At 49.2% G+C, this 57,671-nt stretch carries 53 protein-coding genes (1 of these 53 cut by a window edge); 43 read left to right on the forward strand and 10 right to left on the reverse strand.

Annotated features, from left to right (window positions below):
- Positions 1-68 precede the first annotated feature (68 nt).
- The 6 genes from AC50YG_RS16250 to AC50YG_RS16275 all read left to right on the forward strand — a co-directional run bounded on the left by AC50YG_RS16250 (position 69) and on the right by AC50YG_RS16275 (position 4,833).
- Positions 69-1,250 carry a glycosyltransferase family 4 protein gene (locus tag AC50YG_RS16250; protein WP_494828056.1) on the forward strand — a complete coding sequence of 394 codons (1,182 nt, stop codon included), beginning with the start codon at positions 69-71 and terminating at the stop codon, positions 1,248-1,250.
- 339 nt (positions 1,251-1,589) lie between these two features.
- Positions 1,590-2,828: a glycosyltransferase family 2 protein gene (locus tag AC50YG_RS16255; protein ID WP_341278939.1), complete on the forward strand. Its 1,239-nt coding sequence runs from the start codon at positions 1,590-1,592 to the stop codon at positions 2,826-2,828.
- 240 nt (positions 2,829-3,068) lie between these two features.
- Positions 3,069-3,650, forward strand: a complete 582-nt coding sequence (gene infC / locus AC50YG_RS16260) for a translation initiation factor IF-3 (RefSeq protein ID WP_341283046.1) — start codon at positions 3,069-3,071, stop codon at positions 3,648-3,650.
- A 20-nt stretch (positions 3,651-3,670) separates the two neighbouring features.
- Entirely contained in the window at positions 3,671-3,871 is a 201-nt protein-coding gene (rpmI, locus tag AC50YG_RS16265; protein WP_046232963.1) for a 50S ribosomal protein L35, read from the forward strand.
- Positions 3,872-3,921: 50 nt separating this feature from the next.
- Positions 3,922-4,281, forward strand: a complete 360-nt coding sequence (gene rplT / locus AC50YG_RS16270; RefSeq protein ID WP_338552495.1) for a 50S ribosomal protein L20 — start codon at positions 3,922-3,924, stop codon at positions 4,279-4,281.
- A 192-nt stretch (positions 4,282-4,473) separates the two neighbouring features.
- Positions 4,474-4,833, forward strand: coding sequence for a hypothetical protein (locus AC50YG_RS16275; RefSeq protein WP_473760647.1), 360 nt, complete (start codon positions 4,474-4,476; stop codon positions 4,831-4,833).
- 33 nt (positions 4,834-4,866) lie between these two features.
- Here the strand turns inward: AC50YG_RS16275 and AC50YG_RS16280 are convergent, their stop codons facing one another.
- The gene (locus AC50YG_RS16280) at positions 4,867-5,313 is read right to left on the reverse strand and encodes a GNAT family N-acetyltransferase (protein WP_494828057.1); all 447 of its coding nucleotides are present in this window, start codon (positions 5,311-5,313) and stop codon (positions 4,867-4,869) included.
- A 508-nt stretch (positions 5,314-5,821) separates the two neighbouring features.
- Here AC50YG_RS16280 and ilvB point away from each other — a divergent pair.
- From ilvB to AC50YG_RS16365, 17 genes are all read left to right on the forward strand, one after another.
- Complete coding sequence (gene ilvB, locus AC50YG_RS16285) at positions 5,822-7,567, forward strand: biosynthetic-type acetolactate synthase large subunit (RefSeq protein ID WP_494828058.1); 1,746 nt, start codon at positions 5,822-5,824, stop codon at positions 7,565-7,567.
- Positions 7,564-8,049 carry an acetolactate synthase small subunit gene (gene ilvN / locus AC50YG_RS16290; protein WP_341278935.1) on the forward strand — a complete coding sequence of 162 codons (486 nt, stop codon included), beginning with the start codon at positions 7,564-7,566 and terminating at the stop codon, positions 8,047-8,049. Before ilvB ends, ilvN begins: the two co-directional genes overlap by 4 nt.
- A 141-nt stretch (positions 8,050-8,190) precedes the next feature.
- Positions 8,191-9,183: a ketol-acid reductoisomerase gene (ilvC, locus tag AC50YG_RS16295; protein ID WP_473760641.1), complete on the forward strand. Its 993-nt coding sequence runs from the start codon at positions 8,191-8,193 to the stop codon at positions 9,181-9,183.
- Between the two features lie 177 nt (positions 9,184-9,360).
- On the forward strand, positions 9,361-10,905 hold the full coding sequence (locus tag AC50YG_RS16300; RefSeq protein ID WP_494828059.1) for a 2-isopropylmalate synthase: 1,545 nt from the start codon (positions 9,361-9,363) through the stop codon (positions 10,903-10,905).
- Between the two features lie 196 nt (positions 10,906-11,101).
- Positions 11,102-12,184, forward strand: a complete 1,083-nt coding sequence (gene leuB / locus AC50YG_RS16305) for a 3-isopropylmalate dehydrogenase (protein ID WP_341278932.1) — start codon at positions 11,102-11,104, stop codon at positions 12,182-12,184.
- Positions 12,185-12,327: 143 nt separating this feature from the next.
- Positions 12,328-12,873 (forward strand): peroxiredoxin, encoded by a 546-nt coding sequence (locus tag AC50YG_RS16310; protein ID WP_046232972.1) that lies wholly within the window; start codon positions 12,328-12,330, stop codon positions 12,871-12,873.
- 173 nt (positions 12,874-13,046) lie between these two features.
- Positions 13,047-13,463 carry a hypothetical protein gene (locus AC50YG_RS16315; RefSeq protein ID WP_341278931.1) on the forward strand — a complete coding sequence of 139 codons (417 nt, stop codon included), beginning with the start codon at positions 13,047-13,049 and terminating at the stop codon, positions 13,461-13,463.
- A 123-nt stretch (positions 13,464-13,586) separates the two neighbouring features.
- Positions 13,587-14,435: an RNA polymerase sigma factor SigI gene (gene sigI / locus AC50YG_RS16320; protein ID WP_494828060.1), complete on the forward strand. Its 849-nt coding sequence runs from the start codon at positions 13,587-13,589 to the stop codon at positions 14,433-14,435.
- A complete protein-coding gene (locus AC50YG_RS16325) occupies positions 14,435-15,850 on the forward strand; it encodes an anti-sigma-I factor RsgI family protein (RefSeq protein ID WP_494828061.1) in 1,416 nt (471 codons plus the stop codon). Before sigI ends, AC50YG_RS16325 begins: the two co-directional genes overlap by 1 nt.
- Positions 15,851-15,982: 132 nt before the next feature.
- Entirely contained in the window at positions 15,983-17,362 is a 1,380-nt protein-coding gene (locus tag AC50YG_RS16330; RefSeq protein ID WP_494828062.1) for an ATP-binding protein, read from the forward strand.
- Between the two features lie 82 nt (positions 17,363-17,444).
- Positions 17,445-18,962, forward strand: coding sequence for a leucyl aminopeptidase (locus AC50YG_RS16335; RefSeq protein ID WP_494828063.1), 1,518 nt, complete (start codon positions 17,445-17,447; stop codon positions 18,960-18,962).
- A 208-nt stretch (positions 18,963-19,170) separates the two neighbouring features.
- Positions 19,171-20,526, forward strand: a complete 1,356-nt coding sequence (locus tag AC50YG_RS16340) for an MFS transporter (RefSeq protein WP_473760631.1) — start codon at positions 19,171-19,173, stop codon at positions 20,524-20,526.
- 174 nt (positions 20,527-20,700) lie between these two features.
- Complete coding sequence (locus AC50YG_RS16345; protein ID WP_473760630.1) at positions 20,701-22,533, forward strand: PAS domain S-box protein; 1,833 nt, start codon at positions 20,701-20,703, stop codon at positions 22,531-22,533.
- Positions 22,534-22,743: 210 nt separating this feature from the next.
- On the forward strand, positions 22,744-23,772 hold the full coding sequence (locus AC50YG_RS16350; protein WP_494828064.1) for a helix-turn-helix domain-containing protein: 1,029 nt from the start codon (positions 22,744-22,746) through the stop codon (positions 23,770-23,772).
- A 208-nt stretch (positions 23,773-23,980) separates the two neighbouring features.
- The gene (locus AC50YG_RS16355; RefSeq protein WP_494828065.1) at positions 23,981-24,775 is read left to right on the forward strand and encodes an SDR family NAD(P)-dependent oxidoreductase; all 795 of its coding nucleotides are present in this window, start codon (positions 23,981-23,983) and stop codon (positions 24,773-24,775) included.
- Positions 24,776-25,530: 755 nt separating this feature from the next.
- A complete protein-coding gene (locus AC50YG_RS16360) occupies positions 25,531-26,511 on the forward strand; it encodes an aldo/keto reductase (protein ID WP_494828066.1) in 981 nt (326 codons plus the stop codon).
- 73 nt (positions 26,512-26,584) lie between these two features.
- The gene (locus tag AC50YG_RS16365) at positions 26,585-26,971 is read left to right on the forward strand and encodes a MerR family transcriptional regulator (RefSeq protein WP_473760623.1); all 387 of its coding nucleotides are present in this window, start codon (positions 26,585-26,587) and stop codon (positions 26,969-26,971) included.
- A gap of 143 nt (positions 26,972-27,114) precedes the next feature.
- Here AC50YG_RS16365 and AC50YG_RS16370 read toward each other — a convergent pair whose 3' ends face one another.
- Positions 27,115-27,462, reverse strand: a complete 348-nt coding sequence (locus AC50YG_RS16370; RefSeq protein ID WP_473760621.1) for an ArsR/SmtB family transcription factor — start codon at positions 27,460-27,462, stop codon at positions 27,115-27,117.
- Between the two features lie 134 nt (positions 27,463-27,596).
- Here AC50YG_RS16370 and AC50YG_RS16375 point away from each other — a divergent pair, with 134 nt between their 5' ends.
- Positions 27,597-28,658, forward strand: coding sequence for a flavin-containing monooxygenase (locus AC50YG_RS16375; protein ID WP_494828067.1), 1,062 nt, complete (start codon positions 27,597-27,599; stop codon positions 28,656-28,658).
- An 84-nt stretch (positions 28,659-28,742) separates the two neighbouring features.
- Here AC50YG_RS16375 and AC50YG_RS16380 read toward each other — a convergent pair whose 3' ends face one another.
- The gene (locus AC50YG_RS16380) at positions 28,743-29,756 is read right to left on the reverse strand and encodes a LacI family DNA-binding transcriptional regulator (protein WP_494828068.1); all 1,014 of its coding nucleotides are present in this window, start codon (positions 29,754-29,756) and stop codon (positions 28,743-28,745) included.
- 229 nt (positions 29,757-29,985) lie between these two features.
- On the opposite strand from AC50YG_RS16380, the gene AC50YG_RS16385 reads away from it, so the two are divergent.
- From AC50YG_RS16385 to AC50YG_RS16405, 5 genes are all read left to right on the forward strand, one after another.
- Complete coding sequence (locus tag AC50YG_RS16385; RefSeq protein WP_494828069.1) at positions 29,986-31,776, forward strand: L-fucose isomerase; 1,791 nt, start codon at positions 29,986-29,988, stop codon at positions 31,774-31,776.
- 194 nt (positions 31,777-31,970) lie between these two features.
- On the forward strand, positions 31,971-32,630 hold the full coding sequence (locus AC50YG_RS16390; RefSeq protein ID WP_494828070.1) for a class II aldolase/adducin family protein: 660 nt from the start codon (positions 31,971-31,973) through the stop codon (positions 32,628-32,630).
- A gap of 40 nt (positions 32,631-32,670) precedes the next feature.
- The gene (locus AC50YG_RS16395; protein ID WP_494828071.1) at positions 32,671-34,197 is read left to right on the forward strand and encodes a rhamnulokinase; all 1,527 of its coding nucleotides are present in this window, start codon (positions 32,671-32,673) and stop codon (positions 34,195-34,197) included.
- Between the two features lie 28 nt (positions 34,198-34,225).
- The gene (gene fucU / locus AC50YG_RS16400; protein WP_056043218.1) at positions 34,226-34,654 is read left to right on the forward strand and encodes an L-fucose mutarotase; all 429 of its coding nucleotides are present in this window, start codon (positions 34,226-34,228) and stop codon (positions 34,652-34,654) included.
- Positions 34,655-34,808: 154 nt separating this feature from the next.
- Positions 34,809-35,834 (forward strand): CHAP domain-containing protein, encoded by a 1,026-nt coding sequence (locus tag AC50YG_RS16405; protein WP_494828072.1) that lies wholly within the window; start codon positions 34,809-34,811, stop codon positions 35,832-35,834.
- 120 nt (positions 35,835-35,954) lie between these two features.
- Here the strand turns inward: AC50YG_RS16405 and AC50YG_RS16410 are convergent, their stop codons facing one another.
- A complete protein-coding gene (locus AC50YG_RS16410; RefSeq protein WP_494828073.1) occupies positions 35,955-37,469 on the reverse strand; it encodes an FAD-dependent monooxygenase in 1,515 nt (504 codons plus the stop codon).
- A 144-nt stretch (positions 37,470-37,613) separates the two neighbouring features.
- Between AC50YG_RS16410 and AC50YG_RS16415 the strand changes: the two genes are divergently transcribed.
- The 12 genes from AC50YG_RS16415 to AC50YG_RS16470 all read left to right on the forward strand — a co-directional run bounded on the left by AC50YG_RS16415 (position 37,614) and on the right by AC50YG_RS16470 (position 49,948).
- On the forward strand, positions 37,614-38,321 hold the full coding sequence (locus AC50YG_RS16415; protein ID WP_494828074.1) for a MarR family transcriptional regulator: 708 nt from the start codon (positions 37,614-37,616) through the stop codon (positions 38,319-38,321).
- Positions 38,322-38,455: 134 nt separating this feature from the next.
- Positions 38,456-39,121, forward strand: coding sequence for a polysaccharide deacetylase family protein (locus AC50YG_RS16420; RefSeq protein WP_494828075.1), 666 nt, complete (start codon positions 38,456-38,458; stop codon positions 39,119-39,121).
- A 237-nt stretch (positions 39,122-39,358) separates the two neighbouring features.
- Positions 39,359-40,249, forward strand: coding sequence for a LysR substrate-binding domain-containing protein (locus AC50YG_RS16425; protein WP_494828076.1), 891 nt, complete (start codon positions 39,359-39,361; stop codon positions 40,247-40,249).
- 213 nt (positions 40,250-40,462) lie between these two features.
- Positions 40,463-41,323, forward strand: a complete 861-nt coding sequence (locus AC50YG_RS16430) for a transporter substrate-binding domain-containing protein (RefSeq protein ID WP_494828077.1) — start codon at positions 40,463-40,465, stop codon at positions 41,321-41,323.
- A gap of 48 nt (positions 41,324-41,371) precedes the next feature.
- Positions 41,372-42,139 carry an amino acid ABC transporter permease gene (locus AC50YG_RS16435; RefSeq protein ID WP_494828078.1) on the forward strand — a complete coding sequence of 256 codons (768 nt, stop codon included), beginning with the start codon at positions 41,372-41,374 and terminating at the stop codon, positions 42,137-42,139.
- Between the two features lie 5 nt (positions 42,140-42,144).
- Positions 42,145-42,855, forward strand: a complete 711-nt coding sequence (locus tag AC50YG_RS16440; RefSeq protein ID WP_494828079.1) for an amino acid ABC transporter permease — start codon at positions 42,145-42,147, stop codon at positions 42,853-42,855.
- The gene (locus AC50YG_RS16445; protein ID WP_473760594.1) at positions 42,852-43,604 is read left to right on the forward strand and encodes an amino acid ABC transporter ATP-binding protein; all 753 of its coding nucleotides are present in this window, start codon (positions 42,852-42,854) and stop codon (positions 43,602-43,604) included. The genes AC50YG_RS16440 and AC50YG_RS16445 overlap by 4 nt, the downstream gene beginning before the upstream one ends.
- A 40-nt stretch (positions 43,605-43,644) precedes the next feature.
- A complete protein-coding gene (locus AC50YG_RS16450; protein ID WP_494828080.1) occupies positions 43,645-44,661 on the forward strand; it encodes an LLM class flavin-dependent oxidoreductase in 1,017 nt (338 codons plus the stop codon).
- Between the two features lie 91 nt (positions 44,662-44,752).
- The gene (locus AC50YG_RS16455) at positions 44,753-45,928 is read left to right on the forward strand and encodes an amidohydrolase (protein ID WP_494828081.1); all 1,176 of its coding nucleotides are present in this window, start codon (positions 44,753-44,755) and stop codon (positions 45,926-45,928) included.
- A 121-nt stretch (positions 45,929-46,049) separates the two neighbouring features.
- On the forward strand, positions 46,050-46,583 hold the full coding sequence (locus tag AC50YG_RS16460) for a GNAT family N-acetyltransferase (protein ID WP_473760588.1): 534 nt from the start codon (positions 46,050-46,052) through the stop codon (positions 46,581-46,583).
- 22 nt (positions 46,584-46,605) lie between these two features.
- Positions 46,606-47,937, forward strand: a complete 1,332-nt coding sequence (locus AC50YG_RS16465) for an LLM class flavin-dependent oxidoreductase (RefSeq protein ID WP_341278904.1) — start codon at positions 46,606-46,608, stop codon at positions 47,935-47,937.
- A 229-nt stretch (positions 47,938-48,166) separates the two neighbouring features.
- Positions 48,167-49,948 carry a glycoside hydrolase family 2 protein gene (locus AC50YG_RS16470; RefSeq protein WP_494828082.1) on the forward strand — a complete coding sequence of 594 codons (1,782 nt, stop codon included), beginning with the start codon at positions 48,167-48,169 and terminating at the stop codon, positions 49,946-49,948.
- An 822-nt stretch (positions 49,949-50,770) separates the two neighbouring features.
- Here the strand turns inward: AC50YG_RS16470 and AC50YG_RS16475 are convergent.
- The 6 genes from AC50YG_RS16475 to AC50YG_RS16500 form a co-directional block, all read right to left on the reverse strand.
- Positions 50,771-51,256, reverse strand: coding sequence for a hypothetical protein (locus AC50YG_RS16475; RefSeq protein ID WP_494828083.1), 486 nt, complete (start codon positions 51,254-51,256; stop codon positions 50,771-50,773).
- Between the two features lie 86 nt (positions 51,257-51,342).
- A complete protein-coding gene (locus AC50YG_RS16480; protein WP_473760583.1) occupies positions 51,343-51,540 on the reverse strand; it encodes a DUF6199 family natural product biosynthesis protein in 198 nt (65 codons plus the stop codon).
- A gap of 156 nt (positions 51,541-51,696) precedes the next feature.
- Complete coding sequence (locus AC50YG_RS16485) at positions 51,697-52,779, reverse strand: Gfo/Idh/MocA family protein (protein WP_341278900.1); 1,083 nt, start codon at positions 52,777-52,779, stop codon at positions 51,697-51,699.
- 221 nt (positions 52,780-53,000) lie between these two features.
- A complete protein-coding gene (locus AC50YG_RS16490) occupies positions 53,001-54,092 on the reverse strand; it encodes a Gfo/Idh/MocA family protein (RefSeq protein ID WP_494828084.1) in 1,092 nt (363 codons plus the stop codon).
- Positions 54,093-54,110: 18 nt separating this feature from the next.
- Positions 54,111-55,058, reverse strand: a complete 948-nt coding sequence (locus tag AC50YG_RS16495; protein WP_494828085.1) for a helix-turn-helix domain-containing protein — start codon at positions 55,056-55,058, stop codon at positions 54,111-54,113.
- 54 nt (positions 55,059-55,112) lie between these two features.
- A complete protein-coding gene (locus AC50YG_RS16500) occupies positions 55,113-56,114 on the reverse strand; it encodes a Gfo/Idh/MocA family protein (protein WP_494828086.1) in 1,002 nt (333 codons plus the stop codon).
- Positions 56,115-56,457: 343 nt separating this feature from the next.
- On the opposite strand from AC50YG_RS16500, the gene AC50YG_RS16505 reads away from it, so the two are divergent.
- Positions 56,458-57,222: a hypothetical protein gene (locus tag AC50YG_RS16505; RefSeq protein ID WP_494828087.1), complete on the forward strand. Its 765-nt coding sequence runs from the start codon at positions 56,458-56,460 to the stop codon at positions 57,220-57,222.
- Positions 57,206-57,671 carry the beginning of a hypothetical protein gene (locus AC50YG_RS16510; RefSeq protein WP_494828088.1) on the forward strand. 2,903 nt of this gene lie beyond the right edge of the window, so 466 of the gene's 3,369 nt are visible here — the first part of the coding sequence; it begins with the start codon at positions 57,206-57,208; its stop codon lies beyond the right edge, outside the window. Before AC50YG_RS16505 ends, AC50YG_RS16510 begins: the two co-directional genes overlap by 17 nt.

The raw sequence follows: 57,671 nt of genomic DNA on the forward strand, positions 1-57,671 counted from the left end.
CCGATAACATACCTTCCTTACAATAATAGCCGATAGCATTCAAGAGTAAAGGCGAAGGAGGCGTATGAATGAGACTCGCGCTTTTTACCGATACCTATGAGCCGGAACGAAATGGCGTTGCCCGTTCGCTTGGCCGCTGGAAAGCCTTTTTGCAGCGCAGAGGGGTAGAGTGCTTGGTGCTGGCACCGGAGCGCTCGATCTTTGACTCCAAGGCGGCTATGCAGGCAAGCTCTGTAGAGCGCTTTGCCAGCCTGCCGTTTTTTCTCTACCCGGAGTGCCGCTTGGCGCTGCCTAATCCGCTGCATCTTCGCCATGCCCTGCATGAATTTAGCCCCACCCTCATCCATGTAGCTACCCCATTCAACCTTGGCTTATGCGGCATTCATTATGCCCGCAGACATCAAATTCCGCTGATCGCATCTTATCACACTAATTTTGATCAATATTTGCCGTTTTATAATTTGCAATGGATGGTAAAGATGTTAAGTAGGTATATGGAGTGGTTTCATCACGACTGCAAAAAGATATTTGTGCCTTCCACATCTACACTGCAGGATTTGACCAGGAAAGGATGGGATGCGGAGCGGCTTTCCGTGTGGAGCCGGGGTATAGACACGAGCTTGTTTCATCCCCGGGTTAACCGGGAGCAGCTGCTGGCGCAGCATGACATAAACAACGAATGTTTTGTCGTTTTTTATGCAGGAAGGCTTGCGCCGGAGAAAGATGTCGAAACAGCAATTGAGGCTTTCTCCTCATTCCAAAAGCAAACAAATGCACAAGTAAAGCTGGTGCTGGCGGGTGACGGTCCTTCGTCAGAGGTGCTGCAGCAGCAATGCGCAAGAAGCGGCGTAGCTGCAACCTTCCTTGGCTTTCAAACGTCAGAGGAGCTGCAGAGGTGGTACGCTGCTGCTGATCTTTTTCTATTTCCGTCGGCGACGGAAACGTTCGGCAATGTTGTGCTTGAGGCGATGGCATGCGGCACACCTGTCCTTTGTGCGAACAAGGGCGGCGTGCTCGATTCCGTCTCTCATGGACTGAACGGAATGCTGTGCGAGGCGGGAAGTCCGGCAAGCTTTGCTGCTGCACTTGCGCTTCTGCACGAGGATGAGGAGCGCAGAAGAAATTTGGGCATCAGTGCAAGATTATTCAGTCTCCGAAAGTCTTGGGATACGATTTTTGATGGTCTTCTTGCGGAATGCGAGTGGCAGTCCGCGCAGGGGAGTTCACCAGTCAGCCACATTATGAGATAAATTTAACGGAAACATTTTCGCGTTTTTTATCGTAAGTAAGGTCAGAAGTGCTAAAAATTCAGCAAATGGATGAAAATAAGGGTGACGCGCCGCAAAAGGAGGTAATGCAGTCATTGGTTAACCATGGTAGCGCTTTTCCGGCTGGAAAACGCTCAATTGAGCTTTTGACAAAAGGAAGCAATGTGTGGAGAATCAAGTAAGGTCAGGGACGCTTTCAGAAAAGCGCCCGTAAACAAGAGAGATATAAAATAACCGCCTGAACGATGAACGTATGCTTGGTCGGCTGCGCCACTCAATTTGGCAAATCAAAAAAAGGGGTCTCAAGGGGGCAGTACCTAAATGTTCAATTCAATTATGTTTGTTGTGCAAATTTTATTTGCAATGCTTGGCCTGTATCAATTGTTTCTGACGTTTTTCGGATGGCATCGCAGAAAAGAGGATTTGTCGCATAAGCCGCAAAAGTCTTTCGCTTTGTTAATCGCCGCTCATAACGAAGAGCAAGTAGTTGGAGCCTTAATCGAGAATTTGCAAAAAATGAAATACCCGCGCGAGTTGTACGATATTTTCGTCATCTGCGACAACTGCACGGACGGAACCGTCGACGTTGTAAAAAGCTATGACGGCGTATACGCCTGCGTTAGAGAAAATCCGACCCAACGCGGTAAAGGCTTCGCGGTGGAATGGATGCTTAAAGAACTGTGGCAAATGCCACGCAGCTATGATGGCGTTGCGATTTTCGATGCTGACAATCTCGTGGCAACGGACTTCCTGCAATATATGAACAATGATCTGTGCAACGGCTTCCAGGTTGTACAAGGTTATCTGGATACGAAAAACCCGAATGACTCTTGGGTCAGCTCGGCTAATGCCATCAACTACTGGTTCTGTAACCGTCTATGGCAGCTGCCGCGTACGAATCTAGGGCTTGCGAACTTTCTCGGCGGTACGGGCATGGTGTTTGATTCCAAGCTGCTGCAGGAAATGGGCTGGGGAGCTACGAGCCTTGTTGAGGATTTGGAATTTACCGTTCGCTGTATTAAGCGCGGCATTTACCCGAAATTCAACTTTGAAGCTAAAGTATTCGACGAGAAGCCGATTACGTTCCAAGCTTCTGCCCGTCAGCGCCTGCGCTGGATGCAAGGCCACTTTGATGTAACGCGCAAGCATATGCTGCCGCTGCTGTGGCAGGGCATCAAGGATCGCAGCTGGACGAAGATTGACGCTGCTTTGTATGTCTTTAATGCTTACAATTATCTCGCGGGCTTCTTTATAGCCGCTATCATTTGGGGCGATATCTTCCTTTCGGGAGGAGAGCGGGTAACATCCGTTTACAATATGCTGCCGATTTGGGTGTCCATCCCGTATATGCTTTACATTTTCATTCAAATTCCGCTGTCTATGTACTTGGCCAAAGTAAACTGGAAGCTGTACCTGCGCATTCCGACGTTCTTGCTTTTCACCCTGTCGTGGTGGCCAATTACGGTTCATGCCTTCTTTACGCAAAACAACAAGAAGTGGAGCCATACGCAGCATACCCGCGTCATCCGGCTTGAGGAAGTTCAGAGCAAGCAGCTTTAAAACCGGATTTATGTAAGAGGGTCACAATATGACTTTAAAAGTGTTGACACTGCACTTTCGGCTGTGATATAGTAAGTCGGTAGTGTTTAGGAAACAAATGATGAAATACTGTAACGCACAAGCAGAAGCACCCGCTTCTCACCTTTCGGCTCGCGCTGACCGGTTTGCGATAATCGACTAAGCTTATCTTTTGTGTCTCCTTGTGAGATGAAGGGAACAGCAGCAAACAACGGTTATGGGATGCGGGTTCAATTGAGCCTGTATCCCTTTTATTATGCAAGTATACTCTTTTGGAGGTGGCACGTTATTAGCAGAGAACATCAAATCAATGATGAAATCCGGGCCAGAGAAGTACGTTTAGTTGGTGCGGAAGGCGAGCAAATCGGTATTAAACCCATTCGTGATGCCTTGCAAATGGCCATAGACTTAAGCCTGGATCTGGTGAACGTAGCACCGACGGCTAAACCGCCGGTATGCCGGATTATGGATTACGGAAAATTCCGCTATGAGCAGCAAAAGAAAGAAAAAGAAGCTCGGAAAAACCAAAAGATCGTTGATCTTAAGGAAGTTTGGTTCCGTGCAAACATCGATGAGCACGATTATCAAACGAAATATCGCAATGTTGTGAAATTTTTGGGTGAAGGCGATAAAGTTAAAGCTTCTGTCCGGTTCCGTGGTCGTGAAATTGCGCACGCGTCGCTTGGTCAAAAGATCTTGGATCGTCTCGCTCAAGAGGTTGCCGAAATATGCAGCGTAGAACGCGCTCCTAAGCTGGAAGGCCGGAGCATGATTATGATTTTGGCACCAAAAAGCAACACTTAATTTAAGGGAGGATAATTGACATGCCTAAAATGAAAACACACAGCAGTCTGAAAGACCGTTTCAAAATTACGGGTACTGGTAAAGTAAAGCGTTATAAAGCTTACAAAAACCACTTGCTTTCCCACAAATCCGGACGCCAGAAGCGCGTTCTTGCTGGTCAACCACTGATGGCTGCTGGCGACGTTAAACGCCTGCAACAAGGTCTTAACAATCTTAAATAAGCACGTTTTGCAATAAATACTAATTAGAAACTTTCAGGAGGTCAACACTCATGGCAAGAGTTAAAGGCGGATTTGTCCGCACTCGTCGTCGCAAAAGAATTTTGAAACTGGCAAAAGGTTATTTCGGCTCGAAGCATCGCCTGTTTAAAACAGCGAAGGAGCAAGTAGGCAAGTCCTTGATGTATGCTTACCGCGACCGTCGCAACAAAAAACGTGACATCCGCAGACTGTGGATCGTTCGTATCAATGCAGCAGCTCGTATTAACGGACTGTCATACAGCAAATTCATGTACGGTTTGAAGCTTGCTGGCGTTGAAGTAAACCGCAAAATCCTTGCTGACCTGGCTGTTAACGATCTCGCTTCGTTCAACTCCCTTGCTGGCGTGGCTAAACAAAAAATCAACGCTTAGTAACTGAAGCGTTATAGATGAGGCTGTCCCTTAGGGGGCAGCCTCATTATGATTTATAAAGCTTATTCGTTCCTTGCTTCGATTGGGGGTGTGTACATTTAAACGTCTAATTCCGGCGGCAGAGGACAAACAAACAGGCGGCTGCTTCTTTCCTGAATAAACTAAAGAACAACGGGAAAGGAGGGATTTTGCATGGGTAACATTACCAAAGAGCAGGCGCGTAAGCTCGCGGGCAAATCCATCTATGCAGTACGCAAGGACGGCTCTGTCGTTACGGGCAAGCTCGTTCGCATCCAGGGCAACAAGCTGACGCTTGCGCCAATTGGCAAAGACAAGGGCAAGTCGGTCAAAACAAAGGCGCTGCTGCCTCTAGTTCTGTTTGATTTGCTGGCAATCGGCACACTTCCATTCTTCGGAGCGGGCTTCGGTGGCGGCTTTGGCGGCGGCTACGGTGGAGGATATGGCGGTGGTTACGGAGGTGGCTATGGTGGCGGTTACGGCGGCGGCCAATGCTGTCCGAACCAAGGCTACAACTATGGTGGCTACTACTAAGTATTAAGTGGAAGAGGGCTGCTGTTTTCAGTATTAAGCAAGCTCTTTGATCATTTCGTAGCAGCGAAGCTCGGGATAATATCGAATGGTCTGATATCCGAGCTTCGTATAAAAATGACGGGCCTTATCGTTGATTTGATCAACGAACAGGCGTCCCATCGTACAGGAAGCTGCCATGCCATGAGCTTCGGCTGCTGCCATCAGCTTTGTGCCGCAATGGCGGTTGCGATGCTGGGGATGCACGGCAAGCATGGAAAACATCAGAATGTCGCCCACCGTTTCAAAATGGATAAAGCCATAGGGCACAGCTGTTTTTCCTGCTGCTGCAACATAGGTTACGCCGCGGCGAAGGCGCAGAGGCAGCTCGCGTATGACTGTGGCGTCATGTTGATGAGTCGTCCATGATAATGGCATAAGCTCTGATTTGATGAGTCTGATGATTTCTTCATCATCGGTTCGGGCGTTGCGCTCTCGTATCATTAAGATCATTCCTGACTGCATGAGTTTGCCGAAGGGTGGCTATTCTAATATATGAAGCGGGGCTGTGCCGTGCGCCCTATTTTCGCTAATATGCTGTTACGGTTTCTTCTTGACTAACGAATGATGTCAGCTTATAATAAAGAAAGTCTTATTCAAACATATGTCATCAGCAATGATGAGGACGAAGTGTTAAGGGCTCTTTTGCTCAGAGAGCGGATGGATCAGCTGCAACCATCGCCAAAACCCCTTTTCTACGAGCTCACCTCGGAGCTGTTTTCCTGAAAAGCACGTCAAGTGGTTATTAGGGAAAATCGCAGGGCACGCGTTACAGTGCTAAAGGTATGGACGGTCAGTGCGCACACGTTCTTACCTGTGGAGGTTATACATCGCAAGATGTGTAACGAATTTGGGTGGTACCACGGAAGTTAAACCTTTCGTCCCTCGATGCTTCTTCTAGAAGCAGGAGGAGCGAAAGGTTTTTTTGTTGTTTTCGAGAGGAGGATGACCGATGGTCACGCAAAATGCAACACTGAAGTCAAAAGAAGAATTAATGGAGAAGCTGAGGCAGCCAGAAGTAATTACGGGTTCTGAAATTTTACTTCGCAGCTTGGTGCTGGAAGGCGTCGATTGCGTATTCGGGTATCCGGGTGGCGCAGTGTTGTACATTTACGATGCGATGCACGGTTTCTCTGATTTCAACCACGTGCTTACCCGCCATGAACAAGGTGCAATCCACGCAGCCGATGGTTATGCTCGCGCAAGCGGCAAGGTAGGGGTTTGTATTGCTACCTCGGGCCCTGGCGCCACCAACCTGGTAACGGGTATTGCTACCGCTTATATGGATTCGGTTCCGTTGGTTGTCATTACTGGTAACGTCATATCGAGCCTGATTGGAACCGATGCGTTCCAGGAAGCTGATATTACAGGCATTACGATGCCGATTACGAAGCACAGCTATCTGGTACGGGATGTAGATGATCTGGCCCGTATTATTCATGAAGCTTTCCATATTGCTAATACAGGACGCAAAGGACCTGTTCTTATTGATATACCGAAAGACATTTCAGCTAACAAGACGTTGTTCAAGCCGGTAACGGATGTCAGCATTCGCGGTTATAGCCCAACTGTATCGCCGAACAAGCTGCAGGTGGACAAAATGATTAAAGCGATCACGGAAGCGGAGCGTCCGCTTATCCTTGCAGGCGGCGGCGTTATTTACTCCGGCGGGCATGAAGAGCTGCATGAGTTTGTGAAGAAAACCGATATTCCGATTACGACAACGCTGCTTGGCCTAGGGGCGTTCCCAAGCGGAGATGACTTGTTCCTCGGCATGCCAGGTATGCACGGCACCTATACAGCGAACAAATCGATTCAGAAGGCCGATTTGCTGATTAATATCGGCGCTCGTTTTGATGACCGAGTAACGGGCAAGCTGTCTGGGTTTGCGCCGCATGCGAAGATCATTCATATCGATATCGACCCTGCCGAAATCGGCAAAAACGTGCCAACCGATATTCCGATTGTAGGCGATGTGAAGACAGTGCTGCAAATCGCGAATTTGCAGGCTAAGCGTGCTGACAAAGCGGATGCATGGCGTGCTGAGCTGCTGGCTTCGAAAACACAATATCCGTTCAGATACAAGGATTCGGAAGATGAGCTGAAGCCGCAATGGGTCGTGGAAATGCTGCACGAGACGACGAACGGCGATGCTATTGTAACAACGGACGTTGGCCAGCATCAAATGTGGGCAGCACAGTTTTACAAGTTCAACAAGCCGCGTTCATGGGTAACCTCCGGCGGCCTTGGAACAATGGGCTTTGGTTTCCCTTCGGCAATCGGTGCTCAGATGGCGAACCCAGACCGCCTTGTTATTTCAATCAATGGCGATGGCGGCATGCAGATGTGTGCGCAGGAGCTGGCGATTTGTGCAATCAACAAGATCCCAGTCAAGGTTGTTATTTTGAACAATCAGGTGCTGGGAATGGTGCGCCAGTGGCAGGAGCTGATTTACGATAATCGCTACAGCCACATTGACCTTTCGGGCAGCCCGGACTTTGTGAAGCTGGCGGAAGCGTATGGTGTGAAAGGCTTCCGCGCGACAAACAAGGAAGAAGCAAAAGCAGTATGGGAAGAGGCACTGCGTCACCCTGGTCCTGCCGTTGTGGAGTTTGTCGTTCGCAAAGAAGAAAATGTATACCCGATGGTCGCACAAGGTAGCACGATCGACGAAATGATCATGGGGGATGCGGAATGATTAAACATACAATCGCAGTAATCGTTAACGACCAGCCTGGCGTTTTGCAGCGTGTGTCCGGTTTGTTCGGCCGCCGCGGCTTCAATATTGAGAGCATCACAGTGGGTACGAGCGAAGAGGTTGGCCTGTCCCGCATGGTCATCGTCACATCTGGCGATGAGCAGACGCTTGAGCAAATTACGAAGCAGCTTTATAAGCTTATTGATGTTATCAAAGTCATTCATCTTAGCTCTAACCCTATTGTTGCTCGCGAGCTGGCGCTTATTAAGGTAAGCGCCGAGCCTGCGACGCGTCCGGAAATTTTCGGCGTAGTCGAAACATTCCGCGCAGCAGTTGTGGATATTGGCACTCATTCCGTTATGGTACAGGTTGTTGGCGATACCGAGAAGATTGATGCAATGGTTGAATTGCTGAAGCCTTACGGCATTCGCGAGCTGTCCCGCACCGGTGTAACGGCGCTGAACCGCGGCAATAGCCGCTAACGCTTGAACGCAAGCTTTACTGAAAAATAGGGATTCACCCCGCTTTGAGCGGGAGTTTAAGCGGAGAACCGCGGCTAGTCGCGTCATTCTCTACTTAAACACCCGTTCAAAAGGGTCAAAATAAAGGAGGCAATTATTCACATGGCAGTTACATTGTATTATGAAAAAGACGCTGATCAAAGCGTACTTCAAGGTAAAACGATCGCAGTAATCGGTTACGGTAGCCAAGGTCACGCACAAGCGCAAAACCTTCGCGACAGCGGACTTAAAGTTATCATCGGCCTACGTCCGGGTAAATCCGCTGACACAGCAAAAAAAGACGGTTTCGAAGTATTGACCGTTGCTGAAGCAACTAAAGTAGCAGACCTTGTTCAAATCCTGCTGCCTGACGAAACACAAGCACAAGTATACAACGAGGAAATCGCACCGAACCTGAAAAAAGGCGCGGCTCTGATGTTCTCCCACGGCTTCAACATTCACTTCGGCCAAATCAAGCCGAGCAAAGATACAGACGTATTCCTGGTTGCTCCTAAATCGCCAGGCCACATGGTTCGCCGTACGTATGAAGAAGGCTTTGGCGTACCGGGCTTGATCGCAATCGAGCAAGATGCTTCCGGCAATGCAAAAGCAATCGGTCTTGCTTATGCTAAAGGTATCGGCTGTACACGTGCAGGCGTTATCGAAACAACTTTCAAAGAAGAAACAGAAACAGATCTTTTCGGTGAGCAAGCTGTTCTTTGCGGCGGCGCATCCGCACTTGTACAAGCTGGTTTTGAAACGCTTGTTGAAGCTGGCTACGCTCCGGAAATGGCTTACTTCGAGTGCTTGCACGAGCTGAAGCTTATCGTTGACATGATGTATGAAGGCGGCATCTCCTCGATGCGCGATTCCATCTCCAACACAGCTGAATACGGCGACTATGTAACGGGTCCTCGCATTGTAACAGCTGAAACGAAAAAAGAAATGAAGCGCGTATTGGAAGATATCCAATCCGGCCGTTTCGCTCGCGATTTCATCCTGGAAAACAAATCAGGACAAGCAATGATGAACGCTACTCGTCGCAACGAGGCAGCTCATCCAATCGAGCAAACAGGCAAACAGCTTCGTGAGCTTATGCACTGGATCAAGAAATAATATTTTTTAACTTGGGCGTATCTTCAAATAGGTGTTTAACCTTGCGAAGATGCGCCCCCATAGCATGAAGCGATGAAGACATAATCCCGGTTCACCGGCGGAGGAGCTGCGCGCAGGCGCAGTCTCAGGGCTGTCCGTGCGTACCGGGATCATTCTGTTCCCGGAGGTGCAAGGAAAATGCGTAAAATTTATATTTTTGACACAACATTGCGTGATGGGGAGCAGTCTCCAGGCGTCAACCTGAACACGAAGGAAAAGGTGGAAATCGCGCTCCAACTGGAAAAGCTGGGCGTTGACCGGATTGAAGCTGGTTTTCCTGCGGCATCGCCCGGTGATTTGGCAGCGGTTAATGCGGTAGCGACAGCTGTCAAAAATGCAACGATTATCGGCCTGTCGCGCTCGCGCGAGCAGGATATTGACGCGGTACGTGAAGCGCTTAAAGGCGCGCAGGACCCGTGCATCCATCTATTCCTGGCGACAAGCCCGATTCACCGCAAGCACAAGCTGCGGATGGAGAAGGAGCAAGTGCTGGAAACAGCAGAGCGCGCTATTCGTTATGCGAAGAAATATTTTGATAAAGTCGAATTCTCGCCTGAAGATGCTGGGCGCACAGAGCTTGATTTCCTTTGCGAAGTAACGGATATGGCGATTCGCGCGGGAGCGACAGTCGTTAATATTCCGGATACCGTCGGTTATTTGAATCCGCAGGAATTCGGCAACATCTTCAAAACGCTGAAGCAAAACGTTCCGAACATCGAGACGATCCAGCTCAGCGCGCATTGCCATGATGATCTGGGCATGGCAACAGCCAATGCACTGTCTGCTATACTTAATGGCGCCGATCAAGTAGAGGGTACGATTAATGGTATCGGCGAACGCGCCGGAAATACCGCAATCGAGGAAATTGCCCTTGCGCTTGCAACGCGTGCCGATTATTTTGGCGCGACGACGACGCTGAACCTGAAAGAAATTGCCAAGACGAGCCGCTTGGTGAGCAAGCTGACGGGCATGGTTGTACCAGGCAACAAAGCGATTGTAGGCGCCAATGCCTTCGCGCATGAGTCCGGCATTCATCAGGACGGCATGCTCAAGGAAAAAACAACGTATGAAATCATCTCGCCGGATACAATCGGCCTAAGAGAGTCCTCGCTCGTACTCGGCAAGCACTCTGGCCGTCACGCATTCCGCGAGAAGCTGATTGATATGGGCTATGAGCTGGATGAAGAAGCGGTGAACGTGGCCTTCGCCAAGTTCAAAGACTTGGCTGACCGCAAAAAGAATGTCACCGACGAAGATATTCGTGCATTTTTGGAAGAAAAGCTCATTGATACGCCGGAAGTATTTACGCTTGAGACGATTCAAGTGAGCTACGGCAACCAATCGACGCCTAGCGCTTCGGTTATTATCCGCCAAGCGGATGGAAGCGTTAGCGAAGGAACAGCGGAAGGCAATGGCTCGGTTGACGCGATTTACAATGCGATCGACAAAGTGACTGCGGAAGCTGTGGAGCTTGAGGATTATTCGATCAAATCGGTATCCCAAGGCAAGGATGCACTTGGCGAGGTGCATGTTGTACTGAACCAAAACGAAGTATCTGCGCAGGGCCGCGGCCTTAGCACCGATATTTTGGAAGCGAGTGCACGTGCCTACATCGACGCGCTCAACCGACTCATTGAGAAACGCAAATCGCCAAGCCGTCGCGATAAAATGAGCTTGATTTAGTTAGCTTAGGGGGAGCGGAAGCTCCTCCTTTATTTGATTTTGCTATGAGCGATATGCGTGTCCAATAGCCTTTATAAGCATTGCCTATAAAGACCATAGATTTTATATCTTTGTTTTCGGCTCTGAAATATGGTACAAATGATAACAGAATGAGAATAGCTCATCCGAGCTCAAAAATAAGGAGTGTTACACAACAATGTCAGAAGTTAAAAAAATTGCAGTAGTTGCCGGCGACGGTATTGGTCCAGAGGTTGTAGGCGAAGCGCTTAAAGTATTGAAAAAAGTAGAAGAGCTTTATGGCTATCAGTTCGAAACCGAGCACGGCCTGTTCGGCGGAATTGCCATTGATGAAAAAGGAACGCCATTGCCGCAGGAGACGCTTGATCTTTGTAGAAATGCTGACGCTGTATTGCTCGGCGCTGTTGGCGGCCCGAAATGGGACAACAACTCGAAGGAGCTTCGTCCTGAGACTGGCCTTCTCGGCATTCGCAAGGCGCTGGGCCTGTTCTCCAACATTCGTCCGGCAACTGTATTTGACTGCTTGAAAGAGGCTTCCACGCTTAAGCCAGAAGTGCTGGAAGGCACTGACCTGATCGTTGTGCGCGAGCTGACAGGCGGCATCTACTTCGGCGAAAAATTCCGTCGTGAAGGAGCAGGCGGCGAAGAAGCGGTTGATACTTGCGTATACAATGTACAAGAGATTGAGCGTATCGTTCGCCAAGCGTTTGACATTGCGATGACTCGCAGCAAGCGTCTGGCTTCCGTTGATAAAGCAAACGTGCTGGAAACTTCCCGTCTGTGGCGCGAAGTGGTTAACCGGATCGCTCCTGAATACCCAGAGGTTGAGCTGGAGCATGTGCTTGTAGACAACTGCGCAATGCAATTGCTGCGCCGTCCATCTAGCTTTGACGTTATCGTAACGGAAAACATGTTTGGCGATATTTTGAGCGATGAAGCAGCCATGCTGACAGGTTCCATCGGCATGCTTTCCTCCGCTTCGCTCGGCGAAGGCAGCTTCGGCCTTTACGAGCCGGTACACGGTTCCGCACCTGACATTGCTGGACAAGGCATTTCGAACCCAATCGCAACAATTCTTTCGGTTGCATTGATGTTCCGTCTGACTTTCGGCTACCACGATGCAGCGAAAGCGATTGAGGATGCTGTTAAAGAAGTGCTGGATGCAGGACACCGCACAGGCGATATCGCGGTTGACAAGAGCAAAGCGATTGGCACAACGGCAATGGGCGATTTGATCATTGCAGCGCTGAAAAAAGCTTAATTATAATAATTATAAAAAAATATTGAATACAATCTTGACTTCAATATAATCTAGTGATAATATTTATCAATAGATAGCGATATTCACCGATGCTAATGCATCGATACATGCTCATCATTAAAACTCAAGGAGGATTTCAAATTATGGCAGAACGTTTGGTAGGTTACCCAGCTCCAGATTTCACAGCAGAAACAGCAATCGGTGATGGTTCCGGTTTCGGCAAAGCATCCCTTGCAGACTACAAAGGCAAATGGTTGGTATTGTTCTTCTATCCACTTGACTTCACTTTTGTTTGCCCAACTGAAATTACAGCTTTGAGCCTTGCTGCTGCTGAGTTCAAGAAGCTTAACACTGAAATTCTTGGTGTGAGCGTAGACAGCCAGCACAGCCACAAAGCATGGATTAATACATCCGTTAACGATAATGGTCTTGGCAAGCTTGAGTTCCCTCTTGCTGCTGATATCACGAAGAAAATCGCTAAAGATTATGGCGTTCTGATTGAAGAAGAAGGCATCGCGCTTCGCGGCCTGTTCATCATCGATCCAGAAGGCGAAGTTAAATACCAAGTCGTTAACCATAACGATGTTGGCCGCAGCGTAGACGAAACGCTTCGCGTATTGCAAGCTTTGCAATCCGGCGGACTTTGCCCAATGAACTGGAAGCCAGGTCAGCAAACGCTGTCTGTTTAATCCAAATCGACTTCTCATTAGCAGAAGCCTGAGACGAAGAGCCCGTGCCAAATATTGGCATGGGCTTTTCTATTTCGCAAAAAGCAGGAATTGTACAGGTGTAAAGCGAATAAGTTTATGTCAAACGAAACGTGCTTGCTGCGAACTGGCAACAGCTAAGGAGGTCGTCGTCGATGAGTTTTTGTTGTGGAGCTAGTATGATTGGTACCAAAGGGACATTAAAGCATTTTCGGACACATATCCATAACGTGCCTATTTTGTTCTGCCCGGTATGTAACCGTGTGGAAATTCACCACTTGGTAGAAAATGAGTATGAAATATTGGCTGAATACGCACATGGAGACGGCGCCGCTGAGGTTGATTTTCAGGAGTATGTGGAGCAAGAAGGCAAGGCACTGCGGGAAAATTGCGTGAATCATGAAAGCGAAGATCCGATGGACGTCGTACTGAGTCAAATTGACATATCGCTTGATTTGCTCAGCTTTGCGAAACAAATTGACGACATCGCATGGCAAGGTGAATTAAAGAAGCGTCTGGCTATATTAAGCAGTCGGCGCAATAAGCTTAAAGAGCGGCGAACATCAGTCTAAAATGAATCATTTTATGAAATGTGGCCTCCGTTTGGGGGCTTTTTCATTTTTCTCATAAATTTCGGGGCCTACCCCCTCAAGCAACACAGATTGACCGAAAACTATGAATGAGAGGTGGAACGGTTGCTACTTGTATTATTCAAGCGTTTCTTGCGGAAAACCGTGCCCACCGACACCGTAGAAGCGAACACGAAGGAACCATTATTAAAAAATACGAAAACAAAGCCATCCCTGACGCCGGAGCAGACGGTTCTGCAAATTCAGCAAGGAGACGCGCTGCTGCGGGAGCGGTTTATTGCAAGCTATAAGCCATACATTGCAAAAGTGACAAGCCGCTTCTGCAAACGTTATGTTAATGCGAGCAGGGATGATGAATATAGCGTGGCCTTAATCGCCTTTAACGAGGCCATTAGCCAATTTTCGCCGGAGTCTGGCAAGTCCTTTCTCGGTTTTGCCGAGACGGTCATCAGACGCCGTCTAATTGACTATGTGCGCCGTGAGCAGCGGCATCTATCGTCAGTTCCATATAGCACGTTCGAGCGTTTAGACGATGAGGAGCAGCTTTACAATCCTGTTGAGCTGAAGCAGGCGCTGGCCGCTTATGAGCTGAACAGTACGGCGGATGAGCGCCGGCTGGAGATGGGCGAATTTAATCAGGAGCTGCTGAAATACGGCGTATCGTTCGCCGAGCTGGTCGAAGCTTCACCCAAGCACGCGGATTCACGCAAAATGCTGATGCGTACAGCAGCAATATTAGCGGAGGATGCCGCAATGTTTGGCCAATTAAAGCTGACGGGCAAGCTGCCGGTCAAAGCATTGACGGAGGCGAGCGGCTTGTCCCGCAAGACGATTGAACGCAATCGCAAATATATGATTGCCATTGCATGTATTTTAAGGGGAACGTACCCGTTTTTGAGAGATTACCTGGATCTGGACGATTGGCAGCGAGAAGCGAGCAAGGAGGCAGAATGATGAACCGTGGCGTCGTAATGCAGATACAAAAGAATAGGGCAGTTGTGCTGACGGCGGATGGCAGATTCATCAATACCGAGCTTCCTCGCAACGTTCAGGTTGGCGATGAAATTGTGATCCAGCAGGAGGAGAGGGCAAGGCGCAGGAGACCCAAAGCGCTGCTGTGGAGATCCGGAGTGGCTGCGGCTATCGTGCTGCTTATTTTGCCTGTGCTGCTGTATGTTCAGAGCGGCAAACATCCCGTAGTGGCCTATTTCAGCATGGACATCAATCCAAGCATTGAAATCGGCATTGACAGCCGTGAGCAGGTGCAGGAGCTTCATGCGTTCAATGAGGCGGGCAAGCAGGTCATCGCCGGAGTGTCCTACAAAAATAAATCGCTTGCGCTGGTTACAACGGCTATTATGCAAAAAATTGCGGGCATGCACTATTTTGACGATAAGGTGCAGGATATTGTAGTTACGAGCGTAGTCGTTGGCGGTGATGATCCGCAGATGGATGTGTTATTTTCGACTAAGCTTAATAAGGCTTTGACAGATATGGTCGCGGAAGGGCATATGCAGGCGGCTGTAGAAATTCTGACGCTGTCCGCCCCGGTAGAGCTGCGGGATGCGGCGGAGGCATACGGCTTGTCCTCCGGCAAGATGGCGGTTTATTTGATGGCCAAGGATGAAGGTTATGCTCTTGAGCTGGAAAACTTCCAGCAGCATTCCATCAGCATGATAGCCGAGCCGCTTGGCGGTGTAAAAACGATTGTGAAGCATGCTGATAAAACGACCAAAGAAAGCCTGAGAAGCTTGCTTGAGGCGGAGACAAAGCAAGAGGCGGTGCAATCCTCCTCCGTACCGGTTGTGGATAGCGCTTCTGCTGAACCAGCAGCTACTCCAACTCCCACGCCTGTTCTTGTAAGCTCAGTGACGAACGCTGAGGCTTCTTCGAAGCCAGCAGAGACAGCTACACCGAAGCCTAAGCCGACTGCTGGGGCAGCTGTCAAGGAGACACCAGCCAAACAGAAGGATAACGAAAAAAACGGACAGCATGGCAAGGATAATGAGAAAGACAAAGTTAAGGATAAGGATAACAACAAAGACAATGAAAAAGATAAGAATAAAGACAAAGATAAGAACAAAGATAAGGATAAAGACAAAAACAAACATAAAAACAAGGATAAGCACGAAAACAACCAGGTAAACAAAGATGGAAGTAAAGATAAAAACAACGGTAAAAATAAAAACGATGACAGAAACAATAGCCATAAAGATATTAAAGACAGGGATACGGGCAAAAATAAAGACAAGGACAATTGCAAGAAGAACAGCGGGGAAAATAAAGGGACGACCATTTGGGACGACCAAAAACGTTTTAGCTATCGAACAAACGTGGAAAATACATACAGCTGGCAGAGGTCTGCTTAGGATTCGTCCAAATCATTGCAAAAATACCATTTTTCGACAAATATTCTCATTGACATGAAGGACATCCAAAATCTATGATGAGTATAGCTTGAATTAGCGTTGTCCATTGATGCTGCCGGGGGGGAGTAGAGGATGCAGATGATGCGAAAGCGTTATTTCCCGGCACTTGCCGAATACATACGAAGTGATAAGGAAAGTTCTCTTTATCAAGCAGCAGAGCTAGGCAAAGAGTTAACGGGAATTCAACTTGATGATGTCATTGCGATCCATGAGGATTGCATGCAGACATTAGTATCGAATGTGGACTCGGAAGAAGCAGTCAAATTGTACAATCGTTCGTTCATTTTTTTAATCGAATTTATGGTTGCTTATCGTTCTCATTTGCTGGCGAATCAAACCAATGATCAGAAGTTTACGGAAATGAGGGAAATGCTGCTACGTTCCAATCGTTCATTTGAAATGGTCAAAAATAAGTATGAAAATGTGCTGCAGCATATGGACAGCGGCATCGCATTATTTGACAGTGAAGGCATCTTGACATTCATTAATTTGCAAATGGCGAAGCATCTAGACATTCCCCGCAAAACGCTGGTGGGCTGCAATTTGCCTGAAATTTTGCGGCATCCGCAGCTAAGCCGGTATACCCGGAAAATGGTTTTACGACTGTACAAGGAAATGCTGCTTCGGCGCATGCGGAATTATGAGTTTCAGGATAGGGATGGCAATCATTTACTCGTAACGGTCACCTACGGCGATCAGCTTGAAGGTGATTTTCTATTCAGCGTCAAAGATGTGTCGGAGTATAAGCAGATTGAGCAAACGGCTTTGCAAAATGACAAGCTAGCCATGCTTGGTCGAATTGCGGCTGCCATCGCACATGAAATTCGCAATCCGCTGACGTCGATACGCGGTTTTATCCAGCTGCTGCGCCCGTATTTGCTGCAAATGGGCAAAGAGGAATATGCCCGAATTATTTTAGCCGAAATCGATCGTGCCAATGATATTATTTATGAGTTTCTGAACTCGTCCAAGCCATCAGCTCCATTAAAGAAAGCGTTTTCTATTAATTTACTACTTAAAGAAGTTGCGCTGCTTACGGAGAGCGAGGCGCTTATGCGCAATTGTCAGATCGAGCTGCAGCTCGAAGGGGATGAATATGCGCTCATCGCTTCGATCGACATGAAGCAGATTAAGCAGGTCATTCTCAACATTGTGAAAAATTCGCTCGATGCGGTAGCGGAACGGAAAAGCGATGATATCGGTATTATTGAGCTGTCAACGAGAGCCGATGGTTCTTATGTGGAGATTACGATGAAGGATAACGGGAAAGGCATGGATAAGGCAACGCTGACTCGATTGTTTGATCCTTTTTTTACGACCAAGGAAGAAGGGACAGGCCTTGGCTTATCCGTCAGTTACCGGATTATCCGCAATCATGGGGGCTCTATTCGCGTCGAAAGCGTCGTAGGCAGCGGCACATCATTCATTATTTATTTGCCATTAGCGGAATAAATGATTAGAATCGGGGGTATGCCCCCCGATTTTTTTTTCATCTTTATGGCGGGAGGCGCCAAAAGGAGAGGAATGATTGACCATGAGTACATTATTTACATACGGAACGCCAGGTGCTGAACCAATAGATGCAGTCGTTCGTTTCATTAGCGCGCGTGAGCTTAGCGATCCTTCAGCCGAATGGCTGCTGCCGCAAATTGATCAGGCTATTCGCAGCCTGTTTGCCAAAGGGCTGTTCAAGGGAGAGGCGGAGCAAGCTCATGTCATGCAGACGCTTAGCTTGTATCCTGCTGCCGAGCATGTAATAGCGGTCGGCTATGAGGAGCAATCTGGCGCAGACGGCTTGCGTGTTGCAGCGGCAACGGCGGCAAGAGCATTGAAGCGCATAAAAGCGCAGTCGGTGCATGTGGTGCTGCCGCTGTCAGCGGTGAAAGCGGAAGGACTTTCCCAGCAGCAAGCGGCTCAGGCGCTGACTGAAGGGCTGAAGCTGGCGGTGCATGACCGCCTGCCAGAGAAACGTGAAGCGAAGACGCGTTATGCAATCGGTAAAGTGTATTTCTCCATTGCTGGGACTGAAGCGCAAGGTGCTGCTTCTGATTTCAGCGAGCAATGGATCGCAGGAATTACACGCGGCGTTGCCTGTGCCGATGGCGTAATCAGCGCCCGTGATTTGACGAATATAGCGGGCAATAAGCTCGTGCCGGAAGGACTTGCTGCGTATGCCGAGGAGCTTGCCCGGCAGTATGATTTTGACATTGAGATTATCGACGAGTGGACGGCAGCCGAGCAGGGCATGGGCGGCTTGCTTGGCGTTGGCCAAGGCAGCATCAACCCGCCACGCATGATTGTGCTGCATTATAAGGGTGCGCCAGGCGATCAGGCAACTTGGGGCCTAATTGGAAAAGGCATCACCTTTGATACTGGCGGCATTTCGCTCAAGCGGGCGCCTGGCATGGAGGAAATGATTGCCGATATGGGCGGCGCAGCGGCCGTGCTTGGCGCTATGCAGGCGATTGGCGAGCTCAAGCCGGCAGTAAACATTATTGCGGTCATTCCATCGGCGGAAAATATGCCTTCGGATCGCGCGCTTAAACCGGGCGATGTCATTACGATGATGAACGGCCTGACGGTGGAAGTGGTGAATACCGATGCCGAAGGCCGGCTGGTGCTTGGAGATGGGCTCACGACGGCCATTCGCCGTGGAGCAACGAAGCTGGTGGATGTCGCGACGCTGACAGGCGCGGTATCGGTGGCGCTCGGCTCACAAGCGACGGGAGCAGTGACGAACCATGATGGGCTGATGCAGCAGGTGCGCGAAGCATCTGAGCGGGCAGGCGAGCGCGTATGGCAGCTTCCGGCCTATCCGGAATATAAGAAGCAAATTCGGAGTGAAGCGGCCGATTTGAAAAACAGCGGCGGCCGTGAAGCGGGTACCATTACCGGCGGATTGTTCATTGGCGCTTTCGCTGAGGAGCTCCCTTGGGTTCATCTCGATATTGCGGGCGTGTCGTTCCGCGAGTCGGCGAAGGTGCTGGAGCCGAAAGGCGGCACAGGCGTTATGGTGCGTACGCTCGTCGAGCTGATGTACGCTAAGGTGTAAGTAAAGCGCAGGTGAAGCGGGTATCGATGGACAGCAGTAAATGGGCTTAAACTAAAGCAACGACCGAAGCAGAGGGCGATCCTCGGCTCCGGTCGTTGCTTCTCTTTTTCCATCTTCCTACATTCGAAAAAAATAAATAGCATAACCAACTACGTAAATGTTACTATATATAAAAAATAAAGCAGTGGATGAGGAGTTTTGAAGCAGCATGAATAACGGAGAAGCAGGCCTGAAAAAAGAAGGTCTGGTCATTTTAATACTTAGCTTTGCTTTAACGCTGGTCGTAATGAATACAATGATGTTTAATCTGGCGCTGCCGGATGTGGAGAAGCAATTTTCCCTCACGGCGATTGCGACCTCATGGATCGTAACCGGTTATTCCATTATGTTCGCGATTGCTTCCATTACGTACAGCAGGCTTTCCGATTTTATACCGATGAAGCTATTGTTTCTCATTGCGCTTTCTTCCCTTAGCGTGGCTTCGATTATTGGATTTTTCAGCAATAGCTTTATATTGCTTATGGCGGCACGTCTTATTCAAGCAACCGGAGCAGGAGCGATTGCCGCGCTTGGCATCGTACTCGTTACACGGTTTATTCCCGCTGACCGCCGCGGCCGGGCAATGGCGCTTATTATGTCGGCAACGTCACTTGGGCTTGGTCTGGGGCCGGTTATCGGCGGTGTGATCGTCGAATATTTGGGCTGGCATTATTTATTTGCAGTTACGGCTATTATGATTGTGCTCATTCCCATGTTCTACAAAATGATTCCGGCCGAAAGCCGCAAAAGCGGCACGTTCGATGTAGCGGGAGCTTTGCTCATCGGCATCGGAACGACGGGACTCCTGCTTGCGTTGACTAGCAGAAGCCTGATCGCCTTAATCATTGGTATTGTCGCAGTAGCCTTATTCTGGTGGCGAATCCACAAGGCTAACGATCCATTCGTTCAGCCGGATCTGTTCCGCAATAAGCCTTACATGCTGCTCGGCATGTTGGGCGTTACCTCATACATGAACAACTTCGCCGCGTTATTTCTCGTTCCACAGGTGCTTGCTGGCGTGTATCATTTAACACCTGCCCAGTCCGGCTTGATCGTATTCCCAGGCTCACTGGCGACGATGGTTGCCTCAAGATACATCGGCAGTACGATTGACCGCCTTGGCAATCGTTTCTTTATTCGTCTGGCGCCGATCGGCCTGCTCATCGCCTCGCTCGCCCTTGCTTTTAGCGCGGTGCATTCGTATTGGGCGATTCTCATTATCTATATGCTGCTTAGTGTAAGTTTCTCTGCCTTAACGAGCAGCGTATCCAATGAGATGTCGAGGCTGCTGCCGCAAAAGGAAATTGGAGCGGGAATGGGATTGTTCCAGCTTGCCCAGTTTTTCAGCGGCGCATTGACTGCCGCTTTGATAGGCAGCGCCATCGTATGGCAGGCACAGCTGGCGAAATCAGAGGCCTTCAATCATATTTTATGGGGCATGTCCGTTATTGTGCTGGGCACGGTCGTCAGTTCGCTGCTTTACACACGCAGTGCTGCTCGTAAGGCTGCCCGTCAAGCAGCATAATACGTGTCGTGAAACCTATCACGTCTTTCTAATTTTTTATAAAAGAGTAAACGTATTACAGGGAGGAATATATTTATTTTCCAATAAATCTAGATGTACTAGCAGGGAAGTTAACAACCAATGTTGAATTTACAAATTATGAGGACGGAATAGGGCTGAAAGTGGAGGGTTCGGATGAGCGACTATGTAAGTGCGGACTTGTATCATACCTATATGAACTCCATTTGGGAAGAGACAACAGATGGTATTGTTATTGTCGATTTGCAGCGCATCGTGCTGGATGTCAATCCAGCTTTTGAACAGATGTACGGCTGGACGAAGGAGGAGCTGGTAGGCAGGAAGCTTCCCGTCGGTCCAGCTCATCTGTATAAGGAGTTTGCCAGGCTATACGATCAGGTGATTGAGGGCAAGAAGGTAGCCGCAGCGGAATACCCCAAGCTATGCAAGAACGGCAAGCATCTGCATGTGAGCATTACCCTGTCGGCTGTTCGAGACAGCAGCGGCAAGATAACCGGAATCGTGGCCATTGAGCGGGATATTACGAAACGAAAGCATACCGAGAAGGCGCTTCGGGAGACGGAGCAGCTTTACAGCCATCTGACGCAAAATGTGCTAGCCGGCGTTTTTGTCAGGCAGGATCGCAAAATTGTATATATTAACTCCTATATGTCGGCCATGCTCGGCTACACGAGAGAGGAATTTGTTACGCTGAAAACCGCTGACTACATTGATGCGATTGAGCTGTTCACCATTAAGCGGCAGGTAGCGGAAATTTTGATCAAAAAGCGTGAGCCACGCTATACCGTTACCGTACGCGGCAAGAAGAAGGATGGCGGCTTCGTTTATTTGGAGGTCAATCTCTCGCTCATTATGTACAAAGGCAGAACGGCGATGCTGGGCTCAGCCAAGGATGTGACCTCATCGGTTGCGCTTGAGCGTTCCTTGCGGGAAAGCGCCGAGATGTACCAGCGTGTCATGAAGCTGCTGCCAGAGCCGATTGTGCTAAGCGATCACGGGATTATTATTTACGCCAACAATTCGGCAATCAAGCTCGTTGCGGCCGATGACAAAAACGAAGTGATCGGGCATTCGATATTTGAATATATTCATCCTGACTATCATGAGGAATCGCTGAGAAAGATGGACCTCTTTATGTTCGAGGAGGAGCCGAGCCAGTTTGAGGAGCGGCAAATTATATGCAGAGATGGGCAAACGATAGATGTTGAAATGTCGAGCATTCGCATTAATAACTATATGGGAAAACGGGTTATTTTAACGGTAATCCGGGATTTAACCGATCGCAAGCGATCTGAGGATATGCTGGTGCGCTCCGAGAAGCTTTCTGTTATCGGTCAGCTTGCTGCGGGCGTTGCCCATGAAATTCGCAATCCGCTAACGGCGCTCAAGGGCTTTACGCAATTGCTGAAAACCAAAAACGAAGGTTATGGCTCATATCTCGATATTATGTCCAATGAGCTGGATCGAATTAACTTAATCGTCAACGAGTTTATGACTTTAGCGAAGCCGCATTTTACCAGATTCAACGATGAGAATTTGGTACATATTTTGCGCGGCGTTATTTCGGTGCTGGAAACACAGGCGATTATGACGAATGTGGATATTGAGACGCAGGTGGAAGACAGCCTAATGATGATTCATGCGGATGCCAATCAGCTCAAGCAGGTATTCATTAATGTCATCAAAAATGCGATCGAAGCGATGCCTGATGGCGGCCGCGTTACGATTGCCATTCGCTCAAACGTTCCTGACAGCGTTTGCTTGACCATCCGCGATGAGGGGATCGGGATGACCGACTCTATTATTGGGAAAATTGGACAGCCCTTTATTACGACAAAAGAAAAAGGCACGGGCCTTGGGCTGATGATCAGCTCCAGAATTATTGAGGCCCATCATGGTACACTACATATCGTTAGTCGACATGGCGAAGGCACGGAGGTACAAATTACGCTGCCGCTGGCTAAGCCTGCAATCGCAGAAATAAATTAATTTTGCCCTGTTCCCTCATTCATACTAAGCGCAGCTTGCTTGGCTAATGCTGTTCTTTGTAACCTTCAGTCTCGCGCCTACCCGCGAAGTGCTGAAGGTTTTTGTCTATATGGGGGCTGCATAGGCAGATTAGACGGAACAATCTTACGTGTTGTTTAATGTAATTAAGATAGCTTGAGCAGGTAAGCAGCTAAAGGAGTGCCATATTTAATGAATACTGAGGTCTCGGACCGCATTAAAATCCCGCCAGGCTTTTGGGAGGGGGTGCATCAACTGGGGATCGCCGCCCAGGATATAGCCCGCATAGCGCGACTGCCGCTCACCATAATGACTGAGCCGTTCGTTACTACAGATCAATATTTCGCGATTTGGCAGGCTTATTCCAATCTCATTGGTGACACAGCCATAGGAATCATTAAGCTTGCGACTGCCTTTGAAACAGCGAAGTATCCACCGACTGTCCTAGCCCCTTACCATGCTCGCGACTATCGCGATGCTCTAAACCGAATGGCTCGGTATAAGCAGCTTTGTCCCCCTGAAAGCTTGCGTATGACCGAGGAGGGGGAGCGCTGTACAATCGAACTGGAATGGCGAAATGCGGAGCAAGCCGGCCCGCCGATGCTGGTTGGCGTCACGCTGGCCTTTCTTCTGGAGCTTGGGCGCCGGGGCACAGGGCAGCCTTTGATGGCGCAGCTTGTCGAATTTTCGAGCTCAATGGGCGATGTACATGCCCTAGAAGCTTATTTCGGCTGTCCAATCCGGATTGGTGCAGCAGGCAATCGATTGACGCTGCATCGAAAAGATTTGGACCGCCCCTTTATGTCGTACAACGAAGAGCTGTTGGAGATTCTGACCCCTGCACTAGATCGCACGCTCGATGAACACCAGCCTAGCCAGTCCATGGCCGAGACGGTCAAATGGATCATAAAACGCAGCCTCACAGGAGGGCGTCCCGATATTCAGGCTGTTGCGAAGGAGCTTAGCATTAGCGAGCGTACATTGCAGCGGCGGCTAACAGATGAGAACACGAGCTTCAAGCAGCTGTTGACACAAGCTAGACATGAGCAGGCACGGGAGTACTTGGCAGACCCATCGCTCGAAATTAAAGAAGTGGCTTTCTTGATTGGCTATGAAGACCAAAATTCGTTCTACCGTGCCTTCCGCCTTTGGGAAGGGGATACGCCTTCAAATTGGCGTGCCGAACATTTAGGATCAAATACACTATCGTTTCATACTTAGTCCACTCTCCACCATTTTCTCCAGAAAGCTCGCATTTATTAGGCTTTTATCATTTGGCGTGTTAAGCAAGTAGGTTGGCGCAATATGCTAGTTACTGAGCAATCCAGACAAGGTAATATAATGACTATCCGTAAGCAAGGGATTGTTGCAAAAATGACTGCTGATAAGCTCGCCAACATCATACGTAAATGAAATGGAGAAATGCAAGATGGATATGGGATTAAACAATAAAACAGCTTTCGTTACAGGATCTACGAAGGGCATCGGCAAGGCCATTGCCACCGAGCTTGCCAAAGAAGGGGTTCATGTCCTCATTAATGGGCGCAATGATGAGGAGGTAGAACGAACGGTAAATGAAATAAAGTTAGCTTTCCCGGCTACCTCTCCTCAAAATGCTACAGCCGATATTGTGGATAGTGGGCAGCGAGAGGCTTTGTTTGAAAAATACCCAAGCGTTGATATTCTGGTTAATAATATGGGTGTTTATGAAATCATGAAATATGAGGATACCCACGATGAGGTATGGGAAAAATACTTCCGTACGAATGTTCTTGCAGCAAATGGCTTAACCAAATTTTATTTGCCTAACATGTTGAAAAATAATAACGGCCGCATTATCTTTATTGCGAGTGAAGAAGCCGTCATGCCTTCAGGCCTAATGCCTCAGTATGCGATGACTAAATCCATGCTGTTATCATTGTTTAAAAGCTTGTCTAAACTAACGACAGGAACAGAAGTTACAATCAATACGATAATGCCAGGCCCGACACTCTCTGAACAAGTGCATCAAATTATTGATGGCATGTACCCTGACGAAGGCTTGACCTTTTCAGAAAAAGAGAAAAAATTTATGGCTGGTCATTTGCCTCAATCGGAAATACAGCGATTTATCAGGCCTAATGAAATTGGCAGGCTAGCTGCATTTGTATGCAGTCCTTATGCATCTGCCTTTAAAGGTTCCCCGATCCGCATGGATGGGGGAATGGTGCCGACTATTTATTAAAAATGTCCTAGCCGAGAACTGATTTTCATAGTGAATAAAATCAAAGGAGCTGCATGCGCAGCTCCTTTTCCTATCTATTCCATTCCAATTATTTCATTGTAATCTTGCAAATTCCAGATATCAAGGGACGCAGACACTCGAGTCCACAAATCTAAGATCAAGCCCAAAATTTATCCAGCCAACTCCGGGTCCTACCCAGCGCCAGCCAGCGATTGAATTTGGCCCAACGAAAGTAAGAAACATCCAGTAGGAAGCGCCATTGCTTTGCCAAATATACGTGAATTTGTTTCGACAGCCAGCTATTGCACCTGAATCTATTAACGTGGTAGCTCCCGGTGGCAATTGTGGTGGTCTGGGTGGAATGGTAGAAGGCGGAGCGAAAGCAGGAGGACCTCCTTGATTAGGTGGTTGAACGGGAGGCTGCGGGCTTGGAAATGTTGGCATGCCTGGTTGAGGGAAAAAAGGAGGAACGATTGGCGGTGGCATTGAAGGCCCTGGAATTCCAAACGGTCCAAACGCACGAGAATAAAAATCAGGAACATAAACCCACATGATGAATAACTCCTTTTACATTTCATTGTTCAAAGCATTCATGGAAACTTATATGGCAATGTATGATGCACATTAGCCTAGTGATACTAGGTTAAGTGCCCAATTTTTGGGCCGCACATATAATCGCTTGACTTGGAGCTAACTCCAGAGGTTAAACTACATACGAAGGAAACAGTACTTAATTGAAAGTGAGGAACGATCAAATGGAATATGTGAAGCTTGGAAATACCGGCCTGGATGTATCTCAGCTTTGTCTTGGCTGTATGAGCTTTGGTGAAGCAGAGCGGTGGGTTCATCCATGGTTGCTTGATGAAGAGCACAGTCGTCCTATTATAAAAAAAGCGTTAGAGCTTGGTATTAATTTTTTTGATACAGCCAATGTGTATGCAGACGGAACGAGCGAGGAAATTGTTGGACGGGCTCTGAAGGATTATGCGAATCGTGATGAAATTGTGCTGGCTACTAAGGTACATTTCCGTATGCATCAAGGACCGAACGGTGCAGGTCTTTCTCGGAAGGCCATCATGAGTGAAATAGACAAAAGCCTTAAGCGATTGGGAACTGATTATGTAGACCTTTATCAAATTCATCGCTGGGATTATAATACGCCTATAGAAGAGACGATGGAAGCTTTGCACGATGTGGTGAAAGCCGGGAAGGCAAGATATATTGGAGCTTCCGCGATGTATGCATGGCAGTTCCAGAAGGCTTTATATACCGCTGAGAAAAATGGGTGGACGAAGTTTGTGTCGATGCAAAACCATCTAAACCTCATCTATCGTGAAGAGGAAAGGGAAATGCTGCCTCTTTGCAAGGAAGAAAAAATCGGTGTCATTCCTTATAGCCCGCTGGCATCGGGAAGATTGACACGTGATTGGTCCGAGAAGACACATCGCTCCGAAACCGATCAAGTTCAAAAATCGAAATACGATGCGACAGCAGTTACGGATCGATTGATTGTGGAGCGCGTTGCAGCCATCGCCGAAAATCGCGGTGTTCCCCGTGCTCAAATCGCGCTTGCTTGGGTGACGCAGAAAGAACAAGTCACGGGTCCGATTGTCGGCGCTTCGAAAATATCTCATCTTGAGGATGCGGCAGCTTCTCTATCCATAAAATTGACACCTGAAGAAATTGCGTCGCTGGAAGAGCCATACGTTCCTCATCCGGTCATTGGTGCCGTTTAATATGAATATAGGACAAGAACGCCTGACCATTTCCATAGGCGTTCTTTATTTTAAATGAGGAGGTGAAATCGCCATGTTTATACAAGAAGTAAGCGAAAAATTTGAGCTGTCACAGGATACGCTTCGCTATTACGAACGAATTGGGCTTATTCCACGAGTGAATCGCAATAAAAGCGGACTTAGAGACTATACAGAAGAAGATTGCCGGTGGGTTGAATTTGTCAAGTGTATGCGGGGCGCTGGTCTTCCAGTTGAGGTCCTTATTGAATATTTGGGGCTGTTTCAACAGGGGGATGAAACGCAAGAGACCAGAAAAGAGCTCCTGATCGATCAGCGCAAGCTGCTTAGAGCACGAATGGAAGAAATGAAGAGGGTGCTTGAACGCATGGATGATAAAATTGAAAGATATGAGCAGACGATCGTGAAGAAGGAAAAAACACTAAGCAGAGCTCAAAACTAAGAGTTAAATTGTAGTTCATTATACTGACGAAGGTCGATCATTTGTTGAGCTAGTGGAAGTATAACCATACGTATCGTAAGCTTAGGTCAACTAGGGATTACTGGTTGGCCTTTTTTTTGCGCTCATATCGCTGCAGCTGCAATCTACTCCTGGCTGTGTGCTGACGCAATCTGAACTAATTGGCGTATATGATCATCCTTCAACGAATAAAACACAAGCTTTCCTTCCTTCCGATAGTTGGCTAATCCAAGTTGTTTTAACGTTCGCAGATGATGCGAGGTGGTTGCGAGCGAGGAGTTAGTAATATTTGCCACGTCACACACACATAGTTCGTCCTCTTCGCATAAAGCAATTGCGACCTTTAGCCTTGTCTCATCGGCAAGTGCTTTAAACAGCTTGGCCATACTTTCAATGTTTTGCTGCTCTAGAGCATGCTGCACCTTACGTACTTTCGGCTCGTCATAACAATATATTTCACAGCTATCTTTCATACCGCACCCGCATCCTTATTCAAATTATTGATTGATTGTTGTTAGCTTAGCATATTATAATTATACAATCAAGTATATGTTTGATTGTTTGTTTTAAGTGTGAAAGAGCGGCGCTCAAGCTAGTTAATGGAAGGATGATACATATGTATGATGTGTTGGTTATAGGGGCAGGACAAGCGGGGCTAGCTGCAGGATATTATCTGAAAAAGAGTGGCTTAAGCTTTATCATTTTGGAAGCAGCAGCATCAATAGGGGATTCTTGGCGGCGGCGCTATGACTCGCTGCATCTCTTTACACCACGCATGTATGATGGATTGCCTGGCATGCCAATAGAAGGAACTCAGAATGGTCTGCCGAGTAAAGATGAGATTGCAGACTATCTTGAAGCCTATGCGAAAAATATGGCGTTTCCGATCAAGCTGAATTGTCTGGTTAAACGACTTTGGAAAGACGGCCATTTTAAAGCAGAAACAGCAGATGGAATTATTGAGGCTCGCAGCATTATCGTGGGAACAGGTCCATTCCAAGTGAAAAATGTCCCATCCTTTTCTAAAACATTATCAGAGAATGTAATCCAGCTGCACTCCTCAGAATACTTAAATCCAGAACAACTAAGCCCCGGAAACACGATCGTTGTGGGAGGCGGAAATTCAGGTGCCCAAATAGCAGTGGAGTTAGCTCAGGATCAGGATAAACCCAGATCGGTTTATATATCCGTAGCTCGTAATATTTCGTTCAAGCCTTTATATATTATAAGTCGCAGCATTTTCTGGTACTTTGAAAAACTCGGATTTCTTCGTGCAAGTACACAAAGCTCGATTGGGAAATGGTTGCAAAACCAGCCAGAGCAAGTATATGGATTCGAACTGAAGCAGCTGATGAAAGAGGGGAAAGTAAAGGTCTTTTCACGCGTAATGAATGCGATTGGCGACCGTGTTATCTGTGAGGATGGAAACGAAATAGAGGTTAAAAATGTCATTTGGGCTACTGGTTTCAAGCGCGATGACCATTGGATTGACATTCAGAATGCATTTGATTCATATGGTCAGATTAAGCATAATGAAGGTGTATCCCCGGTTTCGGGATTGTATTTCGTCGGTTTGCCATGGCAAAGCTCCAGAGGGTCGGCACTATTGGGTTGGGTAAAATATGACGCTCAAAAAATAGTAGATCATCTAGCTCTGACTAATAATTAAAGCTTGTTTAATAAAATAGCGGCGGCTGAGGACTAAATTTCCTGTCCTTGGCCGCCGCTATTTCTATTAATGCCGCCTGACCGCTTAACCGAGCTGCTTGACGGAGCTTCTTACAATGAGCTCCGCAGGCAGCACGACTTTCCGCCACGGCCCGGAGGCGCTGCCATTCTGGATACGGTCTATGAGCATTTGCATGCCGAGATAACCGAACTGGTAGGCTTGCTGGGCGACAACGGTCACAAACGGATTAATTTCCGCATAAGGGCCGAAATCATCAAAGCATACGATAGAAATATCGTCTGGTATATGCAGGCCGCGCTGCTGGAGCAGGCGAATTAGCTCAATGGCAATGACGTTGTTTCCGGCAATGATTGCGGTCGGAAGCGGGTTTATGCTGTCGATCCAGGCATTCATGGCAGACAGATCATTTTGCGGGCCGAAGCTGGTCTCGAATAAATAATCAGGCTCATATGCCAGCCCATTGAGCTGAAGCGCCTCCCTGTAGCCTTGCAAGCGAAGGCGGGCGCTGGAGCTCGACTGCGAGCCGTTGACCATCATAATTCGCGTATGCCCCTGCTCCACAAGATGATCCACAAGCTGGCGGGCGCCTTCCTTGCTGTCCCCAAGAACGATATCGCATTCAACCCCTGGCACTTCGCGGTCAATAAGCACGAATGGGGTCTGATGCTGAAGCAGCGACTCCAGATTGGGCAGGGAAGGGTCGCCAGTTGGCGCCATCATCACGCCGTCGACCCGCGTCGTTAGAATCGTATGGATATAATCCGATTCCTTCTCTAAATTCTCATCGCTGTTGCCGAACAGCAGCTTGTAGCCATTTTTCGTAGCGGCATCCTCTGCTCCTCGTGACAGCGTCGTATAAAACGGATTCGTAATATCGGCAATAAGCAAAAACAGCAGGCGGGTATGCTGGAGCACCAGACTTCTCGCCATCTGGTTCGGCACATAGTGCATGTCCTCCATCACTTTCTTGACCTTTGCCCGCGTCTTGTCGCTTATTCGGCCTGTGTTATTGATCACTCGCGATACGGTCATCGCCGAAACCCCGGATCGCTGAGCGATATCGTAAATCGTAACCATGCGGCTTGCTCCTTATCTATTCATCCCAATCGTTTTGTATTCTACCATCTTACAAAAGAGAGCCATTGACAGCAACCCTCAAGCTTGATAAATTAGAGTTACCGATAACTCAATACTAACTCAATACTAACTCAAGCAGCTGGTTATGCACTTATATTTCATCGCGAAACGGAAGCTTTGCCGCCAGAGGACGGCAAAAGCCGTTTACGCTTGTAGTGGAGGGATAATAGTGACACAAGAAAAGCATCGTTTTGAAAGCGGTTTCCCTAAAATAGGTATTCGTCCTACGATCGATGGACGCCGTAAGGGCGTGCGCGAATCGCTCGAAGAGCAGACGATGAATATGGCAAAATCGGTAGCGGCGCTCATCGGCGAGCATTTGCGTTATCCGAACGGTCAGCCGGTTGAATGCGTCATTGCGGACAGCTGTATCGGCGGCGTAGCGGAAGCGGCAGCTTGCGCGGACAAATTTGCCCGCGAGCGCGTAGGCGTATCTATCACCGTAACGCCATGCTGGTGTTATGGCACCGAGACGATGGATATGGACCCGTCCATTCCGAAAGCGGTTTGGGGCTTTAACGGCACAGAGCGTCCAGGCGCCGTATATTTGGCCGCTGTACTATCCGGCTATGCGCAGAAGGGCCTTCCGGCCTTCGGCATTTATGGCGAGGAAGTACAGGATTCTGGCGACACGAGCATCCCTGAAGATGTGAAGGGCAAGCTGCTGGGCTTCGCGAAAGCGGGTCTTGTTGTAGCTTATATGCGCGGCAAAGCTTATTTGTCGATGGGCTCCGTATCCATGGGAATCGCGGGCTCGATCGTAAGCGATGCTTTTTTTCAGGAATATTTGGGCATGCGTACCGAGTATGTGGATATGTCGGAATTCGTCCGCCGCTTCGAAGAGGAAATTTATGATGGTGAAGAATTTGCTCGTGCGCTGGCATGGGTGAAGGAAAACTGTCCAGAGGGAGCAGACAACAATCCAGCGCAAATCCAGACCTCCAGAGAGCAGAAGGATAAGGATTGGGAAACCGTTGTGAAAATGACGATGATTGCCCGCGACCTGATGGTCGGCAATCCGCGTCTTGTGGAGCTTGGCTTCGGGGAAGAGGCGATGGGCCACAATGCGATTGTTTCCGGCTTCCAGGGGCAGCGCCAATGGACGGATCATTTTCCAAACGGCGATTTCATGGAAACACTGCTTAACTCCTCGTTCGACTGGAACGGCATCCGCGCACCTTACACGGTAGCAACGGAAAATGACAGCTTGAACGGCGTTGCGATGCTGTTCGGCAATTTGCTGACGAATACGGCGCAAATTTTCGCCGATGTGCGGACGTATTGGAGTCCTGATTCGGTAGAGCGCGTAACGGGCCATAAGCTGGAAGGGCATGCAGCGGGCGGCATTTTGCACCTAATCAACTCCGGTTCGGCGACGCTTGACGGCACAGGCGAGCAGCAACTGGATGGCAAGCCTGCGCTTAAGCCGCATTGGGAAATTTCTGAGCAGGAGGCGGCGGATTGCCTGAAAGCAACATCGTGGCGTCCGGCATCGGTCGAGTATTTCCGTGGCGGCGGCTATTCCTCCGACTATTTGACCCGCGGCGGCATGCCGATGACGATGTCCCGAATCAATTTGGTTAAGGGCATTGGTCCCGTTCTGCAAATTGCCGAAGGTTATTCGGTTGATCTGCCAGAAGGCGTTCATGATGTGCTCGACAAACGGACAGATCCGACTTGGCCGACGACATGGTTCGCTCCGATTTTGACAGGCAGCGGTGCATTCCGCAGCGTTTATGAAGTGATGGACCAATGGGGCGCAAATCATGGCTCTATCAGCTACGGGCATATTGGCGCGGATTTAATTACGCTTGCTTCGATGCTGCGTATTCCAGTCAATATGCACAATGTGGCAGAGGAGAAGCTGTTCCGTCCACGCGCTTGGGGCTTGTTCGGCACGAGTAATGCGGAAAGCGCAGATTACCGCGCTTGCGACAACTTTGGGCCGTTATATAAATAACAAGGTGAAACGGTTGCCCTCCGTCCTCTGGCGGCGCGGCGCGTTTCAGTCCGAGAAATATAAGGCTATTTATACGTGAAAAACTTATAAATTCTTATATTTTGAATAATTGAATGAGTCATCTACAAGCTGCCGTTCCGAGCATTTGGGGCGGCAGCTTCATGGGTTCAATCAGATAGAGGAGGAAGAGAGAAATGAGCAGCATGGAAATGAGAGAGGAACTATGCAAATACGCAAAAAAGACGGTAGCGAACCGTCTGGTGGTTGGTCCAGGCGGCAACATTAGTGCGAAGCATGAGGGCAAAATGTATCTTTCTCCGAGCGGCTTTGCACTGGATGAAATTGAGCCGGAGCAGTGGGTAGAGGTCGATATTGAGACTGGAGCCGTAACGGATACGGGCTTCCGTCCATCGTCCGAGGTGCTGATGCACTTATATGCTTATCGTGCGAATCCGAATATCGGAGCCATCGTGCATACGCATCCGCCTTATTGCATCGCTTTTACACTTGTGGAGCAGGAGCTGCCGATTATGTTCCCCGATCAGGCCGCGCTTGTAGGCAAGACGGTATATATTCCCTATGTTCTGCCAACTACAGATAAGCTCGCTGATGCGCTAGTGGAGAAAGTGAATGCTGCGAGCTCGATTTTGCTAGGCAATCATGGACTGGTAACGACAGGACGCAACCTGCGTGAAGCCTACTACCGCACGGAGGTTGTAGAGGAAAGCGCAAAAATTTTCCTGATCGCCAAAGCCATCAAAGAGCCAAAAGTGCTGACGACGGAAGAATTTGAAGAAATCGCATCGCTGGAGAGCGAGGCATACCGCATTCAGCTGCTGCAAAAAATGCAGTAGTATTGCGTTGAATCCGCTAGGCAGAGGAGGAGTGCAGGGGATGGCAAATGCAGCGAAAACGGCGGCGACCGTGCTTGCCTTTGATCTGGGCGCAAGCAGCGGCAGGGCGCTAATAGGCAAGCTTGCTGTGCATGCAGAGGGCAAGCGAAAGCTAGAGGTGACCGAGCTTCATCGTTTTCCCAACTATGCGGTACAAGTAGGACAGCATTTGCACTGGGATATTTTGCGACTGCTGCAGGAGATGAAGACTGCCATTCGCAAGGCATTCCAGCAGGGCTATCAGCCGGCCACCTTTGGCGTAGATACATGGGGAGTGGACTTTGGCCTCTTGGATTCGCAAGGCGAGCTGCTGGGCAATCCGTATCATTACCGCGACCCGCAGACGGAAGGCTTGATCGAAGAGGTAGAGCAGCTGCTGAGCCGAGAGGAGCAGTATCAGCAGGGTGGACTCCAGTTCATGCCCTTTAATACAATTTATCAGCTGTATGCGATGAGCAAGGCAGGCTCGCCCAAGCTGGCGGCCGCCGAGACGCTGCTGCTGACACCGGATTTGCTCGTTTATTTTTTGACAGGCAAGAAGGTATGTGAATTTACGATGGCGACTACGACGCAGCTGTTTCATCCCGAGCGGCAGCAGTGGAATGAGCCGCTTATGCAGCAGCTCGGCATTCCAGCGAAGCTGTTTCTTGCGCCGATTCATCCGGGACAGCGCATTGGGCCGCTTACAGCGGAAGTATGCGAAGAGCTGGCTGTACCGCCGATTGAAGCGATAGCCGTAGGCACGCATGATACGGAATCAGCGGTTGCTGCTGTGCCAGCGGCAGGCGGGAAAGCTTTTGCCTATTTGGTATGCGGCACGTGGTCGCTGCTCGGCACCGAGCTTGCGAGTCCGCTGCTGACGCCAGAGGCGCTGGCGCTCGATTTTTCCAATGAAGGCGGAGTCGGCGGGACCTATCAGCTGCTCAAAAATATTATGGGCCTGTGGATTTTGCAGGAATGCCACCGTGAATGGGAGGCGCAAGGTGAAGAGCTGTCCTTCGCCCAGCTTGTGGTGGAGGCGGAGCAGGCGGTACCATTCCGCAGCCTGATTCATCCGGATGATTTGCGTTTTTACAGTCCATCTTGCATGATTCGAACTGTGCAGCAGTATTGCGAGGAGACGGGGCAGCCTGTACCGCAGTCGCGGGGCGAAATCGCAAGATGCATTCTTGAAAGTCTGGCGCTGAAATATCGTTATGCGCTGGAGCAAATGGAGCAGCTAACCGGAGAGACGTATGCCGGTCTGCACATGGTTGGCGGCGGCATACAGAACAAGCTGCTCTGCCGCTTTACAGCGAATGCGATTGGCCGCTCGGTATGGGCAGGTCCGGTCGAAGCGAGCGCAATCGGCAATATGCTCGTCCAGCTCATTGCCCAAGGGGAATGTGTGGATTTGCAGGAGGCGCGGCAGCTATCGGCGGCATCGTTTGAGATGGATGCCTATGAGCCGGCGCCGGCGGAGCAGCAAGTATGGGAGCAGGCTTACGAAGCTTACCTGCGGTTAGTCGCTTTGCAGGTGAAGTCTTAATTTCAATCATACCAAGGGAGTGTTTAAGGTGCTGCATGGGATATCCAAATTAATTTCACCGGAGCTTCTGAAAATATTAATGGAAATGGGCCACAGCGACGAAATCGTGCTGGCCGACGGCAATTTCCCGGTCATGAGCCACGCGCAGCGCGTTGTCCGGGCGGACGGGCACGGCATTCCGGAGCTGCTGGAAGCGATATTGCCGCTGTTTCCCTTGGATCAATATGTGGAGCGCCCGGCGGCGCTTATGCAGGTTGTTCCTGGCGATACGGTACAGACGCCAATCTGGGAGCAGTATCAGCTCATTATAGAGCAGCATACGCCAGTACGCGAGAAGCCTGAGGAAGTGGAGCGCTTCGCTTTCTATGAGCGGGCGAAGAAGGCTTATGCCATTGTGGCAACTGGCGAGCAGGCGCTGTATGCGAATATTATTTTGAAAAAAGGCGTTATTAAATAGCCTGTTCAGACGTCAAAACGGCACGGGAATGTTTCGTTACATTCTGAGCCGTTTTTTTGTTTACATATATTACGCTGAAGCGTACCATAAGTTGGGGCAAGTTTTTTAATTAACTTTCTTGAGTCAGCATGATTAAAGGGCAGGGGGCAAAATTTTGATCGGAGAGAAGAAGGTTAAGCGTATTGAAAGTGTTCGTGGTCTTGTTCAAGAAATGCTCTTACATACAGGGGAGATCGGCTATAAAAATAAAACCGAAGTACATCTTTATGGGGTATCAAATTTCGCTTCGATGCTTGCTATGAGAAGAGGACAAGATCCGGAAATTGCCGGGATCGCCGGGTTGCTTCACAGTTATTATTTCTATAGAACGGGAATTAAAGACTTTCCTGGTCCAAACAGTGCAGATGCGGTAAGACCTATACTGCGCAGTACGCAGCTCTTTTCTGACGAAGAGCAGCGTGTCATTCTTCGAGCGATCTTTTATCAAGAAGCTATACATCGAACGCAGGACCCCTACGAGGAAATCATTAAAGATGCTATTTTATTGCAGATGTATTTTCAGAATACAGGTAACTATTCATCCAAGGCGGTTATACATAGACTGCAAAATGTATTTATTGAATTTGGGATTAATGCGGAAGACAGACGTCTTAGGCTGGCAGATTTTTCAGAAATTTTTGCAGGGAAAAATATTATTGGCATCCCGGAAGATGAACGCTACCAGGAAATTTGCAAGTATTGGCCGGACACTGATATCTATAAAGTGCTGGAAGGGAATTGGTGCGCGGCATTCGTTTACTACTGCTGTATGAAAGTGGGCATACGATTGCCGATTCGCTATCCGAATCGCATGTATCGATTAGCAGGGGTTGGCGCATGGCTGGATTGGGCCCAATTGCCTGAAACGGGGTTTTTCTATCGGGATAAACAAGATGGATTTACACCAAAGCGTGGGGATATCGTTATTTACGAGAAGCTTTTGAGTGATCACTCTCACGATCATATCGGAATTGTTCTAGCTTGTGAGGACAACAAAATTAGGGTTGCAGAAGGTAACCTAGACAATAAAAACGGCTCTGGTGTTTTATATAGGGATAGAGACCATTGTATTTTCGGATATATCCGTATAGACAACGGTTATTTTTTTAATTTCGATGGGGAATATAAGCCTATCCGTTAATTTAAAACGCAGGGTCATTTTGTTGCTCAACAGATAGTTAAATTCAAAATTCCAAATAAAGAGCCATCCCACAAAGGATGGCTCTAAAACTTGAAGTTACAGACAGCGTGGAGAACCGTATCACAGAGAAACTAAATCCCTGGTAATTTTCTTAGTCACATTGTCGAAGGCTGCCAACCAATTGGCTGTGATGATGCTTCCGATGTAACCGTCTGGTCGGATTAGCATTAACGTATCGCCAGTAATGCCGTACATGCTGGTCAGCTTGCCGGCAATGTCATTGAGGCAATTGGGATCGACTCCGTGCCCAGTATTAACGGCGTAACGGTGCAAATCGGCGCCGCCGTTCGGCCAGCTCAACTGGGGGAGTACTTTGGCGGCGTTCGCTCCGAAGGCCAGTATGGTGAAGTGCGGTCCCTGGAAGACGTCGAACAGACGCCGTATCCCGCCTGGTCCGTTGCAGGGCGCGTCCGGTGCCCGATCACCCACATGCAGGTTTTTGGTGGCTGGCGCGTCGGCAGGGGCGAGCGGCCCGCGATGGTACGAAAGTCCGAGCTGCCGCTCCTCGTCTCCGCGCTTAAGGGTCGAGAGACGTTGCTGGTCAAGACGGGAGTACAGCTCACTGGACTTGCCGAGGACGCGTGCAGCAACTGGCTGCCGTTCGGTCTCATAGCTATCGAGGAGGCTGTCGGGAGCACCAGCGATGACCTGAGCGAGTTTCCAGCCAAGATTGTAGGCGTCCTGCACACCTGTGTTGAGGCCCTGCGCACCAGCTGGGGTGTGGACGTGGGCAGCATCGCCTGCGAGAAAGACGTTGCCCGCCCGGTAGTGCTCGGCGAGCCGGACGTTGGGCCGGAACACCGAGGTCCAGGTGATGCTGTGGAGCCGGAAACCGGTGAGCTTATGGAACTGGGCGGCCAGGGCAGCTTCGTCGAGGTCAGGCGTCTCGTCTGGTGTCAGCCGGATCATGACCTGAAACTGGTCAGAGTGGGGCAACGGGCATGCTCCGACAAACTTGCCGTGCGTGCGTGGCCACATATGCCACCGGTTGCGTGACAGTCCGTCGATCGTACAGTCGATGATGAGCGTACGGTCGGAGTCGGCGGTATCTCCGATGAATCGAATACCAGAGGCCTTGCGGACCGAGCTCGAGCCGCCGTCGGCCCCGACCAGATACCTGCTGCGGACCTTCTCCCCCGTTGAGAGAGTCGTCGTCACCCCATCGGCATCCTGTTCGAAACCCACCACCGCTGTGTCAAACTCGATTCCTAGCCCGAGGCGATCGAGCAGACGGTGCAGGATGGCATCGGTGCGGTGCTGCTGCAGCAGCAGGATGTTCGGATACGGCACGTTAGGCGTTGGCTTGTTCCGCTGCTGCATCCGCCAAGGCACAGTGATTGGTCCGAAATGGAGTCCCGCGAGCGGGTATGGGCCGCCCTCCGCGAGAGCCTCGCCCAGAATACCGAGGTCTTCAAACACCTCGAGGGTTCGCGGCTGGACGCCCTTTGCACGAGAGCCCTTGAAGGCATGCGGTGCTTTATCTACCAGTCGGACACGAAGGCCGCGCCGCAGAAGGTCTGCTGCTAGCGTGGAGCCGGTTGGTCCGGCTCCGGCGATGAGTACGTCAACGTTCATTTATATTCCTCCACTATCATTTTGGTTTCCATGAAACAATAATAGATGCCACTCCTTCCTTTGTCAATATTGTTTCCAGGAAACTTTAATTTTGTGCTGCCCACTGTTATACTGGTATTAGGCTAATCATCGGAGGAGAAATGAATGATCAACCATAAGGAAGTACAAAATAAAGATCGCTTAATCAAGGGATTGTTAGAAGTTGTGAATGACATACAGCTTAGATACCAAGCGGAAGATGATGAAGAGAAACAATGGCTGATCCAAAATAGCCCTAATCCTGCTGTTGCAGAGTTGGTAAAAGAAATGACAGTCATGATGCTGCATGTGCTGGATGCGATTGGAAAGCTTGAGCCTGTAAATGGCATAACGATTTCAAAGAAGTTCGGCTATTCCAAAGGGAGTATCTCTAAAATTACGAGAAAACTGGCGGATAAACAAATCATCCTTTTTGAATACCTTCCGGATAACAAAAAAGAAATTCTGTTCCGTACCACATCACTGGGCAAAGAGATTTATCGTCTGCATGAAGCCCTGCATCATCAAATTAATATCGGAGTCAATCGTTTCCTGCAACGGTATAACGAAGCTGAATTAAGCTTTCTCGTCAATGCCCTTAGCGAAACGTTGCATACATCATGGGTATATTCGGAGACGAAAGAGGAGTCAATTGCACCGAGTCAGAGAGCTGCGAACACAAACGAAGAGACAGACAATGACAAGTCCGTTCGTACCTTATCAGATACCGAGGAAATGAACGAAATCATGGCGATACTCCATAAGTTGGATTCCCAAAACTTAAAGAAAGCTAAAGCGATTCTAAACGATACTTTTTTAACTCCCTCGAAATGATCCAGTTTTCCTTGTTCCTTTTGACGATATTTAATATTGGAATACTGCCAAAATGAGGATGCGAAATCGCTTTGTTTCTGTCAAAATGATAGAGAGTGGACAAGTTGTAATTATGAAGAGGAGACGGTCATTTCATGGTCAAATTATCAATGATACATCAGATTTCTGTAAGGGAAAAGGCAGTGGCCTTCACATTTGATGATGGTCCGAGTCCGGTATATACGAGCCAATTGCTTGATATTTTCCGCAGTGTGGGAGGCCGAGCAACCTTTTTTATGATTGGTCAGGAGATGGAAGCGCATCCAGAAATGGCGGCCGTTGTGCATCAGGAGGGCCACGAGCTCGGGAATCATACTTATTCCCATCCAGACCTTACTGAACTGACGTTGGAGGAAGCTAGTGGGGAGCTGCAGCGAACAGATGTCCTTATGCGGAAGGTTACAGGGCAACAGGTACGTAGCTTCAGACCGCCATTCTTTGGCGTGAATGACAGCATTCTGTCTCTGGCTGCAGAGTACGGATACCGGTCAATCGGCACGGTAAATGGAGCGGCCAAGGACTGGGAAACGCCAGGCGTCGATTATATTCTGGAGCATACACGGCAGGTGGTCGCGCCCGGCAGTATTTTGCTGTTCCATGACGGGTACGGGGACCGTTCCCAAACCATTGAAGCGGTTCGGGTGCTGGTGGAAGAACTGGCTGCAGAAGGCTATCGTTTTGTCACCACCAGTGAACTGCTGGATATGGCCGATCCGGATGAGAGCGGTCTGACGATGAGCCCAGAGGAGTTAGAAGGATAGACCTGAAGCACAGGGCCTTCCGTTTTTATCGAATCATGGTATACTCCAATGACGGACACCCGCGAGGTGTCCGTTTTTCTTGCATCCACAAAACCGCGCGCGATGAATGGTCCGGCTATGGGGCTATTTTTTTCTCCTTCGCCCATTGACACCTAGGTAGATGTGGATTACCATTATCACAACATAATTCCAAGTTAACAAGTTGGTTAAGTTGTATTTTGCGAGGAGGCTCTCCCGGTGAATATCGAAAATATAGAAGCATTCGTCTATGTCATTTACTACGGCAGCTTTAATAAGGCTGCGGAAAGCCTGTTTCTTTCCCAGCCGTCCGTAACGGCGAGAATTCAGTCGCTGGAGCGGGAGCTTGATTGCAAGCTGTTCGACCGCATGGGCAAGCAAATTCAATTGACCGAGGAAGGCAAGCGGTTCCTGCCGTACGCCCAGCAAATTTTGCAGACGCTGGAAAAGGGTCGCAAACAGCTGCATCAGAAGCAGGAGATGCCTGCCCAGCTGAGAATTGGCTGTACCGTGTCAACGGCAAATTATTTGGTGCCGAGGCTGCTGCCAGCACTGAAGGAGAAGCATCCTGGCATTCGTTTCAAGACAGTGACCGCCAAGACGGATGATATTGTGGAAAAGGTGCTGAACAAAGAGGTCGATATCGGCTTTGTCCGTCAAACGACCCATCCCGGCTTGCGCTCGGTTAAGCTGCTGGATGACGCCATTCGGCTGCATGTGTATGAGGGCCACCCTTTTCTGAAAGAAAAGCAGATTACGCTAAGGGCGATAGGCAACCAGCCGCTGGTGTTTTTTGAATGTGGAGCGCTGGACTGGGTAAGGCTGCAGCGGGTTTTTGAATCACTTAATGAACCGCCGGAAATGTCCTGCCACACAGATAACTTGGAAACCGCGAAGAAGCTTGTGCTGCAAAAGCTGGGGATCTGCTTCCTGCCAAGTCTGTCTGCCTATGACGAGGTTCAGGCTGGCCAGCTTTTCCCGATTGCGATTCCGGAAGTGGAGGGACTGTCGCTGGATACGAACCTGATTATGCTTAACGGGGAGAGCAGTCCTTTTTTCGAAAGCTTGGTGAAGCTTGTCAAAGCATTGCCTTTCGTCAGCGGGGCATAAAAAGTAAAACGTAAAACGAGGGAATTCGACACACGAACAGAGCTGCCCTGAAGCCGACCTATCGAATGTTTAGATAAGAGAATAGAAAAACCCTATTATCCGAGGCATTGACGGTTTGATGAGCGGATGATAAATTAGTGACAGAACAATTCTTACTTAATAGGTAGGAATTATAGGTTTTATAAAACGAGATGACATGGGGGAACGATTTTTATGAAAAAAAGAACTTTTTTAGCTACGCTGCTGGTATTGTCCTTTACGCTGACGGCGTGCGGAGCTGCAAATAATGGCGCGAATGAAACAGCAAACAGCGGTGCAGGGGCAAGTGCTAGCCCGGCTCAGGAAGTGAAGAAAATTATTGTCGGCACGGGTACCCAGTTCCCGAATGTATGCTTTATCGATGAGGACGGCAAGCTGACAGGCTTCGACGTTGAGCTGGTTAGAGAAATCGATAAACGCCTTCCGGAATATGAGTTTGAATTCCAAACGCAAGAATTTTCAAGCTTGCTGCTAAGCCTTGAGACGAAAAAAATCGATTTTGTCGCTCACCAAATGGAGAAAAATCCAGAGCGTGAGGCCAAATTCCTTTTTAATAAAGAGCCGTACAGCATTTTCCTTTCCAAAATCGCAGTGTACAGAGACAATACGACGATTAATTCAATCGACGATTTGACAGGCAAAAAAGTGTTCACATCGCCAACGAGCAATCAGGCCTTTTTCCTGGAGCAATACAACAAGGATCACAACAATCCGTATGAAATTGTTTATTCCAGCGGCGCAGCCAACGACCGAATTGCCTTGCTCAAAAGCGGCCGCGTAGATGCAACGCTTGCTACGGACTTCTCGCTTCCGTTCTACCCTGACACAGATGGCAAACCTGCGATGAAAACGGTAGGCGACCCGCTCATTCAATCCGACGTGCTGTTCGTACTTCGGAAAGACAGCCAGGAGCTGGCAGACAAACTGGATGCAGCAATTAAAGAGGTTAAAGCAGACGGAACGCTGTCGAAGCTGAGCGTAGAGTGGCTTGGTGAAGACTACACAAAACCGCTTGATGAAGTTGTAAAAAAATAAATGGTGCTACTAACTTGCTGGTCAAGGGTGTAAGACGGAGGGAAACCTATGGGCAGAAAATTTGATATTCATTACTTGCTAGATTTCATACCCAAATTGCTGTCTTACCTGCATATCACCTTGTTTATTGTAGCTGCATCCATTTTGCTGGGCATCGTGGTTGGTTTTATAATCGCGCTGCCCCGGCTTTACAAAACTCCCGTATTGCAGCGGGTTTCGCAGGTGTATGTATCCTTTTTCCGCGGAACGCCCATATTGATTCAGCTCTTTCTCATTTATTACGGCCTTCCGGAATTGCTTAAGCTGGTTCATATCGATGTATCACGGGCCAATGTGCTCGTTTTCGTTATTTTGGCTTATGCTCTCCATAGTAGCGCTTTTATATCTGAGGCGATTCGGGCGGCGGTCAATGGGGTGGATCGTGGGCAGGTAGAGGCGGCCTATGCGATTGGAATGAGCGGCTATCAAGCGTTTACCCGAATTGTGCTGCCGCAGGCGCTGGCGATATCGATCCCGATTTTGGCGAATCTCGTCATTGGCAATCTGAAGGACACGTCGCTGGCATTCACGCTGGGCGCCATGGAAATGACGGGCAAGTCGCAGACGCTAGCCTCGGCAACCCAGCATTTTATCGAAACCTACATTGCTTTGTCCCTTATTTATTTTGTAATCAGTACGATTTTGGAGCGGACCTTCCATTATTTAGAGCGCAGGCTGTTGCGTCATGAGAAACAAGTGGCCGAACCGGCGGAGCGTTATGGTAAAAGAAGGCTGTGGAAGCGGACGCTCATCGCGCGCTTTGAGAAAGGAGGCTGAGCCTGATGTCACTAGACCCTGGATTTATATGGACGGCCTTTCTCAGCTTGTTCAAGGCGCTGCCGAATACCCTTTATATTACCATCGTCTCGGTGTTCGTCGGTTTCATTATCGGTACAGCAGTTGCCCTTATTCGTATTTATCGCATTCCGGTTCTATATCCATTGGCTAGCGCTTATGTGCTATTCATTCGTGGTACGCCGATGCTCATGCATTTGCTGCTTATCTATTTCGGCCTTCCGATCATAATCGATGGGCTGGCAAGCGCACTCGGACTTGGCTTTAATTCAACGGTTATTCCGTTAATCGGATTTGCTTATATTTCTTTCTCGATTACTGCAGGCGCCTATATGTCGGAGGTTGTACGCGCAGGCATTGTTGCGGTGAACCGCGGACAGATGGAGGCCGCTTATTCCATTGGAATGACGACGCCGCAGGCGCTGCGCCGTATTGTACTGCCGCAGGCGCTCGCCGTCTGCTTGCCGAATCTATCGAACAATTTGATTGGCATGCTGCACGGTTCAACGCTCGCTTTTACCGTATCTGTCGTTGAAATCAATGCCCAAGCGCAAATTGTCGCTGCCACAAACTGGAAATTTCTCGAAGCCTACATTGCAGCTGCGGTGCTGTTCTGGGGCATGACCATATTAATCGAGCAGGCTACAGCTTGGCTTGAGCGGAGAATTAATAAATACAATCGAGGTGGCGTAGCATGATTGAACTGAAGCAAATTTCCAAGTCGTTTGGGAAAAATCAGGTGCTTCAATCCATCGATTTGACGGTGGAAAAAGGCGAGGTTGTTGTCATATTGGGCCCAAGCGGCTCGGGTAAAACAACCTTGCTGCGCTGCATCAATTATTTGGAGAAGCCCGATAATGGGCAAATCCGCATTGGGGATTTCGAGCTGGACTTCAAGGCAGCAGGGAAAAAAGATATTCATAATCTGCGCCAGCGCTCGGCTATGGTGTTCCAGCATTACAATTTATTCAAGCATAAGACGGCGCTGGAAAACGTCATGGAAGGGCTGCTCATTGTGCAAAAGCTGCCCAAAGACGAAGCAAGGCGGCGCAGCACGCAAATGCTGGAGAAGGTAGGGCTTGCGGCGAAGCTTGACGCTTACCCAAGCGAGCTGTCCGGCGGACAGCAGCAGCGGGTGGGCATCGCCCGGGCGCTTGCGCTGAACCCGGAAGTGATTTTGTTCGATGAGCCGACGTCGGCGCTTGATCCGGAGCTTGTGGGCGAAGTGCTTGATGTCATTCGCAAAATCGCTGGAGAAGGCATTACGATGATCGTCGTCACGCATGAAATGGGCTTTGCCCGCGATGTCGCAAGCCATGTCGTCTTTATGGACGGCGGTGTTATCGTCGAAGAAGGCAAGCCGAGCGAGCTGTTCGGCAGGCCGAAGGAAGAACGGACCAAGCAGTTTCTGAAGCGAATCGCGCCGGAACCTAGCTATAGCATATAAACGAGCGTTGCAAGGCAAACGACGATGGGAGAGAATGAAAATGGCGATTAAGCTTAGCATTTTAGACCAAAGCCCTGTTTTTCCAGGCAGCACGCCGGCAGAGGCTTTTCAAAATACACTCACACTGGTGAAAAAGGCGGAGCAGCTCGGCTACAACCGTTTCTGGGTATCCGAACATCATGATTCGGCGCAAGTTGCCGGCTCCTCGCCTGAGGTGCTGATTTCGTTTTTGCTTGCTCAAACAGAAAGTATTCGCATTGGCTCAGGCGGTATTATGCTCCAGCATTATAGCCCTTATAAAGTAGCGGAAAACTTTAATTTGCTGGCGACACTTGCTCCAGGCCGTGTTGATCTAGGAATCGGCCGTGCGCCGGGCGGGCTGCCGCGTTCCACGCAGGCTTTGCAGAAAGGCATTTCACAGGAGCAGTCGCTGCAGGATAAGCTGGTGGAATTAGAGCATTTTGTGCAAAATACGCTGCCCGCGGAGCATGAGCTGGCCGGGTTGCAGGCTTCCCCTGTGCCAGAGCAGCCAGCCGAAATCTATGTGCTTGGCGCTAGTGTAGCAAGTGCGAAGCTGGCAGCTGAAGCCGGTTACCCGTACGTATTTGCCCAATTTATTAACAGTGATGCAGCTATCGCGGAAGAGGCGCTGACCGCTTATCATGCGGAGTTCCGCTCGGATAAAGGCAAGCAGCCGCAGGCGATTTTGGCGCTGTCGCTCATTGCCGCTAATACCGATGAGGAGGCAGCACTGCTGGCCTCTGATCATAAAAACGTTAAAATTCATTTGGAAAATGGCAAGACGCTGACGGTCGGAACCGTCGAGCAGGCGGAAGAATTCGGCAGACAATCGGGCCAGCCTTATAGGGTTGAAGTGAAGGAAGCCGAAATTACGAAAGGCTCGAAGGAGACCGTTCGGAGGCGGCTGCTGGAATGGCAGGAGAAGCATCACGTCAATGAGTTTATTATAACGACGGCGGTTAAGGATTTTGAAGCTAGAATTCATTCCTATGAGCTGTTATCGGAAGCTTTCGCTGAGCTTGCTGTAGAAAGCTAGAAGGTTTAAAGTGGATACTGTGAAAGGCAAGTAGTAGGGCAGGCAGCATGAATAGGCTGGAGCAAAAGCACGATGCGGGGGAGGATTTGGCATGGCGGATACACAGGCGGCGGAGAGGACGCAGCAGTTGGGGGCAAAGCTGATTGAAATACGGCGCCAGCTGCACCAGCATCCCGAATTATCAAATGAAGAGTTCGCCACGACGAAGGCGATTCAAGGCTGGCTTACGGAAGCGGGCATTCGCATCGTCGATTATGGGCTGAAAACGGGTGTGGTCGTCGAAGTAGGCGGCAAACGCAGCGGGCCTGTTCTGGCTTTGCGTGCCGATATTGATGCACTGCCGATCCAAGAGGAGACGGGGCTGCCCTATGCATCGCAAGTGGCGGGAAAAATGCATGCTTGCGGGCATGATTATCATACCGCTTCGCTCATCGGTGCAGCTTTACTGCTCAAGCAGCGCGAGGAGACGCTGGCGGGAACGGTGCGCCTTATTTTTCAGCCTTCTGAGGAGAAGGCGACAGGCGCACAGGTGGTCATTGCAAGCGGCGCGCTTGATGGTGTGGGGGCTATTTATGGCATTCATAATAAGCCGGATCTGCCCGTCGGGACGATTGGCATTAAGCCGGGACCGATAATGGCAGCAGCCGATGGTTTTGTTGTTGAGGTGACGGGCAAAGGCAGCCATGCGGCTGTGCCGGAAGCAAGCATTGATCCGATTGTGACGGCGGCGCATATTGTGACGGCGCTGCAATCGATCGTCAGCCGCAATGTCAGCCCGCTGCTGAGCGCGGTCGTTAGCGTGACGCGCATTCAAAGCGGAACCGCCTGGAATGTCATAGCGGAAAAGGCCGTCTTCGACGGGACGATTCGCACCTTTGACGAGCAGGTGAGGAAGCATGTGCTGGAACGTTTCCAGCAGGTGGCGGAAAATGTAGCAGCAGCGTTCGGCGCAACTGCGACGGTGCGCTGGATTAAAGGGCCGCCAGCGGTTCAAAATGACCCGGCTTTAGTAGAAGCAGCAGTCGCAGCAGCTCACGAAACGTTGCTGCAGGTCGTAGAGCCGCTTCCGTCTTCTGCTGGAGAGGATTTTGCTTTTTATCAGAAGCAAGTGCCGGGTTTGTTTTTTTTCATGGGAACAGCGGGCCCGCAGGAATGGCATCATCCTGCTTTCGATATCGATGAGCAAGCCCTGCCGCTGACCGCTGCTTATTTCGCCAATCTGGCCAGTCGTTATTTGGAGTCGTTCGGAGAAACGAATAAGCAATAAACGAAGCGAATAACAAAAGCGAATAACAAAAGGGCTCCAAGACGTCATCGTATAGATGAAGCGGTCAAGGCTCTTTTCATCCTATAATTCCGATAAAAATCATGCGAAAGGTGTGTATAGTGTGGCGAATATCAAAGTTGAAGTTCGGGATGCGGTAGCGGAAGACCGCGAGGCGATTTTGCGCATCGTCGTAGCTGCTTATTCGCAGTACGAGGCTGTTATGTCACCCGATCGCTGGGCCGATTATAAGGCTTCTATTATTGAATCGGTTGATAAGGAAGGACCCCAGGCGCGCATAGTTGCGGAGGTGAATGGGGAGATCGTCGGCAGTGTGCTGCTGTTCACTTCGTCGACTACCGCCTATGGACGTCCAGAGCTGAAAATCGATTCACCGATTATTCGCTTGCTTGGGGTAGCGCCAGAGGCACGCGGGCTTGGCGTTGCGACAGAGTTGATCAAGGAAAGCATTCGCCGTTCGCTCGCGCTTGGGGCTTCCACGCTGCATCTGCACACCTCTGATTTAATGGCGTCTGCCATTAAGCTTTATGAGCGGCTGGGCTTTGAACGGGCGACGGATAAGGAAATGTACAATGGCGATGTTTTGGTGAAATGCTACAAGCTGCAGCTTCAGGAAACGGCATTATTGTCTTCATAAACATTCGGAGGAGGAATTGGTTATGGCTAAGCGGAAAAAAATCAAATTTGGTGCAATTGTTCATGGGGTTGGCGGTCATGTTGGGGCTTGGAGACATAAGGATGCCGTGACGGATGCCAGCGTTAATTTTGAATTTTACAAGCAGCAGGCGCAGAAGGCTGAGGCAGGCAAATTCGATCTTGTATTTATTGCCGATGGGCTCTACATTACCGAGCATTCGCTGCCTCATTTCTTGAATCGATTTGAGCCGCTGACTATCCTTTCCGCGCTGGCGGCGGTTACTTCGAAGATCGGCTTGGTTGGCACGCTGTCGACATCCTACAGCGAGCCGTTCACCGTAGCTCGGCAGTTTGCTTCGCTCGATCATATTAGCGGCGGGCGCGGCGGCTGGAATGTCGTCACGTCACCACTTGAAGGCTCGGCGAAAAACTACAGCAAGGCGGATCATCCAACGCATCCGCAGCGCTACCGCATTGCCGAGGAATATTTGGAGGTAACGCGCGGGCTTTGGGATTCATGGGAAGATGATGCTTTTGTGCGGGATAAGGAATCGGGCGTGTTTTTTGACCCGGAGAAGCTGCATCGTTTGAATCATAAAGGCGAGTTTTTCTCCGTGCAGGGGCCGCTCAATATTGCCCGCTCTAAGCAGGGTCAGCCGGTTGTTTTCCAAGCGGGCTCCTCGGAGGATGGACGCAATTTGGCAGCGAAAAGTGCCGATGCGGTATTTACGGGGCATGAGTCCTTGGAGGAAGCGAAGGCTTTCTATCTCGATGTGAAAAATAGAGCGGCAGCGTATGGCCGGTCGGCAGATGAAATTGGCATTTTCCCAGGCATTTCTCCCATTATCGGACATACGCAGGAAGAAGCAGACCGCAAATACGAGGAGCTGGCGAGCCTCGTGTCTATTGATAAGGCGCTGCAATTTTTGGGCCGCTTCTTCGAGCATTTCGACTTCTCGCAGTTTCCGCTCGATGAGCCATTCCCGGATATTGGCGATCTCGGCAGCAACAGCTTCCGCAGCGGCACGGACAAAATCAAGAGCAAAGCTCGGGAGCACGGCTTGACGCTGCGCCAAGTCGCGCTAAGTGTAGCGACACCGCGCACCGACTTTATCGGTACGCCAGAGAAAATCGCTGATTTGATTCAGCAATGGCATGAGGAAGAGGGAGCCGACGGCTTCATTATCCATTCCTCGGTGCCGAAGGGACTCGATGACTTCGTCGATTTGGTTGTGCCTATTTTGCAGGAGCGCGGTATCTACCGGACAGAGTATGAGCATGATACGCTCCGCGGCAATTTGGAGCTGCCGATTCCTGAGAACCGCTATGCTGCAAAAGCGCTAAGCAAAGCTTAATACAGCATTTCTGAGCTGTTGATCGGACAAAAAAGAATAGTAATCGCGTTTGTATCATACACGGGTACCAGCACACTGGACATTTTTTGGAAATGTTCACTGCACGGGCCCGTGTATTTGCTGTTTACATACATATGCCATGCAAAGGGCGCCTTGCAAAAAACGGAAATAGTGATAAAATAGTAGCGTTTACAATAGGGGCGTTAAAGCCATATTGGGGAGGCAAAGCATGTCCAGATTATTTCAGACTAATACAATTCGAAAAGTAAGAGAACTCGGCGGTATGTGGGATTTTGTCACGGTTCCGGATGGAGAAATTCAGCTGGAATCGCTTCAATATCGATATAGGCTGGCGGTTCCGGGCTGCTGGGAGACGCATCCGGAGCTGCTGACATACAGTGGCAGAGGTGTTTACCGCACCAAAGTGACCTTGGAGAAACGGACGTCGCTTCGTCTTATTTTTAAAGGCGTGAGCCATACAGCCAATGTGTTTTTTGATGGAAAGCCGGTTGCCCGCCATTATAATGCGTATACGGCATTCGATGCCGTCATTCGCGATGTTGAAGCGGGTACACATGAGCTTGCCGTGCTCGTGGATAATTCTTTTAGCGAAGCATCGTCGCTTCACGTCCCTAACGACTATTATACATACGGCGGAATTATTCGTCCGGTCATGCTGGAGGAAATTCAGGAGCTGTTTGTTGAGCGCATATCTTTCACCCCTTTGAAAAAGTTAACTTCAGAAACAGAAACAGAAACAGAAACAGAAATAGAATTGGAAGCAGGACAGCAAAGTGCTGGTAGCTGGCAGGCAGAGATTCGCGCTTGTGTCCGCTATCCAGCGCTATCGAAGAAGCATACGCAGGTGCAGTTGGATACTAGGCTGACGGCGACGATTGCAGGGCAGACGCTGGAGCTTGGCAGCGTGAGCTTGCAACCGGGAGAGACGGCGAGTGTAGGCGGCATTTTCAGCATGGATCAGGTGCAGTCTTGGTCGCAGGAAAATCCGGCTTTGTATTTACTGCAGGTTTTGGTGCAAATCGAAGGCCAAGCGGCTCCCGTCGATGATTTGGTGGAGCGCGTAGGCTTCCGAACGGTTACAACGGAGCGTGGACGCATTCAATTGAACGGCGAGGATATCGTGCTGCAAGGATTTAATCGGCATGAGGATCATCCGCTGACAGGTTCAGCTTTACCGCTGCCGCTTATGGCACACGATTTACAGTTGATGCTGGATATGGGCGCAAGCGCGGTGAGAACTAGCCATTATCCGAATGATGAGCGTTTTCTCGATTTATGCGATGAGCACGGTGTGCTGGTATGGGAAGAAAATCATGCCCGCGGCTTGTCGATTGAGCAAATGCGCAATCCGAATTTTATTTGGCAGTGCGAGCAGGTGAACCGCGAGATGGTGGAGCAGCATTTTAATCATCCCTCGATTATTATTTGGGCGATTTTGAATGAATGTGCCAGCGACTTGGAGGAAGGGCGCGTTCACTACAAACGGCAGCTGGAGCAAATTCGGGCAATGGACAGCAGCAGGCCGCTAACGTTTGCTTCCCATCACCGCGAGAAGGAAATTTGCTTTGACCTTGCCGACATCGTGTCCTGTAATTTGTACCCGGGCTGGTATGGCGATGAAGATCCAGGCGAGCTATGCGATGCGGCGAGAGGTTGGGCCGATGCCGCAGGTGGTGCGGGCAAGCCGATGATTATGAGCGAGTTTGGAGGCGACGGCCATTACGGCTTACGCGACCCGAACCGGGTACGCGGCACAGAGGAGCGCCAGGCAGATATTATTGAAGCGAATTTGCAGGCGTATACGTCGCGGGAGTACATGTCCGGCATGTTCATCTGGCAGTTTTGCGATTGCCGGGTAACCGAAGGCACGGGCTGGCTGCTCGCCCGCGCCGGAACGCAGAACAGCAAAGGCATTGTGGACCGCTATCGCAGGCCGAAGCTGGCTTATGAAGTGGTGAAGAAATATTTTCGAGGCAAAGCTAGCTTGTAAGGCAATTTGGACTTGTAAATGAAAGAGCTTTAGCACAAGGGTGGAGTAGTCTGGCTAAATATATTAAGCATAGAAGCGATGGGATTAACGGCATGCTGCCGTTTGCTCCATCGTTTTTTATGTGATTAGGCGTTTATGCAAATGTAAGCGAGCCAGAAGCTGATCCATTTTAGCATCAAATATCTTCCCGCCGCAGTCTCACAACCGACTCCGGTTTACTCCCTGCACGATGATGGACTTGGCGGACACAGCAGCCGCTATTTCAATAGAATCACGGGTTATGGCACCGGCTGCGGACTGAGGAGCAGCTAATGCACCGCCTGATTCCTTTTTTAGGGAATAATGAGGGAGATAACGGATTTCCTGTCCGCTTACGGCCTGAAATCGGAGTAAAACCAAGAATAGCGGAACCTCAGTCCGCCAAAAAAAGGGAGCGTTCCCGAGCTGCGGGGTCTCATCCATAGTGGTTTCAGTAACAGTGATCTGAGCCACGCACCTATGTGGTTGCCCCCAGCCTTAACTCGTTAGATAAGATTTACCCTCGAATAAGCGTTAAGCAAGCAGCACGGCCTTAAAAAGATACGAATGCTACGAAGATAACATATGACCGTAAAAAAACGTTTTTCGCAAGCAAAGGGGTCTGAGGATGGGCAGCATAAGAACAGATCGCTTTCTACTGGGACTAGGCATCATGACGCTGCTCCTTGTTCGTTAAAGTGCAGCAAATGATAGGTGAGCGGGGATTGGTCCATTTACGCCTATAGTAAAATTGGCGCGGCGATGAATGTGAGTGTAAGGGCAGGGCAGCTCTAAGGCTTAGGCCTAAAGCTGCTGCAAATCCTTCATCAACCACTCGTCAGATCCATCGCGCGATAAAAACCACACATGGGTAAAGCGGCCTTGCGGCTTATAGATGAGCTCTTTGGCACGCAAAATATCGGACATGCCGAAGGCGGGGGAAGCATTTCGAATGATTAACGCGATCGGATAAGCAGTCGCGTAATTGTTTATTTTCAATTCCTTCGTCTGAATGCGCTTATTCAGCTCGGCGATCAGCATTTCGACTACCTCTTGATTAAGATTGCGTGATTGGGAGCGGCCTAGCAGCCTTTTCGCCTCTTCGGAATCATAGAACAGATGAGTAATTTCAACGCCAATGATGTGATGATTCCGATGCTGAAGCACGGCATCCGGGCGTTCACGCTGATAGAGCAGCCGGAGCCTATTGGCATAATTTTGGTTGTAGAGACGGATGAAAATGCGGACAGCTGTGCGTTCTAGATCTCTTTTTTCCTGATAGCCCTGCAACGGAATTCCCCTATCTGCGTACCTTTCCGAGCTGCTAGCCTTCCTTCGGATCGGTTAAATTTGTGTGCATGATTAACGAATATCCCCTAAAGCCAATAAGCAATGATAGCTGTAAGCCCTGCTAGCGTGCATAATACGCCACCGAATCTTGTTGATACAAGGTAGAGGCTGGACGCCTCGGTGCCGTCATTAGATTTCCAACTCTCAGTCAGTGACCATACGAAGGCGGGCCGCGTCACCAATAATAAACCACAGCAGATTAATAAAATCCCAATAAAAAGCATGAGCGGACGCCTCCTTGAAAAATGAGTACAGTTTTATAATAACATGATCAATGACCATAACTGTAATCGTTTAGTGAAAAAAAGCCTGCTCCCTCCGCGTTCGGATGGGGAACAGGCTTATAGGTTTTAAGTTGTGCTTTATGAAGCAGCTAGCTGTTACAGATAAACGGCTTTGCCCGTGCGCGCGGACTCATAAATGGCTTCCAAAATTTGCGAAACGACATACGCTTGCTCTGGCGTTACAACCGGATCAGTGTCGTCCTCAATCGCTTTCAGCCACATTCTCATTTCCAGATCGGAGTCGCGGCCGGAATCTGCGCCATCGAAGAAAGCGACGCCGCCGGATTTCAGCTCAATGTCCGTCGTGTAAAGACGGCTATGATTTTCGCCATTGATCCGCAGGCCGCCTTTCATGTCAGCTCCGCCTTCTGTACCGGACAGCGAGCATTTTGCTTCGTCAATATCCAGTGTGTTCAGCGCCCAGCTGGACTCAAGGGAAATCGTAGCGCCGTTTTCCATAACGATCATGCCGAAAGCGGAATCTTCAACGGTAAACTTGGCAGGGTCCCAAGGGCCCCAAGCGTTGGCTGCATTTTCACGCTGCGACAGCTTGTGGTAGGCCGTTCCAAGTACAACCTTTGGCTTGTAGTTGTCCATCATCCACAATGTAAGATCCAGCGCGTGAGTACCGATATCGATTAGCGGGCCGCCGCCTTGTTTTTCTTCATCAAGGAATACACCCCATGTTGGTACGGCGCGGCGACGAATCGCATGTGCTTTCGCGTAATACACTTCGCCCAGCTCGCCATTAGCACAAATTTTCTTCAGCTGCTGGCTGTCTGGACGGAAACGGTTGTTGTAACCGATAGTCAGTTTTTTGCCAGTACGGCGTGCCGTTTCCATCATAAGCTTCGCATCTGCTGCTGTTTTTGCCATTGGCTTCTCGCACATGACATGCTTGCCAGCTTCCAGCGCAGCAATCGCGATGACCGCATGGGAATCATTCGGCGTACAGACGTGAACGATTTCAATAGATTCGTCCTTCAAAAGCTCAGTATAGTCGGTGTATACGCGAGCGCCTTCCGCACCATACTTCGCAGCAGCCTCCTGTGCGCGATGCTCTTCGATGTCGCAGAAAGCAACGATTTGTGCGCTTTTAATCGTGCTAAGGCTCGGCAAATGCTTGCCATTAGCGATACCGCCACAGCCGATAATCGCAATACGATGAGTTGTAGACATAATAAAATCCTCCTTGAATTTTGGTTTGCAGCGCTTCCGCGCGTGCTTTAAGAAGTTGTTAAATAGGTGAGCGGAGTGAAAGGTTTGGATTTGAGAAGCGATAGCGCTCGCATTTGCTAGTGGATTTCTACCGCTGAAGCGGTCTAATTCAAAGAAATCCAATAGCAACAGCGATCGAAAACCAAATCTTTCACGCAGCGAATTTCCATTTTAACAAAGTTTTACGCAAACGGGGAAGGCAAAAAGATATCGACTTCCTTTTTCGTCTGAGCAGAACGGATAATGCCGTCGATAACCGCTTGATTGCGAACGATTTGGCTGCCAGGAATAGGGGCCGGTCTGCCGTCGCGCACCGCTTCGGCAAAATCCCAAACCTTGGCGTGAAACAGATCGGTTTGGTGCTGAATAACCGGAATCGGGCTTTCCGTATGATGACCTTGTACATCATGGAACATCGTGATGGAGCCTACACTGCCATCGAATACGCCGCTCCAAGGGCCTGAGCCGGAAGGCGTAACCTTGAGCCCAGCATTAGTACCGAGGAATAGGGCGGCGCCGAGCGAGTCCATATGCATCGCCCAGGAAATTTTGAAATTGAGCACAATATCGCCTTCGAAACGAATCATTGCCACGCCAAAATCCTCAACGTCAAACTTGTCTGCTTCCTTATGATACAGCGGGTTCGTGCCAAAATGGTTAGACGTAAACGCTGATACCGTCAGCGGCTTCGGATAACCAAGCGCATTCATCGCCATGTCGAGCGAGTAGCAGCCAATGTCGGCCATGGCACCAGCTCCGGCAATGTCCTTGCGGATAAAGGTTCCGCCTGGCATGCCACGGCGGCGTCCGCCTCCCGTTTCTACATAATACACCTTGCCCAGCTCGCCAGACGAGATGAGATCACGAATGATCGCCATATTTGGGTCATAGCGCGGCTGGAAGCCGATGTTGAGCATATAGCCTGTTTTGAGTGCTGTTTCCGCCATCGTCACCGCTTCTTCAAGCGTGACCGACATTGGTTTTTCCAGCATGACATGCTTGCCTGCATTTAGCGCATCGACCGTCGTTTGAAAATGGGCCACATTCGGCGTGCAAATGCTGACGCCATCAAGCTCCGTGTCGAGCAGCTGCCGATAGTCGTCGTAAGCAGTTGCATGGGGCAGTTCCCAATGCTCAATAAATTGCCCGGCGCGGCCTGGAATAATATCGGCTACAGCTGCAACTTCTACGCCGAGCATCTGCTTATACGCTCTGGCATGGGCGCCTGCGATGCCGCCGCTGCCGATAATTCCGATTTTTAGCGTCTTGGACATTGCGATTATCATCCTTTACTACATAATAGACATCTGCTGCGCACGGTATTCAGAAGGGGTCATATCAAAACGTTTGCGAAATACCGCATGCAAATAGTTGGCATTGGCAAAACCCGTTTGCTGGGCGATTTTTTCAATCGACTGCGTGCTTTCGGCAAGCGCATGGCATACCGCCTTGAGGCGCATGTTTTCGAGTGTGGCGCTGAAGGACTGGCCGTCCCCGGCCTCCTTGAATACCCGCTGAATATGCCGCGAGCTTAAATTCAGCTTGTCGGCTACATCCTCGAGCGTGACCTCGCCGGAGTAGTTGGCCTGTATATATTCCATAGCGAGACGATAGCGGTAAGCCTTCATATCCCGTGTGGGCCAGTGGGCCTGTTCCGGCTCCTTCACCGTGTCATAAGCACGCACTGCCCGCAGCAAGATTTGAATGACATTTTGTCTGATCGTCGTATAGCTGCCTGTATAATGCCTTGAGCAAGCTTCATAAGCTTCCAAAAACAAAGGCATAGCCTGATGCACATCTTCTGCTGGAAACAGGGGCAGCGTGCGCAGCTTGCTGATGCAATCATCTGCCTCTGCCACTTCCCAGTCATCCGCTTCTGTAGCAGGGGAGGAGCCGGGCAACAATCTGCGATCGATAATATCGACATGCAGGCACAGCTCATCCATAATGTCATCCGGACTTGCTTCCTGATAATGAAGCACATCAGGTCCCGTCAAATAAAACATGCCCTCGTTCAGCGCATACGGCATATCGACCAGAATAACAGTCCCTTTGCCCTGCGGTATAAAATGAAACTCGAACTCGGCATGCTTATGAAAGTTGACGATTTTGCCGGGAAGAAACTGGGTCAGGTGAAAACGGAGCACATGAATATCGTAATAGCCCCAGCGGATGCGAAGATCAAGCCTCTCGAGCGCATCCTGGCGCTCACGCATCACTTCATATGGAAAAGGCTGCAATTGCGCCAAACCTCCCTTCAAGCCGTTATTGCTGAAAAATAATTCAGTAGTCTATTATTGCGCCAACTCATCGATACGAATCGATTTGCCTTCGCGCACGGAACGGTTCGCCGCTTCAACCAGCTTCGTTAATTCAACGGCAAGCTGAACATTTTCCTCAGCCTTCGTATCGTTAACAATATGATCGGCGAATTGGTTGAAAGCGCCTGGTCGCGAGTTTGGAAGCACCTGCTCCTGCCATTCCTTCGCAGCGTCTTCACCGTTCAAGTTCGTCCGCAGCAGCAGGCGGTCATCCGGTGTGCCGTACATCAAAGTGCCTTGCGTGCCGTGAATTTCGATCGTGAAAGGCGAGAACGCGTTGACGAAGCCCGCTTCAACGATACCGACTGCGCCTGATGCTGTTTTAAGCAGTACGACGGCGTTATCTTCTACTTCTTTTCCTGTTACATAGCCATATTGCGCAGATGCTTCAACAGGCTGCTCACCGAGGAACAGGCGAGTCAAATACATCGGGTGGCAGCCCAGATCGATCAAGGCGCCGCCGCCACATTGCTCCAAATTATAGAAATGCTCCGGCAACCAGTTTTTCGTAGCGCCATCATGCGATAATCTAACCCGAACAAGCGTTACTTTGCCAAGCAGGCCCTGTGCCAAAATGTCCTGAATCGCCAGCGTGTAGCCTGCGTTCAGCCTTGGAAGGGAAACAGTAAGCTTCACGTTATTTGCGGATACCGCTTCGATGACTTCATTCACTTCTTTAAGCGTAGGAGCGATTACCTTCTCCGTAAAAATATGCTTGCCTGCACGTGCCGCTGCAATGATAACATCGCGATGGATGTTGGACGGAGCGTCAACGATAACGGCGTCAATGTCGCTTGCGAGCATCTCGTCCAAGTTGCTGTAGAAGGGAACGCCGAGCTTGTCAGCAGCCGCTTGGCCGCGCTCTGGAAGCTCATCCCATACCGCTGTAATTTCTGTACCCGGATGCGCCTGCGCTTCCTTCGTATAATCCCAAGCATGTACATGCCAGTAGCTAATTTTACCAATTTTAATCATTTCATCACTTCTCCCAACCTAGTATACAAAATTGAGACATCACAGTAAATTTATCATAGAGATTTCAAATTTATTAGTCCAATTAAGTGACTTTGTATGTATAAGATTACGACGTGGATTTGAACGTAATTAAAGAGCACACACATTTGAAATCATTTGAAGTCAATTGAGTTAATTAAAATGTTTTTAAAAATATTAAGTTATTGTTATCGTGTTGATCACGTGAAAGAAATTGATGTTTTGTGAAGAAAAAACATATAGTCGTTTTTTGTAGAATTGTGTATTAAAAAAGGAAATTATGGTAACATAGATGAGTCTTTATTACTAGTAGAGGGGTGGGGAAATGCAAAGACTGAAAGATTTTCTGTATGATTTTGCAGGAATTTTTATACCAGGTTTTTTGCTTTTATTTTCTTTGCGCATGATTACGTTTGATTTATTAAATAACAATTTTGTCGAACGGACATTTAGCTTGACAGGCTGGAATACAGGCGGGGGATATAGCTCCTTTTTGCAGTTTCTCGATAGTGAAAAGACAGTGATGATCCTTTGTGTAATCATTATTTGCTATATAACAGGATTGGTCATTGCGGCTACTTCAGAGAAATGTGCTAAGTATATAGAGAGTAAATATGTGGTTAACGATCCGAAAATTGTATATTCAGAAAATGTAAATCTGCTACATACTGTTGAGCGTGTACTTTCTCGCAAGTATAAGATCAATATGCGGAACGTGAGCCCTAGAAATAAATGGGTTACGCTGTACAGATGGGCTAATGTTTGCGCGACTAGTAGGGAAGAATCCTCCGGACTAAATATTCTCCTTGCAAAAATGATATTATATCGCTCGTTTTTTCTCGTTTTCTTAATCATTGCTGCTTATTTATTTGTTGTTGTTGCTAGTTTTGGGATTAACGATTGGCTTATTTTAAGCTCTATAAACTCTATTGAAAAAATGATGGCGGTTATAGCCGGTGTGATATGTACTGTAGTAGCAAATATGTTTTTTGAGTTTTATTTAACAGAAAGATTAAGAACGGGAAATGAAGCGCTGCTGTTGCTTGCTAAAGCGCATAAAGGGGAGATTGAAAATGGACAAGAAAATTAAGCCTCAAAATATAAAAATTGGTGAACATCAGTTGAAAGAAGAGAGCATGGCTATGGTGCTGCCAAATTGGCTGGAGGTCATTACGCAGATTGATCAAATAAGAGAGACGGCTGTTGAGGTGGCGAATTCGCGTAAAAACAGGAAAGAGAACGAAGAGAAACTGGACTTTAACAATGTCATTAGTATTTTGGGTGAGCGAGGAAGCGGGAAAAGCTCCGTTATGTTAACGCTCCGTGGAATTCTAATGCAAGAGCATCATGAAACGGATGTTTTTCTGGATGTCATTGTTCCTGAAATGTTGGAGGATACCTCTGATATACTAGGGGTAATTTTGCTCAATGTAAAAGCGTTCATTGATAAAAATAAGAAGAAAATTGAAGGATATTATAAAAATCAACGTTCAACCTCAGCGCGTACTTCAGATACGCTTGCTAGCTGTATTTATCAAG

The sequence above is a fragment of the Paenibacillus sp. J31R34 genome (assembly GCF_059383715.1).

Bases quoted from the DNA above. Each gene is read 5' to 3' on its own strand.
- AC50YG_RS16335 (WP_494828063.1), top strand. From the start codon at position 17,445: ATGAGTACATTATTTACATACGGAACGCCAGGTGCTGAACCAATAGAT.
- AC50YG_RS16390 (WP_494828070.1), top strand. From the start codon at position 31,971: ATGAGCAGCATGGAAATGAGAGAGGAACTATGCAAATACGCAAAAAAG.
- AC50YG_RS16350 (WP_494828064.1), top strand. From the start codon at position 22,744: ATGAATACTGAGGTCTCGGACCGCATTAAAATCCCGCCAGGCTTTTGG.
- AC50YG_RS16465 (WP_341278904.1), top strand. From the start codon at position 46,606: ATGGCTAAGCGGAAAAAAATCAAATTTGGTGCAATTGTTCATGGGGTT.
- AC50YG_RS16415 (WP_494828074.1), top strand. From the start codon at position 37,614: ATGATCAACCATAAGGAAGTACAAAATAAAGATCGCTTAATCAAGGGA.
- AC50YG_RS16375 (WP_494828067.1), top strand. From the start codon at position 27,597: ATGATACATATGTATGATGTGTTGGTTATAGGGGCAGGACAAGCGGGG.
- AC50YG_RS16280 (WP_494828057.1), bottom strand. From the start codon at position 5,313: ATGATACGAGAGCGCAACGCCCGAACCGATGATGAAGAAATCATCAGA.
- AC50YG_RS16310 (WP_046232972.1), top strand. From the start codon at position 12,328: ATGGCAGAACGTTTGGTAGGTTACCCAGCTCCAGATTTCACAGCAGAA.
- AC50YG_RS16250 (WP_494828056.1), top strand. From the start codon at position 69: ATGAGACTCGCGCTTTTTACCGATACCTATGAGCCGGAACGAAATGGC.
- AC50YG_RS16485 (WP_341278900.1), bottom strand. From the start codon at position 52,779: ATGTCTACAACTCATCGTATTGCGATTATCGGCTGTGGCGGTATCGCT.
- AC50YG_RS16365 (WP_473760623.1), top strand. From the start codon at position 26,585: ATGTTTATACAAGAAGTAAGCGAAAAATTTGAGCTGTCACAGGATACG.
- AC50YG_RS16340 (WP_473760631.1), top strand. From the start codon at position 19,171: ATGAATAACGGAGAAGCAGGCCTGAAAAAAGAAGGTCTGGTCATTTTA.
- AC50YG_RS16430 (WP_494828077.1), top strand. From the start codon at position 40,463: ATGAAAAAAAGAACTTTTTTAGCTACGCTGCTGGTATTGTCCTTTACG.
- AC50YG_RS16440 (WP_494828079.1), top strand. From the start codon at position 42,145: ATGTCACTAGACCCTGGATTTATATGGACGGCCTTTCTCAGCTTGTTC.
- AC50YG_RS16450 (WP_494828080.1), top strand. From the start codon at position 43,645: ATGGCGATTAAGCTTAGCATTTTAGACCAAAGCCCTGTTTTTCCAGGC.
- AC50YG_RS16380 (WP_494828068.1), bottom strand. From the start codon at position 29,756: ATGGTTACGATTTACGATATCGCTCAGCGATCCGGGGTTTCGGCGATG.
- ilvN (WP_341278935.1), top strand. From the start codon at position 7,564: ATGATTAAACATACAATCGCAGTAATCGTTAACGACCAGCCTGGCGTT.
- AC50YG_RS16360 (WP_494828066.1), top strand. From the start codon at position 25,531: ATGGAATATGTGAAGCTTGGAAATACCGGCCTGGATGTATCTCAGCTT.
- infC (WP_341283046.1), top strand. From the start codon at position 3,069: ATGCGGGTTCAATTGAGCCTGTATCCCTTTTATTATGCAAGTATACTC.
- AC50YG_RS16445 (WP_473760594.1), top strand. From the start codon at position 42,852: ATGATTGAACTGAAGCAAATTTCCAAGTCGTTTGGGAAAAATCAGGTG.
- ilvB (WP_494828058.1), top strand. From the start codon at position 5,822: ATGGTCACGCAAAATGCAACACTGAAGTCAAAAGAAGAATTAATGGAG.
- AC50YG_RS16345 (WP_473760630.1), top strand. From the start codon at position 20,701: ATGAGCGACTATGTAAGTGCGGACTTGTATCATACCTATATGAACTCC.
- rplT (WP_338552495.1), top strand. From the start codon at position 3,922: ATGGCAAGAGTTAAAGGCGGATTTGTCCGCACTCGTCGTCGCAAAAGA.
- AC50YG_RS16275 (WP_473760647.1), top strand. From the start codon at position 4,474: ATGGGTAACATTACCAAAGAGCAGGCGCGTAAGCTCGCGGGCAAATCC.
- leuB (WP_341278932.1), top strand. From the start codon at position 11,102: ATGTCAGAAGTTAAAAAAATTGCAGTAGTTGCCGGCGACGGTATTGGT.
- AC50YG_RS16435 (WP_494828078.1), top strand. From the start codon at position 41,372: ATGGGCAGAAAATTTGATATTCATTACTTGCTAGATTTCATACCCAAA.
- AC50YG_RS16315 (WP_341278931.1), top strand. From the start codon at position 13,047: ATGAGTTTTTGTTGTGGAGCTAGTATGATTGGTACCAAAGGGACATTA.
- AC50YG_RS16300 (WP_494828059.1), top strand. From the start codon at position 9,361: ATGCGTAAAATTTATATTTTTGACACAACATTGCGTGATGGGGAGCAG.
- AC50YG_RS16500 (WP_494828086.1), bottom strand. From the start codon at position 56,114: ATGATTAAAATTGGTAAAATTAGCTACTGGCATGTACATGCTTGGGAT.
- AC50YG_RS16255 (WP_341278939.1), top strand. From the start codon at position 1,590: ATGTTCAATTCAATTATGTTTGTTGTGCAAATTTTATTTGCAATGCTT.
- ilvC (WP_473760641.1), top strand. From the start codon at position 8,191: ATGGCAGTTACATTGTATTATGAAAAAGACGCTGATCAAAGCGTACTT.
- AC50YG_RS16490 (WP_494828084.1), bottom strand. From the start codon at position 54,092: ATGTCCAAGACGCTAAAAATCGGAATTATCGGCAGCGGCGGCATCGCA.
- AC50YG_RS16395 (WP_494828071.1), top strand. From the start codon at position 32,671: ATGGCAAATGCAGCGAAAACGGCGGCGACCGTGCTTGCCTTTGATCTG.
- AC50YG_RS16355 (WP_494828065.1), top strand. From the start codon at position 23,981: ATGGATATGGGATTAAACAATAAAACAGCTTTCGTTACAGGATCTACG.
- AC50YG_RS16410 (WP_494828073.1), bottom strand. From the start codon at position 37,469: ATGAACGTTGACGTACTCATCGCCGGAGCCGGACCAACCGGCTCCACG.
- AC50YG_RS16370 (WP_473760621.1), bottom strand. From the start codon at position 27,462: ATGAAAGATAGCTGTGAAATATATTGTTATGACGAGCCGAAAGTACGT.
- AC50YG_RS16480 (WP_473760583.1), bottom strand. From the start codon at position 51,540: ATGCTTTTTATTGGGATTTTATTAATCTGCTGTGGTTTATTATTGGTG.
- AC50YG_RS16420 (WP_494828075.1), top strand. From the start codon at position 38,456: ATGGTCAAATTATCAATGATACATCAGATTTCTGTAAGGGAAAAGGCA.
- AC50YG_RS16330 (WP_494828062.1), top strand. From the start codon at position 15,983: ATGCAGATGATGCGAAAGCGTTATTTCCCGGCACTTGCCGAATACATA.
- AC50YG_RS16470 (WP_494828082.1), top strand. From the start codon at position 48,167: ATGTCCAGATTATTTCAGACTAATACAATTCGAAAAGTAAGAGAACTC.
- rpmI (WP_046232963.1), top strand. From the start codon at position 3,671: ATGCCTAAAATGAAAACACACAGCAGTCTGAAAGACCGTTTCAAAATT.
- AC50YG_RS16505 (WP_494828087.1), top strand. From the start codon at position 56,458: ATGCAAAGACTGAAAGATTTTCTGTATGATTTTGCAGGAATTTTTATA.
- AC50YG_RS16455 (WP_494828081.1), top strand. From the start codon at position 44,753: ATGGCGGATACACAGGCGGCGGAGAGGACGCAGCAGTTGGGGGCAAAG.
- AC50YG_RS16325 (WP_494828061.1), top strand. From the start codon at position 14,435: ATGAACCGTGGCGTCGTAATGCAGATACAAAAGAATAGGGCAGTTGTG.